The 57671-nt window shown below is 44.1% G+C and carries 44 protein-coding genes and 4 tRNA genes (1 of these 48 running past the window's edge); 40 read left to right on the top strand and 8 right to left on the bottom strand.

Annotated features, from left to right (window positions below; translation table 11 throughout):
- Window positions 1-868: the beginning of a threonine/serine exporter family protein gene (locus AC1EKB_RS05930; RefSeq protein ID WP_481249109.1), read on the bottom strand. Its footprint begins 938 nt before the window's first position; only the first 868 of its 1806 coding nucleotides appear in the window; its start codon is at window positions 866-868; its stop codon lies beyond the left edge, outside the window.
- A 206-nt stretch (window positions 869-1074) separates the two neighbouring features.
- Between AC1EKB_RS05930 and AC1EKB_RS05925 the strand changes: the two genes are divergently transcribed.
- From AC1EKB_RS05925 to nagA, 23 genes are all read left to right on the top strand, one after another.
- A complete protein-coding gene (locus tag AC1EKB_RS05925; RefSeq protein WP_481249108.1) occupies window positions 1075-3831 on the top strand; it encodes a phosphoenolpyruvate carboxylase in 2757 nt (918 codons plus the stop codon).
- Window positions 3832-4018: 187 nt separating this feature from the next.
- Window positions 4019-4678, top strand: coding sequence for a carbonic anhydrase (locus AC1EKB_RS05920; RefSeq protein WP_481249107.1), 660 nt, complete (start codon window positions 4019-4021; stop codon window positions 4676-4678).
- On the top strand, window positions 4672-5796 hold the full coding sequence (locus tag AC1EKB_RS05915; protein WP_481249106.1) for a permease: 1125 nt from the start codon (window positions 4672-4674) through the stop codon (window positions 5794-5796). The genes AC1EKB_RS05920 and AC1EKB_RS05915 overlap by 7 nt, the downstream gene beginning before the upstream one ends.
- Complete coding sequence (locus tag AC1EKB_RS05910) at window positions 5793-6635, top strand: TIGR03943 family putative permease subunit (protein WP_481249105.1); 843 nt, start codon at window positions 5793-5795, stop codon at window positions 6633-6635. Before AC1EKB_RS05915 ends, AC1EKB_RS05910 begins: the two co-directional genes overlap by 4 nt.
- Before the next feature lie 107 nt (window positions 6636-6742).
- Window positions 6743-8074, top strand: a complete 1332-nt coding sequence (locus tag AC1EKB_RS05905) for a hemolysin family protein (protein WP_018642222.1) — start codon at window positions 6743-6745, stop codon at window positions 8072-8074.
- A gap of 25 nt (window positions 8075-8099) precedes the next feature.
- Entirely contained in the window at window positions 8100-8579 is a 480-nt protein-coding gene (locus AC1EKB_RS05900) for a Dps family protein (RefSeq protein ID WP_346284370.1), read from the top strand.
- A 97-nt stretch (window positions 8580-8676) separates the two neighbouring features.
- Window positions 8677-8750 (top strand) — tRNA-Ile (locus tag AC1EKB_RS05895).
- A gap of 32 nt (window positions 8751-8782) precedes the next feature.
- A tRNA-Ala gene (locus AC1EKB_RS05890) sits at window positions 8783-8855 on the top strand.
- A 276-nt stretch (window positions 8856-9131) separates the two neighbouring features.
- Window positions 9132-11483, top strand: a complete 2352-nt coding sequence (locus tag AC1EKB_RS05885; protein ID WP_481249104.1) for a heavy metal translocating P-type ATPase — start codon at window positions 9132-9134, stop codon at window positions 11481-11483.
- 318 nt (window positions 11484-11801) lie between these two features.
- Window positions 11802-13292: an FAD-dependent oxidoreductase gene (locus tag AC1EKB_RS05880; protein WP_481249103.1), complete on the top strand. Its 1491-nt coding sequence runs from the start codon at window positions 11802-11804 to the stop codon at window positions 13290-13292.
- 105 nt (window positions 13293-13397) lie between these two features.
- Window positions 13398-14441, top strand: a complete 1044-nt coding sequence (locus AC1EKB_RS05875) for a M48 family metalloprotease (protein WP_481249102.1) — start codon at window positions 13398-13400, stop codon at window positions 14439-14441.
- A gap of 99 nt (window positions 14442-14540) precedes the next feature.
- Window positions 14541-14614: transfer RNA gene (locus tag AC1EKB_RS05870), tRNA-Gly, on the top strand.
- 207 nt (window positions 14615-14821) lie between these two features.
- Window positions 14822-15133 carry a peptidase A8 gene (locus AC1EKB_RS05865; RefSeq protein WP_481249101.1) on the top strand — a complete coding sequence of 104 codons (312 nt, stop codon included), beginning with the start codon at window positions 14822-14824 and terminating at the stop codon, window positions 15131-15133.
- Between the two features lie 448 nt (window positions 15134-15581).
- Window positions 15582-16514, top strand: coding sequence for a DUF4862 family protein (locus AC1EKB_RS05860; RefSeq protein WP_481249100.1), 933 nt, complete (start codon window positions 15582-15584; stop codon window positions 16512-16514).
- A gap of 66 nt (window positions 16515-16580) precedes the next feature.
- Window positions 16581-17597 (top strand): ROK family protein, encoded by a 1017-nt coding sequence (locus AC1EKB_RS05855; RefSeq protein WP_481249099.1) that lies wholly within the window; start codon window positions 16581-16583, stop codon window positions 17595-17597.
- A gap of 102 nt (window positions 17598-17699) precedes the next feature.
- Entirely contained in the window at window positions 17700-18368 is a 669-nt protein-coding gene (locus AC1EKB_RS05850) for an N-acetylmannosamine-6-phosphate 2-epimerase (protein ID WP_004113937.1), read from the top strand.
- Between the two features lie 322 nt (window positions 18369-18690).
- On the top strand, window positions 18691-20256 hold the full coding sequence (locus AC1EKB_RS05845; protein ID WP_481249098.1) for an ABC transporter substrate-binding protein: 1566 nt from the start codon (window positions 18691-18693) through the stop codon (window positions 20254-20256).
- Window positions 20257-20402: 146 nt separating this feature from the next.
- The gene (locus AC1EKB_RS05840) at window positions 20403-21359 is read left to right on the top strand and encodes an ABC transporter permease (protein WP_016635890.1); all 957 of its coding nucleotides are present in this window, start codon (window positions 20403-20405) and stop codon (window positions 21357-21359) included.
- Window position 21360: 1 nt separating this feature from the next.
- Entirely contained in the window at window positions 21361-23385 is a 2025-nt protein-coding gene (locus tag AC1EKB_RS05835) for a dipeptide/oligopeptide/nickel ABC transporter permease/ATP-binding protein (RefSeq protein ID WP_415693907.1), read from the top strand.
- Window positions 23382-24242 carry an ABC transporter ATP-binding protein gene (locus tag AC1EKB_RS05830; protein WP_004113924.1) on the top strand — a complete coding sequence of 287 codons (861 nt, stop codon included), beginning with the start codon at window positions 23382-23384 and terminating at the stop codon, window positions 24240-24242. Before AC1EKB_RS05835 ends, AC1EKB_RS05830 begins: the two co-directional genes overlap by 4 nt.
- A 169-nt stretch (window positions 24243-24411) precedes the next feature.
- Window positions 24412-25371 (top strand): dihydrodipicolinate synthase family protein, encoded by a 960-nt coding sequence (locus AC1EKB_RS05825; protein WP_415693908.1) that lies wholly within the window; start codon window positions 24412-24414, stop codon window positions 25369-25371.
- Window positions 25372-25611: 240 nt separating this feature from the next.
- Complete coding sequence (nagB, locus tag AC1EKB_RS05820; protein ID WP_481249097.1) at window positions 25612-26424, top strand: glucosamine-6-phosphate deaminase; 813 nt, start codon at window positions 25612-25614, stop codon at window positions 26422-26424.
- A 70-nt stretch (window positions 26425-26494) separates the two neighbouring features.
- The gene (nagA, locus tag AC1EKB_RS05815) at window positions 26495-27754 is read left to right on the top strand and encodes an N-acetylglucosamine-6-phosphate deacetylase (RefSeq protein WP_481249096.1); all 1260 of its coding nucleotides are present in this window, start codon (window positions 26495-26497) and stop codon (window positions 27752-27754) included.
- A gap of 103 nt (window positions 27755-27857) precedes the next feature.
- Here the strand turns inward: nagA and AC1EKB_RS05810 are convergent, their stop codons facing one another.
- The 4 genes from AC1EKB_RS05810 to tgt form a co-directional block, all read right to left on the bottom strand.
- Window positions 27858-28649, bottom strand: a complete 792-nt coding sequence (locus AC1EKB_RS05810; RefSeq protein WP_481249095.1) for a FadR/GntR family transcriptional regulator — start codon at window positions 28647-28649, stop codon at window positions 27858-27860.
- Complete coding sequence (locus AC1EKB_RS05805) at window positions 28633-31326, bottom strand: exo-alpha-sialidase (protein WP_481249094.1); 2694 nt, start codon at window positions 31324-31326, stop codon at window positions 28633-28635. The genes AC1EKB_RS05810 and AC1EKB_RS05805 overlap by 17 nt, the downstream gene beginning before the upstream one ends.
- Window positions 31327-31506: 180 nt before the next feature.
- A tRNA-Leu gene (locus AC1EKB_RS05800) sits at window positions 31507-31589 on the bottom strand.
- 258 nt (window positions 31590-31847) lie between these two features.
- Window positions 31848-33191, bottom strand: a complete 1344-nt coding sequence (tgt, locus tag AC1EKB_RS05795; RefSeq protein WP_481249093.1) for a tRNA guanosine(34) transglycosylase Tgt — start codon at window positions 33189-33191, stop codon at window positions 31848-31850.
- Window positions 33192-33484: 293 nt separating this feature from the next.
- On the opposite strand from tgt, the gene AC1EKB_RS05790 reads away from it, so the two are divergent.
- Together AC1EKB_RS05790 and AC1EKB_RS05785 are read left to right on the top strand one after the other, a co-directional pair.
- On the top strand, window positions 33485-35326 hold the full coding sequence (locus AC1EKB_RS05790; RefSeq protein ID WP_481249092.1) for a S1C family serine protease: 1842 nt from the start codon (window positions 33485-33487) through the stop codon (window positions 35324-35326).
- A gap of 9 nt (window positions 35327-35335) precedes the next feature.
- Window positions 35336-36046: a nitroreductase family protein gene (locus tag AC1EKB_RS05785; RefSeq protein ID WP_481249091.1), complete on the top strand. Its 711-nt coding sequence runs from the start codon at window positions 35336-35338 to the stop codon at window positions 36044-36046.
- 58 nt (window positions 36047-36104) lie between these two features.
- Here the strand turns inward: AC1EKB_RS05785 and AC1EKB_RS05780 are convergent, their stop codons facing one another.
- Window positions 36105-37874: an ABC transporter ATP-binding protein gene (locus AC1EKB_RS05780; RefSeq protein ID WP_481249117.1), complete on the bottom strand. Its 1770-nt coding sequence runs from the start codon at window positions 37872-37874 to the stop codon at window positions 36105-36107.
- Between the two features lie 53 nt (window positions 37875-37927).
- Window positions 37928-38923, bottom strand: coding sequence for a 23S rRNA (guanosine(2251)-2'-O)-methyltransferase RlmB (gene rlmB, locus AC1EKB_RS05775; protein ID WP_004132439.1), 996 nt, complete (start codon window positions 38921-38923; stop codon window positions 37928-37930).
- A 190-nt stretch (window positions 38924-39113) separates the two neighbouring features.
- Here rlmB and AC1EKB_RS05770 point away from each other — a divergent pair, with 190 nt between their 5' ends.
- From AC1EKB_RS05770 to AC1EKB_RS05705, 14 genes are all read left to right on the top strand, one after another.
- Complete coding sequence (locus tag AC1EKB_RS05770; protein WP_481249090.1) at window positions 39114-42071, top strand: cation-translocating P-type ATPase; 2958 nt, start codon at window positions 39114-39116, stop codon at window positions 42069-42071.
- Between the two features lie 222 nt (window positions 42072-42293).
- A complete protein-coding gene (gene dcd / locus AC1EKB_RS05765) occupies window positions 42294-42875 on the top strand; it encodes a dCTP deaminase (RefSeq protein WP_004131288.1) in 582 nt (193 codons plus the stop codon).
- Between the two features lie 284 nt (window positions 42876-43159).
- The gene (locus tag AC1EKB_RS05760) at window positions 43160-44023 is read left to right on the top strand and encodes an alpha/beta hydrolase (protein ID WP_481249089.1); all 864 of its coding nucleotides are present in this window, start codon (window positions 43160-43162) and stop codon (window positions 44021-44023) included.
- Entirely contained in the window at window positions 44020-44484 is a 465-nt protein-coding gene (locus AC1EKB_RS05755) for a nucleoside deaminase (protein ID WP_481249088.1), read from the top strand. The genes AC1EKB_RS05760 and AC1EKB_RS05755 overlap by 4 nt, the downstream gene beginning before the upstream one ends.
- A 572-nt stretch (window positions 44485-45056) precedes the next feature.
- Window positions 45057-46067 (top strand): LacI family DNA-binding transcriptional regulator, encoded by a 1011-nt coding sequence (locus tag AC1EKB_RS05750; protein ID WP_004113891.1) that lies wholly within the window; start codon window positions 45057-45059, stop codon window positions 46065-46067.
- A 262-nt stretch (window positions 46068-46329) separates the two neighbouring features.
- Window positions 46330-47823 (top strand): sugar ABC transporter ATP-binding protein, encoded by a 1494-nt coding sequence (locus tag AC1EKB_RS05745; protein ID WP_415693924.1) that lies wholly within the window; start codon window positions 46330-46332, stop codon window positions 47821-47823.
- 162 nt (window positions 47824-47985) lie between these two features.
- The gene (locus AC1EKB_RS05740) at window positions 47986-48987 is read left to right on the top strand and encodes an ABC transporter permease (RefSeq protein ID WP_004123899.1); all 1002 of its coding nucleotides are present in this window, start codon (window positions 47986-47988) and stop codon (window positions 48985-48987) included.
- Between the two features lie 294 nt (window positions 48988-49281).
- A complete protein-coding gene (locus AC1EKB_RS05735) occupies window positions 49282-50220 on the top strand; it encodes a D-ribose ABC transporter substrate-binding protein (protein ID WP_481249116.1) in 939 nt (312 codons plus the stop codon).
- 469 nt (window positions 50221-50689) lie between these two features.
- Window positions 50690-51085 (top strand): D-ribose pyranase, encoded by a 396-nt coding sequence (gene rbsD, locus AC1EKB_RS05730; RefSeq protein WP_415693925.1) that lies wholly within the window; start codon window positions 50690-50692, stop codon window positions 51083-51085.
- A 66-nt stretch (window positions 51086-51151) separates the two neighbouring features.
- Window positions 51152-52216, top strand: coding sequence for a ribokinase (locus AC1EKB_RS05725; RefSeq protein WP_481249087.1), 1065 nt, complete (start codon window positions 51152-51154; stop codon window positions 52214-52216).
- Window positions 52217-52543: 327 nt separating this feature from the next.
- A complete protein-coding gene (locus AC1EKB_RS05720) occupies window positions 52544-53512 on the top strand; it encodes a ketopantoate reductase family protein (protein ID WP_481249086.1) in 969 nt (322 codons plus the stop codon).
- 201 nt (window positions 53513-53713) lie between these two features.
- Complete coding sequence (locus tag AC1EKB_RS05715) at window positions 53714-54025, top strand: prevent-host-death family protein (RefSeq protein ID WP_481249085.1); 312 nt, start codon at window positions 53714-53716, stop codon at window positions 54023-54025.
- Window positions 54015-54395, top strand: a complete 381-nt coding sequence (locus tag AC1EKB_RS05710) for a type II toxin-antitoxin system YafQ family toxin (RefSeq protein WP_415693929.1) — start codon at window positions 54015-54017, stop codon at window positions 54393-54395. The genes AC1EKB_RS05715 and AC1EKB_RS05710 overlap by 11 nt, the downstream gene beginning before the upstream one ends.
- A gap of 63 nt (window positions 54396-54458) precedes the next feature.
- Window positions 54459-56420 carry an alpha-glucosidase gene (locus AC1EKB_RS05705; RefSeq protein ID WP_481249084.1) on the top strand — a complete coding sequence of 654 codons (1962 nt, stop codon included), beginning with the start codon at window positions 54459-54461 and terminating at the stop codon, window positions 56418-56420.
- Here AC1EKB_RS05705 and AC1EKB_RS05700 read toward each other — a convergent pair.
- Entirely contained in the window at window positions 56407-57189 is a 783-nt protein-coding gene (locus AC1EKB_RS05700) for an SIR2 family NAD-dependent protein deacylase (RefSeq protein WP_481249083.1), read from the bottom strand. The genes AC1EKB_RS05705 and AC1EKB_RS05700 overlap by 14 nt on opposite strands.
- Window positions 57190-57413: 224 nt before the next feature.
- Here AC1EKB_RS05700 and AC1EKB_RS05695 point away from each other — a divergent pair, with 224 nt between their 5' ends.
- Entirely contained in the window at window positions 57414-57560 is a 147-nt protein-coding gene (locus tag AC1EKB_RS05695) for a hypothetical protein (RefSeq protein ID WP_481249082.1), read from the top strand.
- Window positions 57561-57671: the final 111 nt, after the last annotated feature.

The following is a 57671-nucleotide window of genomic DNA, read 5'->3' as shown; positions in this document are numbered from 1 at the left end:
GGTTTTTGATTAAGTCTAAGCGGTCGTGAACTTGACGAACTGTAAGTGGCGCGGAGAAATCGCCAGCAGGATTTGCGTTAGAGGAAGTAGAAGAATTGTTTTTAAGATCTGAATTCAAATTATTTTGGCTATTTTGGCTATTTTGGTCATTTTGGCCATTCTTGACATTTTGAACGTGAGAAAAATGCTCAACATACGTTTTTTCTGGCTGAAGCGCAAAAATCCCGCGAGGTTTTTCTTTGCGAATAGCCTCTTGAATTGCCATTTTTTCTTCGACTTTTGCAGCGTGCTCCTCCGACTGCTTAGCTGTTTGAACAATCGCGTTCTCGTTACTGCTAGCTTGAAGAGTATCCACTAATTCTTTGGAAACAGTGGCTTTTGAATGGTATAAGGAATCGTTTCCAAGCTTAACGTTAAACCAATCTGCAAAGTGCTCAAGAAGCCAGATTCTCTCCGTGTTTACGCCAGTAGTAGGCAAGTCAACAACTTCTGTAATTCGCTCGTGCTTATCTGTGCAAGTTGCTTCAATATCTGTTAGATTAACGTCTGCACGAACGTTCACGCCCATAGGTTCGCCAACCCTATGCATAAGCTCGCGAACGCGGTAGCTTCCAGTGCCAGCGCCTAAACCTAAAGCGCCAACACGAATAATAATGCTGGATTTTGCTGCAATTCCAGCTTGCGTAACTGGTTTATCCCAATCGCGCTCAACATCTTCCATATCTAGCGGAATCGCGTGCGTTTGAAAACGGCCAGAAGGCTTTCCAACAATATGGCCAGTCGAAAGTATTTTTGGCTTATTACTATCGCTGTTACTACTACTGCTATTACTATCGCTGCTATCCGCGTTATTCTCTTCTATGCTCACAATTTTTTAGTATACGCATTGCATTGCCTATAAAAATTTATATAAAAAATTTATATAAAAAATCAGTCCTAAGGTCGGTTCACAATTATTTTGGAATCTCGCTGGAAACAAAGGCTGTGGGCTTGCAACTTTTGACCTAAATAACCGCGGAGGAGCCGTGGAAGTCGAATGACCAAGCAACCTTATGACTAGCACAAGGAGGTCTGATGACAACTCAAAATCAACAGGTAACTCCAGCAGACGCAACGATTGTAACGTCTGGTTTAGGGCGAAAAGGCCCCGAGGAGCGCGAACTGCCAGCATCGCTTAAGCAAGACATGGATTTGTGCTTGCATATTCTGCGCGATGTTTTAGGCGAATTTGATGAAAAATTATTAACCGTATTTGACGAAGTGCGCTTAAATGCTGTAGACGCAAGTGCAGCACACTTTAATCAAATGCTTGATGCTCAAGAAACAGAAAACGACGGACTAAGCAAGGCTGTAGAAAAAATCAATGGCATGGATTTGCCAGATATGCAATTGCTTGCGCGCGCGTTTGCTACATACTTCCATCTTGCAAATCTTTGCGAAGAAAACTACAGGGTTTCTGTGCTACATCAGCGCGAATGCGACGTTGAGGATTCCAATCCAGTGGATCCAGTGAACGAGCTAACTTGCGCATATCACAAGTTGCTTACAGAAATGAGCCCTGCGCAAGCTAAGGAATTACTTGCAAAGCTTGAGTTCCACCCAGTTTTTACTGCGCACCCAACAGAAGCTAGGCGCAAGGCTGTAGCTGGTAAAATCCGCAGAATATCGCAGCTTTTAAGTAAGCACAATACTTTAGGTGGATCGGATAAGCGCGAGAATTATCGTAAGCTATACAACGAGATTGACGCATTGCTTCGTACGTCTCCAATCGCACTTAAAAAGCCAACTCCTGTTGAAGAAGCGGACACGATTCTAGACATTTTTGACGCCACTTTGTTCAACACGATTCCGCTGGTTTATCGCAGATTTGACGATTGGTTGCTAGGTAAGAAGGCTGGCTTAGTGCCACCGCGTTGCCCAGCGTTCTTCCATCCAGGAAGCTGGATTGGCTCCGATAGAGACGGAAATCCAAACGTTACAGCAAAAGTTAGCAGGCAAGTTGCTAGAAAGTTTAGCGACCACGTTCTTGCTGCCCTAGAAGAGCGCACGCGTGAAGTTGGAAAATGCTTAACAATGGAAACACGCACAACTCCTCCAAGCGTTGAGCTTTTGGAGCTTTGGAATCGCCAGCGAGAAATGAGCGAGCAGCTAACGGAAAGCGCATCCGACGTTTCCAACAGCGAGCCGCATAGAGCCGTTATGCTTGTTATGGCAGATCGTTTGCACAGAACGATTAGCCGAGATACAGACTTGATGTATCATTCTTGCGAAGATTTTATTGAAGACTTGCACATTGTGCAAAGGTCGCTTGCGGCTGCTGGCGATTCGCGCGCGGCTTATGGTCCGTTGCAAGATCTTATTTGGCAGGCGCAAACATTTGGATTCCACATGGTGGAAATGGAGTTCCGTCAGCATTCGCTCGTGCATTCTCGCGCTTTGGAAGATATTCGCGAACACGGTTTGCATGGGGAGCGCGGCCCGCTTCAGCCAATGACTCGCGAAGTTCTAGACACTTTCCGCGCGCTTGGTGCTATTCAAAAGCGAAATGGTATGCGCGCTGCTCGCCGCTACATTATATCGTTTGCAAAGTCTGCTCAGCATGTTCGCGATGTGTTTGAGCTTAATCGCCTTGCGTTTGCTCACCCACAAGATGCGCCAACAATCGACGTAATCCCACTTTTTGAGCAGCTTGAAGACTTGCAAAATTCGGTTAATGTTCTGGAAGAAATCATTAAGATTCCAGAAGTTCAAGCTCGCTTAAAGGCCACTGGCCGCAAGATGGAAGTTATGCTCGGCTACTCCGACTCTTCCAAAGACGCAGGCCCGACTTCTGCAACGCTTGCTTTGCATTCTGCTCAAGAGCGTATTGCTCAGTGGGCTAAAAAGCACGATATTGACTTAACGCTGTTCCACGGCCGCGGTGGCGCTGTTGGACGAGGCGGCGGTCCTGCAAACCGTGCTGTTTTGGCTCAGCCAGTTGGGTCGGTAAATTGCAGATTTAAGCTTACTGAGCAAGGCGAGGTTATTTTTGCTCGCTACGGAAATCCAATTTTGGCGATTCGCCACTTGGAATCTGTTGCTGCAGCAACTTTGCTTCAGTCTGCTCCAAGCGTGGAGAAAACAAACACAGAGATGACGCATAAGTATGCGGATATGGCTCAAAAGCTTGATGTTGCAGCGCATAATCGTTTTATTGATTTGCTTCAAACAGATGACTTTACGCCGTGGTTCTCAACCGTTACTCCGCTTAGCGAGATTGGTTTGCTTCCAATCGGCTCTCGCCCTGCAAAGCGAGGCCTTGGCGCAAAGTCTTTGGATGATTTGCGTACAATCCCGTGGGTTTTCTCTTGGGCTCAAGCTCGAATAAACTTGGCAGCGTGGTACGGCTTGGGTACAGCTTGCGAAAAGTTTGGCGACTTGCAAACTTTGCGCAAAGCGTACGAAGAGTGGCCACTTTTCAGCACTTTTATTGACAACATTGAGATGTCTTTGGCTAAAACGGATGAGCGCATTGCTCGCATGTATCTAAGCCTTGGAGATCGCGAAGATTTGAGCGATAAGGTGCTTTCGGAAATGCAACTTACGCGCAAGTGGGTTTTGCAAATTGTTGGAGATAAGTGGCCGTTGCAACATCGCCATGTGCTTGGCCAGGCGATCCGCGTGCGCTCGCCTTACGTGGACGCGCTTTCTGTAATTCAGTCACTTGCATTGCATAAGCTGCGCAACAAGGTAGATAAAGAAGAGCTTAGCGAAAGTCAGCAAGCAGAGTTTATTTACTTGATTCTTTGCACAGTTTCTGGTGTTGCTGCAGGCTTGCAAAACACTGGATGATTTTAATAAATCACTGAATCAAGAAGGCTCTCGTATTTGCGAATTGCAATACGGGAGCTTTTTGATAATAGGCTTATATTCTTAAACAAAATTCTTATTTACTACGAAAGATACAATATATTCTAAGTCAAAAATTTTAAACTTTAAGCAACTGAAAATATTGCCAATGCCAGTGTAGGAGGTAATAATGCAAAAAGAAGTCAGCGAAGATTTTGCTAATGAAGATTCAGTTTTAGCTACATCGGTATTAAGCGCAATGCTTGCGGGGAATCGCAAATTTGCAGACGGCAATTCAGCGCATGCAGGCGTAAATTCAGAATCGCGCATGAAACTTATTGACGGTCAGTATCCTGGAGCTGTTGTGCTTTCGTGCGCAGATTCGCGAGTTGCTCCAGAATTTATATTTGACGCTGGTTTGGGCGATATTTTTTCTGTTCGTACAGCTGGAGAAGTGTTGGATGATGCCGTAATAGCTTCGCTAGAATACGCTGTAAGTGATTTGGGAGTAAAAGTGTTGGTTATGCTTGGGCATGAGCATTGCGGCGCTGTACAGGCTGTTTTGCCGAATGTGCAAAAGCTGGTTTCTGAATGCGGCGAAGATAAAACAAGCGAAATAATTGAGTCGAGCGAGTCAATATTGCTGCGTTCTTTAGGACCTGCTGCGCTTGCAGGTGTTGAGGAAAATTTAGATACAGATGATATTGAACGTATTCACGTGTCTAATATTTTGGCTGAAATTTGCGAAAAATCACAAATAATTCGCGAAGCTGTTTTCAAAGACGCTTTGATGCTTGTTGGAGCAAGGTATCGAATGAGTGACGGCTTGGTGGAAGTATTGTCATGCTAAAAACAGAAACCGAAGCAAAAACAACGAGCCAAGTAGAAAAAGCAAGTAAAGCAAAACAAGCAAATTCTGCAAACTACCTATATTTGATTATAGGGATTCCTTTTATTTCTTTGATTATTGCAATGCTACCTGCTTTGCAAGCGCGCAACCCGTGGTTGCCTGTAAACACTGTTATTAGGGGTGTTTCTGGTTTGCTTTTGCAAGCTGTTCCGTTTACGTTGATTGGTGTTCTTGTTTCTGCTGCTGTAGAAACGTGGGTTACGGAAGATTTTATTGAAAAACACGCTCCAAAGTCTATTGCAAACGGCTTTTTAGCTGCGATTCTTGCAGGTGTATGTGTTCCTGTTTGCGATTGCGTTGTTGTTCCAACTTTTTCTCGTCTTGTTGCGCGAAAGCTGCCATTGCCTTGTGCTGTAACGTTTTTGTGCGCTGTTCCAGTGGTAAATCCTGTTTCTATTTGGGCTACTTGGTACGCGTTTGCGGATGTTCCAGCAGTTGCTGTAACTCGAGTGGCTTTGGGTGTTGGTGTGGCTCTTTTAGTGGGTGTTAGCTTTGTGATTTTTCCTGTAAAGTCGCAAGTTTTAAGGCGAAATGTATTGGAAAAAGTTCGTGCTGATTGTGCGGATTGCGGCGGCTGCAATAAGTCGCAAAGTGGCCATTCTTCGTATAAAAATTCTTCTAGCTTTAAGTCTGGTATTAAAAATAGTTTGAAAACTTATGCACGTCACATTTATTTAGATTTTATGCGACTAATGCCAATAATTTTGTTTGGAACAGTAGTAGCTTCGATTATTCGAGTTTGGCTTGGCGCAGATCCTGCATCAAAAGTTAACACAACAACTGTTTTTGTTGCAATTCCAGCAATGATGTTAATAGCGTATGCAAGCTCACTTTGCTCCAGTTCCGACGCTGTAATCGCGCGCTCTTTGGCCTCCTCGCTTCCAATGAGTTCAGTAATTGTTTTTCTGCTTTTTGGGCCAATGCTAGACATAAAAAATACGCTTATGCTTGTTGAAGATTGCAAAACTAGCTTTGTTTTGCGCTTAATTGCAACGATTGTTGTGTTCTGTTTGTTTGCGGCGCTTATTGTTCATTTTGCGTGGGGAGTAATGCTATGAGTAACGCTGTTAATAGTGCTGTTAATAGTGCTGTGATTGATATAAATTCCGCAAATTCTGCAAAATTGTCTAAAAAAATTACCTTTGCAAGCATTGTTCAAGCATTGTGTTTATTTTGTTTTTCTGCAACTTTAATGCACAGTGCTCTAAGTGGATCTTATGCAATTTTGACTACTCCGCGCGCGTTTGCTTATCTTATTTTTGCTGCGATTTTGCTTTTGGTTTTGGGAATTTGCTCACTTTTTGGACTTTTTCCTGCACATGTTAAAGATTGCAAAAAAATAATGGTTTCAATTGTAGTGCCAATGCTTATTATTTTAATCCCATTGCAAATGTCTCAATCTGCGCTTGCGAGTGGTTTTGCAAAGTCGGCAGGTTTTGACGAGTATGCTTCTGGTCGCGCAATAGCAATCGCGTCTAATCGTAAAAATAACAAAAAAAATTTAAGCGGATTAGATGTAGTTAATAAAAAAATTGTTGTTGCAGACGATGATTTTGGCAATTGGTACAACGAAATTGACCATAATTTTGATAAATACAAAGATTATACGATTGTTGTAAAAGGGTTTATAAGCAAAGAATCTACGCTTTCTAAAGATCAAGTTCGCATATCTAGACAGTTTATGTCTTGTTGCATTTTAGATATGTCTCCGTTTGGTTTTGTTGCGCAAATGCCCAAAAATATGCGATTTGAGCATCATCAATGGGTTGTTGTTAAAGCCAAAATAGCTCTTGGAAAAGTTGGGCTAAAAGGTTATTCGCAAGATGGAATTGTTCTTAAAGTTGAATCCGCTAGCGATTTGAATAAAGCGCCTTCGGGGTATTTCTATAGAACTTGATTGTGAGTATTTGTTTATTATCCGCATATTATCAACATTATAAACATTATCAATATTGCTTTTATACGCACTTTTTATATGAGCTAAATTCAACTAAGATAGCAAGTATGTCGTTGGGTTTTAACATTGCACTCATTGTTGTGTTCCTTTTGTTTGGTTCAATATTTGCAGCAACCGAACTTGCGCTTGTTAACTTGCGATCGTCGCAGCTGGATCGCATGGAAGCACAGGATGCGCGAGGAGCGCGCGTAGCAAAAATCGCCCGCGATCCAAACACTTTTCTTTCCACTCTTCAAATCGGAGTTACGCTTTCTGGTTTTCTTTCGGCATCTTTTGGCGAATCTGCAATAGCACCTCATGTTGTGCCATTAGTGGAGTCTTGGGGTGTTTCAAAACATGTAGCAGGCCCGCTTACGACTATTGTTTTAACGCTCATAATATCGTATTTTTCAATCGTAATTTCTGAGCTTGTTCCAAAAAGAATCGCAATGCAAAGATCGGAGCAAATCGCAAGGGCTGTTGTTCCTGCAGTAGACGTGTTCTCTAAAATATGCAAGCCTCTAATATGGTTGATTGCTAAGAATACCAACGGTTTTGTGCGCCTTCTTGGGTTTGATCCAAACGAAAAAGAAAGTGAAGTTTCCGACGAAGAGTTGCGCGTTTTAGTTAATTCCAATAAAAAACTTAGTCAAGATGAGCGCACGATTTTAGACGATGTTTTTGACGCTTCCGAGACGATTGTTGCAGAAGTCATGCGTCCGCGTGCAGACGTTGAGTTTTTGGATGGCTCACTAAGCCTAGAAGATGCTGCTGCAAAAATTAGGGAATTGCCATATTCTAGATATCCGGTAACAGGCAAGGATTTTGATGATGTTATTGGATTTGTCCACGTTCGAGATTTGCTGGATGTTAAAGATCCAAACGCAAAAACGGTAGCAGACGTAACTAGAGAGGGAATAAGTCTGCCTGGAACATCTAAGTTGCTTCCAAGTCTTGAGCTTCTTAGAAAGCGAGGTGTTCATCTTGCGGTTGTTATTGACGAATATGGCGGAACGGATGGCATTGTAACTCTTGAAGACATGACCGAGGAATTGGTTGGAGATATTCGAGACGAGTACGACTTGCCAGATGAGTCTGATTTAAGCCGTGATAGTAAGTCTACGGCGTTTGTAAACGGAGTAGCTACTGTTGATGGCGGAATGACGATTGAAGACTTTGCAGACGTTACTGGAATCGAATTGGAAGATGGCCCTTACGAAACGGTTGCAGGGTATTTTCTGGCTCGCACAGGCTCGATGGGTAAGGTTGGCGCTGTTTTGCACGATGCGGATGGCTACGATATGACTGTTGCAGAAGTGGATGGTCGTAGAATTGCCACTATTGAAGTTAGAAAAACAGAGCAAAATAAAGATTTGAACAAAATTAATAACAAAAATTAATAAAAAACAAAAAATGGAGGATACTATGGCTTTAATGCATATTGTGCCAGGTTTAGACGAAGTTTCTAGTGAGAAAGCTATTGCGGTTTTGCAAAATCGCTTAAGCCACGAGCAGGAAGCTGCTTTAGTCTTAAAGCATGCGCATTGGAATGTTACAGGCCCAGACTTTATTGCAGTTCACGAAATGCTTGACCCACAAGTTGCAGAAGTTTTGGCTCAAGCAGATGAGACAGCTGAGCGAATTGCAACTCTTGGAGGCTCGCCATTGGGTCGCGCGGACGATGTTGTTGCATCGCGCACATGGAAGCGTTTTTCTCTTAGTGGCAGAAAATCCACTAAAGAATATTTGCAAGCATTAATTGAGTATTACAACGATATGATTGCGGACGATAGAAATGCCATTGCACAGCTTGATAATCTTGATATTGTTAGCTCAAATATTATTCAAGACCATGTTCAGCAGCTTGAAAAGTTCCAGTGGTTTATGCGCAGTCATTTAGAGTAATTTTGTAGAATAATTTTGCGACACGCTTAGATTTGCTATTTGACATTTTTGTTTCATGTGCTAATCTAACTACTTGTATGTTTTCAACATACAAGTTGGGCCCGTAGCTCAGGTGGTTAGAGCGCATCCCTGATAAGGATGAGGTCGGAGGTTCAAGTCCTCCCGGGCCCACGAAATTGAACATCTTGTTCTTTTTCTCCAATGGGGCTATGGCGCAGCTGGTAGCGCATCTGCTTTGCAAGCAGAGGGTCAGGAGTTCGAGTCTCCTTAGCTCCACAAACAGGGTTTCTAGCCAATCGCTAGAAGCCCTTTTTCGTACATGCGCTCAGTGTTGCCTTTTGCGCGTGTTACTTGGCTTTGCACACGTCTTGTTATGTGAGAATGCTTCTCATCAATGGTTGTTGTTAATATATTCATTAACAAATAAACATAAGTATCTTTACGCCGTGTATTGAGTGCGCTATTTAATTTGTGCTCAATGGGTTAACAAGGCGTGAAATCGTGTGTTAGCAGCGTCTTAAGCGGTTAGCCTGATCAGCGTAAGGAAAGTGTATGCGTAAACTTTTATCGTATTGCCGTCGTGCTCCTCAATTAGTAATAGTTTTAGTTTTGTTCCCGTTTATTGCGGCGTTTTATTCTAGAAATCTGACTTTTATACTCGATTTTTGCAAAGTTATAAGCAAGACGTTTACTTTCCTACTTTCGTTAATAAATTTTGATTTTAATGTGCAAATAAGCCTTACAATCGGGCAAAGTATAATAACATGTTTAGTTTTATACACATGTGTTAAGTCTCTTTTAAGTATGATTGATGATTTGGCGCATGGCACACTTGGAATTGACTTGCTCGCGTTTGTTGCATTGCTTGCAACGCTTTGTATAGGCGAATTTTGGGCAAGTTATTTGATTGTTGTAATGGTGTTTACAGGCGAAGCAATCGAAGACTTTGCGCAAGATGCAGCGCAGAAAAATCTATCTCTTTTAGTAAATGCGTCTCCTCAAACCGCGCATTTAATGACACTTCCTGGAATAGTGTGCGGTGAATCTTGTGAGCAATGTGCTCTGCTTGATCATAGTCATTTTAGAAAAGTCAGCGATGAATCTTCTCTAGAGGCATCGCAAGAACCTCAAGATTTTACTAGTTGTGAATCGTGTAAAAAATGTAACAATAACTCTAAAGAATGCCCAATATTGCAAGATGTAAAGTCTTCTAGCCAATTACAAAGATTCAAAACAGTTCCAGTTGAAGATCTAAAAATTGGCAATGTAATAGTTGTTCTTCCTGGAGAAACAGTTCCTGTAGACGGTGAGCTTTTAAGCGGTTCTGCGGTTTTAGACACAAGCGCAATAAATGGCGAATCGCTTCCGCGCGAAGTGTTTGCTGGCGCGCAAGTGTTGTCTGGGTGCGTAAATGGCGGCGTTGTGTTGATTATGCGCGTAACTAAGTTATCGCAAAATTCGCAATACCAAAAAATCATGAAGTTGGTGGAATCTGCAAGAAGTTCCAAGGCTGCTGTGGTTCGATTTGCGGATATGCTTTCCGTTCCATTTACGGTGCTTTCTTTTGTGATTGCATTTAGCGCTTGGACTGTATCTGGGCAGGCTTTAAGATTTGCGCAAGTGTTGGTGCTAGCTACGCCTTGCCCGCTATTAATTGCTGTGCCAGTGGCATTTATGGCAGGAACAGGAAGACTTGCAAAGCTTGGAATTGTTGTAAAAAGTCAGGATGTTTTAGAGCAATTAAGTTGCGTAAGTGATGTTTTCTTCGACAAAACAGGAACGCTTACTGTTAAGCAGCCTCAAGTTGTTAGAGTGGATTTAGTGAATCATAAAGATAGCGAAAATCAGGAAAATCAAGAAAATAGTGGGTTGCAAAATAGGATACTAATGTTTGCTGGTGTTCTGGAAACCTACTCGCAGCACATTCTTGCAGGAGGAATTGCAAAAGCTGGAGCAGATCTTTGGCAAAACGCGCATCCATCTGCTATTCCGCAACTTCCAAGCGTGCGAGAATACCCAGTTATAAGCGGTGTTAAAGAAACTGCTGGGCAAGGTATATGCGCAAGTGTGGATGGTATAAACGTTAGAGTTGGGCGAAAAAGCTACGTTTTGAATGCGTGCGCTGGCAAGCTCGCGGAAAAGTCGCAAGACTCCGAAGATAAAGCTATGCTTGCAAATATAGAAAATATAGAAAACGCAAAAAATATATCAAAAATAGAAAGCAACTTTGAAAAACTTGCTGCCGACGAAATGGCAACATACGTTTCTTTTGATGGCAAACTTGTTGGTCGAATCGTTCTAAAAGACGTGCCTAGAGAAAATGCAAAATCAACGATTCAAAAACTAAAGGAGCTTGGCATTCGTTCAATAAGCATGCTTACAGGAGACGGCTTGCAAGCTGCTCAAACAATAGCAAAAAGCGTTGGGATTGAGCGAGTAAAGGCTAATTTGCTACCGCAAGACAAACTTGAGTGCATAAAACAGCACTATAGTGATTACAAAAATGCGTATGATTACGGCATCTTTAGAAGCTTCATTAATAAGAAAAAAGATAAGTGCGTAACGATGATGGTTGGAGATGGCGTAAACGATGCTCCAGTTTTGGCTGCAGCAAACATTGGTGTGGCTTTAACAGATGGCACGGATACAGCGGCTTCGGAGTGCGCGCAAGTTGTGATTATGAACAACAACATTTATGCTGTAGCAAACGCTGTAAGTGTTGCAAAACACACGAAGCGAGTTATGGTTCAGGCGGTTATGCTGGGAATTGGTTTGGCTGTTATAAGCATGATTGCAGCGGCTTTTGGGATGATTCCTGCGGTTCTTGGGGCAATGATGCAAGAGATGATTGATGTTGTGTCAATTTTATGGGCGCTAACAGCGTTGAAAGGCAAGCGTGCGTGATTTTGCGTGCGTAAGTGCGAATGTGAATATGTGCATAAGTAGCAAGAGTTTATATGTGTAAATGCGAATATGTGGATAAGCGCAATCGCGTATAAGCAATAAATGTGTATAAGTGACAATATTCACTTTGCTCTTTTCTTGAATGAGACAAGGCGCTAGTCTAAGTAGTGGAGCATTTAAGGAAGCGATTTTTATTTCAATCTTCAAAAAGATTAGGCTTAAGAATGCTCGAAACACGCAAAATGTAATGTTTTAACATAACAAAAGTTAAATAACAACATTTGAATACAAAATTTGAATAACAACATGGGAAAATTTATGGAAACGAATTATAATGCGGATTCGCACGAATTGCGAATCGCAGTTATTGGCGCGGGGCCTGCTGGAATTTACTCGTCAGATATTTTTCTTCGTCAGCTTAAAAAACTAGGCGACGGCATGGGCTTGGGTACGGCCGCTAGGATCGATTTATTTGAAAAGCTACCAGTGCCATTTGGCCTGGTTCGATATGGCGTTGCTCCAGACCATCCGAGTATAAAATTTATTGCAGATGCATTAGCTAAAACGCTTGATAATCCAAATATTCACTTGTATGCGAATGTTGAATTTGGCAAAGATATTACATTAGAAGATTTATTGCCGCGATATGACGCAATTCTTTTTGCTACGGGCGCTGTAGAAGATAAGCCGCTTAATATTCCAGGAGCATCGTTGAACGGCGTGTATGGCGCTGCAAAGTTTGTGGAATGGTACGACGGGTATCCTACCAGTGAGCGCACGTGGCCGCTTGATGCAAGCGAAGTGGCTGTTATTGGTGGCGGAAACGTTGCTATGGATGTTGCGCGCGAGCTTTTGCGAGATGCGGATTATCTTAGAGAGCACACGGATATTTCCGACGACGTTTACAATGGTTTGCTTAAAAACCAGGCTAAAACACTTCACTTGTTTATTCGACGAGGCGTTGCTCAAGCTAAGTTCTCGGTACAAGAATTGCGCGAGATGGGAAAGCTTTCTGGTGTGCAAATAGTTGTAAACGAGAGCGATTTTGATTTGGATGACGAAACAATTGATGTTGCTGGAAAAGACAAATTGACTCGCCAAATGGTAGAAGAGCTTTTTGCTATACGCGATTTGAGTGAAGATATGGAAGATGGTGGAAACGTTGACTTTGAGGGCAATCCTGCAAATAAGCGCTACATTATTCACTTTAACGCAACTCCAGTTGAGATTTTAGGCAAAGATGGGCGAGTGCGTGCGATTCGAGTAGAGCGCACATCTACAAGCGCGGATGGCAAAATGACTTGCACTGGCGAGTTTGAAGAATACCCAGTTCAGGCGGTTTATCACGCGATTGGATATAAGCCTGCGCAAGTTAGTGGAGTTGCTTACGATTCTGCTCGCGCTCTTCTTGCAAATAGCGATGGTAGGATTTTAACTTCTGCGCAAAACGGGAATGTTCGCTCGCGCTTGTATGCAACTGGTTGGGCTAAGCGAGGACCAGTTGGGTTGATTGGTTCTACAAAATCGGACGCTTTGCAAATTGTTGAAAATATGCTGGAAGACTTGGCAAAAAGTTCGGTCGAAGAATGTGAATCCGCGCTTCCTGCGCTTCCTGGGCGATTGGCAACAGATAGAGACCCTAAGTCTATTGAAAATCTTCTTGCATCTAGAGGAGTCAAAGTGGTTGATTTTGAGGGGTGGAAGAGGATTGATGCTTTTGAGGTTGAATCTGGATTAGCGGAAAATCGCGCTCGCAAAAAAGTCGTATCTAAACAAATGCTTATGGATATAGCGGAAATTAAACAATAGTTTATTGCATTTATAGGCGTGTTTGAATATAAGCATTGTCTATAAGCATTAAATATACAGTTTTCATTCAGCAAAATTACAGATGCGATTATTAGAATCAAAATCATGTTTGGCAACATGGGTATGCGCTATTTCAATAATTTGAAAACAGTAGTGTTGTTTTCTCTAATATGGCTATTTGCTGCTTTGCTGTGGATTGTTGCTGGATTGCAGCTGTCGATGCTTGTTTGGTTTGCAATTATTGCAATAATTTTAAGCTTATGCGCTTATTGGCTTTCTGGAAAAGTTGCCACGTGCATTATGAGTGCTAGCGAAATTAGCGAGAACGACGAACTTGTTTTATACGGCATTGTTCGCGAGATTTCTGCGCAAATCGAAAAGCCTATGCCGCGCCTTTATGTTGCTCCAACAGACAGTCCAAATATTTTTGCAATTGGTAGATGTGAGCGTCACGCAACTATTTGCTGCACTCGTGGTCTTTTGAATATTCTAAATGAGCGCGAGTTGCGTGGCGTTGTAAGCCATGAGCTTATTCATGTTTATAATCACGATATTTTGAATTCAACGGTTGCATCTGCAATTGCAACGGTTATTACGTATTTTGGGTACATGCTTATGTATTCGGGTAGTGAGTGCGCAAAATCTGCTAAAAGGCGTTGCCCTGTACTAAAGGTTATTGGCAAGGTTTTAAGTGCCATTTTTGTGCCGCTTGGTTCTCTATTTGTTAAGCTTGCGATTTCTAGAGCGCGCGAGCTGGATGCAGATCGAAGTGCAAGTATGCTTACTGGCGACCCTGCGGCTTTGGCTTCTGCGCTAAACAAAATTTCCTACGGAGCTAAGATACATAAGATGGATTTGCATTCAGGAGTGCAAGCCGTTGCGTCTTTGATGATTATTAATCCGTTTGCAGCTTGTGATTCTAGGCTGTTAAAGATGTTTTCTAGGCAGCCAGATGTTAAAAAGCGAGTTGACTGCTTGATGCTTATGGCTAGTAAAATGGAGAATCTTGTGCAAGAAGATGCTCGTGGGGAAGTAGATTACGTTGAGCCAGAGGGCGATAGCGTGTTTCGTTTTAAGAATGGTGCTAAATACGATATTAAATACAGCAAAGGCGTTTCTGGCGGAGTTGTAGCGGTTAGCGGAGCGTGATATTCTTAGATGGTTTGCTTTTTAGATTGATTCTTTGGCACTTATTTGCTTGTTTGCAGGCAGATTATTTTGGAGGATTAGTCGCAAGCAACCGAACATGCGGACATAGTTCATCGGTAGAATGGAAGCTTCCCAAGCTTCAGAGGCGGGTTCGATTCCCGTTGTCCGCTCCAATTAAAAACGTTGATATATCAACGTTTTTGGCTTGTTTTTATGGCTCAAAAATAGGTTAAATGTGCAAATAGTGTGAAAATAATGTGCAAAATTCTGTGATTTTTTTTTTAATATTGACACGAAAATCTTAGCTAAATTAAAATCGTATTAAATCCGCTATGGCAGGGGATTTGATTTGTTGTTATTTGATTTGTTAGGAGGTTTTTATGTTAGATATGTTGTTTGCGCTTGTTGCTGTTGTATCAATGTTAATAGGTTTAGTTTTGTCTGTAATGCTTTGGGTTAAAAGCAGCAAGTCAGTTAAAGAATTGTATAAAAACGCATATGTATATGCAATTATTGATGTTGTATTAGGCGTATTGTCGTATATATCTTATGTTGTAACTATCAATTCTGTAGATGTTGATGTGCGTGAGTTCTACACAAATTATTTCACGGCGCCATTGATTGTTCTTGCTGTTCTTGTTGTAAGTATTGCTGCTATAACTCTTTTTAAGAGTAAAAAAATAGCTATGTAAAATAACTAGATTAAACAGTTTATCAAATAATAATAGCCTTCTGAGTTTAATTAAGATTCAGAAGGCTATGTTTGTTATATGTTGTGTTTGATTTGCTTGTGATTTGTTGATTTTGGTATGAATTTTGTGTGTGATATTAGACAAAATATGCATAAATCGTAGTTTTTGTACATTGGATGTATAAAAAATTGTACATCGGATGTACAAAAAATACGTTTTTTGTGTATACAAGTTCTTATAATCGCACAGTTGCAATGCGATGCATTTGAGTGAATAAATAAAGACCAGCTTGGTTGTTTGCAAGCAATTTAGTCGCAAGCACAAAGATTTATCAGACGTCTGACGAATTGTAGTGCGATTGGTGTAATCTACGAATCAAAAGACAAATCGAAAGATAAGTCGAAAGACAAATCAGAATACAATCAGCTACGATTTCAAGGAGGATATCATGCTGAAAGCTAAGTTTGTTGTAGGCGCGTACGCATCGTTGCCAAAAACTCGCGAAGATCAAGAAAAATACTACGATTTGTTGGGTAAACAAAACTGGATTGACGGAACGGAGATTCCATACCCAGGAGATTTGGCAGATCCAAAAAATCGCGCGTGGTTAGCAAGCGTAATACCATCGCATTGGCATGCAAACACGATTACGGCAATTCCTGGAACAATGCGTCACATAAACTTTGATCCAGATCCAGAATTTGGACTTGCAAGCCCAAGTGAAGAAGGCAGGCATCGCGCGCTGGCTTTCTTTAAGGATATTCGCGAAGCAATCGCAAACGTTGTAGACATTAGAGATAGCTGCGATATATCTCATGTAGAAATCCACACAGCGCCAACTCGTTTAGCTCAGGCGGATGCAATGAAAAAGTCGTTAGAAGAACTCGCGCAGCTCGATTGGTGTGGAGCAAAGCTAGTGATTGAACATTGCGATAGATATATTGAAGGACAGAATTCGGAAAAAGGATTCCTGCCTCTAGAAGAAGAGATTCAAATTGCAAAAGATGCTGGAGTTGGAATCACAATCAACTGGGGAAGAAGCGTTGTAGAAGAGCGAAATGCTAAAGCGGCAGTAGAGCACGTGCGTGCAGCAAGGCAGGCTGGCGTTCTGCAAGGATTAATGTTCTCGGGAGCTGGTCCAAATGCAACGCAATACGGATACGAGTGGATTGATGGCCATTTGCCAATGAATCCAGATGAGCCGACTTCGTTAATGACGTCTAAAGAAATTCAAGATACCACTCGCGAGGCGCTAAAAGACGATTACGCAATCGACTATTTGGGCGCAAAAGTGTGCGTTCCGCAAGACGCGAGCGTTGAAGAGCGCTTGGGGTATTTGGCGCGCATTCATGACGCTGTGGTCGCTGCGCAGGCTGAGTAAATAGGTAAAGTCGAGTAAACAGTAAAAATAAGGTCGCAAACGCAAGAAAGAAAACGGAAATTAGTTATGGACGAAATAAAAGATTCTCGCTCTACGTATCTTGCTTTTGACATAGGCGGAACAAAAATCGCGTACGGATTGGTGACTTTGCCAGAGTCTACAGAGTCCGCAGAGTCTAACTTTGGCAAAGAAAGCGCAGATTGTGCGTCTCCAACAGTAGAAGACTATGGCTCTATGCCAACCGAAGCTGCAAAAGGCGGAGAAGATATAAAGAATCGCCTAGTAGCTTGCGCAAAGCAAATATTGGAAGATGTGGCAAAAAGTGGCAAAACCATTAGTGGAATTGGAATAGCAGCTGCAGGAGTGCCAAATAGCAAAACTGGCGAAATCGTAGCAGCTACCGACATTTTGCCAGGTTGGAGAGGTCAGCGAATTTACGACGCATTTAAGCGCGTAACCGATTTGCCAGTTTATATGATTGGCGACGTTGGTGGTCACGGCCTTGGAGAGGCGATTTACGGAGCAGGCCGCGGAAAATCGATTGTGTTTTCTGTTGGCATAGGCACTGGAATTGGCGGCGCGATTATTGTAAACGGCAAGCTGTTTACGGGTGCGCATGGAGTTGCAGGACACGCTGGCCACGTTGTTAGCGATTTGGGAGTTGGCTTTGACTGCTCTTGCGGAGCGCATGCTGGTCATATTGAGCCAGTTGCCTCTGGAACTGGGCTTGCCACTCTTTACAACAGCAATCTTCCGCAAGGCACCGAGCTTGCGAAAAACGGCTACGAGGTTTGTGTGCGCGCGAATTCCGGTCAGGATGCGCATGCTGAAGAAACACTGGCTAGAAGCGGCAAAGCCTTGGGACAGTGCGTTGCAGGAATGGCGAATCTTATAGATCCAGACGTGATTGTGCTTTCGGGGTCTGTTGTAGAAGCTGGCGATATTTGGTGGAATGCTATGCGCGCTGGGTTTGAAGATTCGGCATTAACGTTGATTAAAAGCACGCCGATTGTTAAGGGCAAGCTTGGTGGATCTGCTCCTTTGATTGGTGCGGCTTTTGCTGTTCACTCAAATCGTGTTTAATCGCGTTTAATCGCATCTAGATGCGTTAGGTAGCGTTTAATCGCGTTTGATTGCGTTTAATTTTGTTTAGTTTAGTCATATTTGAAAAAAGGAGGAATCTATATGAATCCTGTGATTGAAAAAATCAAGGGCGGCTTAGTCGTTAGCTGCCAGGCATACCCTGGAGAGCCGCTAAGGCACCCAGAAACAATGGCGCAAATGGCAATGGCTGCCGTAGAAGGTGGAGCTGTTGGTATTAGATGCCAAGGATTGTCGGATATTTCCGCGATTAAAGGGCAAGTTGATGTTCCTGTAATCGGAATTTGGAAAGACGGACACGAAGGTGTTTACATAACTCCGACTTTGCGCCACGCACGCTGCTGTGCTGCTGCTGGGGCGGATATTATTGCGATTGACGCTACAGATAGGCCGCGCCCAGATGGGCTCACTTACGAGCAAACTGTTCGCGCGTTGCACGACGAAGGCATAGTTGTTATGGCAGATTGCGGCAACTTCGACGACGCTAAGCGCGCGGCTGATTGTGGAACGGATATTATATCTACCACTTTGGCTGGCACTTCTCCTGGAAGGCCAAAAACGGATGGCCCAGATTTTGAGCTTTTAGGCCAGATTTTGCAAGCTTTCCCAAATTATCCAATTATTTGCGAAGGACGTATTCATACTCCAGATCAGTTGCACAAGGTTATGCAAATGGGCGCTTGGGCTGCTGTTGTTGGAACTGCGATTACGCACCCAACGTCGATTACGCGCTGGTTTGCAGCAAAATTGTAGGCGGCGAGTTGGCAGGCGGATGCGGTTTAGTGCGTTAAGGAAAAGTCGCAAGCTTCCGCAGATTCGCCGAGCGTGCGTAAGTAACAAATAAATAAAAATAGTGGTTATATGTGTGTCGATTATGTGCGATTTTGTTCTGATTTTTTGTACTTCAAAAAATAATCAAAATTTTCACAAATTCGACACACGCATAACTTGACATCAGACATCAGACCTCTTATGTTTGAAGTAACGTGAAAATAACGCACGCGCTATAATTTAATATGTTTTCGCATTCGAAGACGAAATGCAAAAAACCCAAACTCAATGGTGAGGAGAAAATATGGCACGAATTAACTCGAAGCTGACCGTGGCAATCGCCGCTGGTGTGGCCGCATTAATGATGCTTTCTGGCTGCGGTGGAGCTAAATCCCACAAGGCAGCAAAAGCAAAGACTGCTGTTAAAGACACGATTACCGCACAGGTTGCATACGCAAGCCGCGACTTTGCGCCGTCTACTACCTCTGGCGCGTTGCCAATGGCAGCAAACTGGCACGTTACAGAGCCACTTTACGCTCTTGATTACAGCAACTTTAAGGTTTTCAACGCTCTTGCAAAGGGTGAGCCAAAGAAGATTTCCGATACTGAATACGAAGTAACAATTCGCGATGCTGCTAAGTTCTCGGACGGAACGGAAGTAACAGCGGCAGATGTAGTGTCTTCCTTTAAGCGCACAACCGCAAAGGGCAGCCTTTACATCTCTATGCTCGACTTTATTGACTCTGTAGAAGCAAAAGACAATCGTCACGTAATCTTTAAGCTAAAGAAGGCGTTCCCACTGTTCAAGCAGCGCCTTGCTTTGATTCAGATTGTTCCATCTGCAAAGTCTGATGCAGATCTTAAGAATATGCCAATCGGATCTGGCCCATGGAAGTACGTATCGATTACAGATAACCAAGTAAAGTTTGAGCGCAACGATCTTTACAACGGCAAGTACAAGGCACAGACCAAGAAGATGGTTTGGAACGTAACCGTTGACGATACTGCTCGCGTAACCGCAATGCAAGGTGGCAAGACCGACGTAATGGAAATGGTTCCAGCACAGGCATTCAACACTTTGAAGGCATCTGGATCTGAGCTTAAGACCGCACAGGGCTTCACTCTTCCATTCCTTATGTTCAACACAAAGCAGAAGCCATTCGACGACAAGCGAGTTCGCCAAGCTGCTCTCTACGCAATTGACGTAAATAAGCTTATTACCAACCAGATGAGCGGCCAGGGCGAGGCAGCAACAAGCTTCTTGCCAAAGAACTACGCAAATTACCACAAGGCAAAGAACGTTTACACCAAGAATGTTGCTAAGGCAAAGAGCTTGCTTAAGGAAGCTGGCGTAAGTGGCCCACTAAAGTTCACTCTTTACACAACAGACCACACTTGGATTACTCAGCTTGCTCCACAAATCAAGAATGATCTTGCAGAGATTGGTATGGATGTAGAAATCAAGTCCATGAAGTCTTCTGCACTTTACCCACAGATTACCGACCGCGACGATGCAAACTACTCCATGGTTCTTGCTCCAGGCGATCCATCCGTGTTTGGCAACGACCCAGACTTGCTTATGAGCTGGTGGTACGGCGACAACGCTTGGACCCGTCAGCGCACATTCTGGAAGAGCTCCGAAGGATACGCAAAGCTCCACAAGCTTATGGACGAAGCTCTTGAAGCATCCAAGCCAGCAGATCGCCAGAAGTATTGGAACCAGTGCTTCGACTTGATTAGCGACGAAGTGCCTCTGTACCCACTCTTCCATCGTAAGACTACGACTGCTGTAAAGAAGGGCGCATTGGCTGAGTGGAATGCAATAGGCTCCACTGGCATCAACCTTGTAAAAGCAAAGCTAACAAAGTAGGTGCAAGCCAAAGTAACAAACTTCATTTTCCCTAACCTCTAACCGCAAAACCGGCCCAACTGTTTACCTTTCTCGCCTTTGTGCAGATGGGCCGGTTTTGTTATGCAAAAAATAACAATTTTCTTCAATGGATGTGTGGATGTCTTATGAGTAATTTTCTTAGACTTTTAGGTAGGCGACTAATCGCCCTGCCGTTCATGGCATTCGGTGTTACGTTCCTCGTATTCTTCCTTATGTCATTTTCTAAATACGATCCAGCAGTTGCAGCATTAGGCGAAAATTCGTCTCCAGCAGCTCTGGCAGCCTTCCGCCACGAAATGGGATACGACAGGCCATGGTGGGAGCAGTTTGGGTCCTACATAGTTGGACTCTTCCAAGGAAACATGGGTGTTTATGGCGTAAACAAGGATTCCGTAGCTCAGCGAGTGGCGGACGCCTTCCCAATCACCTTGCAACTAACCTTCATTGGCTTGTTAATCGCAATAGTCTTTGCAGTAATCTTTGGCGTTTTTGCAGCGCTTTACCGCGATACTTGGGTTGACCAAACGGTTCGCGTGCTTTCGATTATTGCAATCGCAACTCCATCCTTCTGGCTCGGCGTTCTTTTGATTTACGTCTTGCAAATCAAGCTCGCATGGCTCCCAGGTTCTGGCGATTTTGTACCGTTCTTTGAAGATCCAGAAGCGTACATTGCAAGAATGGCAATGCCTTGCTTCGCATTAGGCCTTCCAGTAGCAGGTCAGCTTACGCGAATCATACGAACCTCGATGGTAGAAGAATTGGATAAGGATTATGTGCGAACCGCAATCGGCGCAGGTATTCCAAAGAGCGTAGTGGTTGCTAGAAACGTGTTCCGCAACGCTTTGATTACACCAATCACAACTCTTGGTATGAAGATTGGTTACCTTATGGGTGGCGCAATCGTTATCGAAGTTATTTTTGCACTCCCAGGAATGGGTACCGCAATGTTTGACGGTATTAATGGCAACCAGCCAATGCTTGTGCAAGGCGTTGTTTTGGTTGTTGCAATCGCATTCATCTTTATAAACATTATTGTTGATTTGCTTTACGTGCTAATCAACCCAAGAATTAGGACGGTGTGACATGCTATTTGGAAAAAGTCAGGTAGTAGATGCCGCATCTAAGCCAGGCATCAAATTTAACAGATTTAAGAGCATGAGCTTAGGATCTAAAATATCTCTTATTGTGATTGCAATACTGGCATTCTGCGCAGTATTCGCGAGATTCTTAGCGCCATGCGACCCAGTAAAGATTACGCAAAACTATCAGCCGCCAACAGGAGCGCACTGGTTCGGCACCGATAACCTTGGTAGAGACGTGTTCTCGCGCGTTATGTACGGCGCTCGCTACTCGTTGGTAATCGGCTTGTCGTCTGTACTCTTTGCATTAGTGATGGGCTCAATAATCGGCGCAATCGCAGCTGTAAGCCGCACTTGGATATCTGAGCTTATAATGCGATTGATTGATATAGTAATGTCAATCCCAGGAATCGCATTAGCGGCTGTGTGCCTTGCAATTCTTGGACAATCCATGATTGGTATCATCATTTCCATTGGCGTGCTTTACGTTCCACAAATCGCAAGAATTGTGCGCGCAAACATTATAAGCGAATATGGAAAAGACTATGTGCGTGCAGTAATCGTTTCTGGCGCTCGCGCACCTTGGATTTTGCTCAAGCACGTAACGCGTAATATTGCAGCTCCAGTTATGGTGTTCACAACGCTTTCTGTTGCAGACGCAATCGTGTTCGAAGCTTCTCTTAGCTTCATCAACGCTGGTATTCCAGAGCCAACGCCAACATGGGGCAACATTTTGTCTTCTGCTAAGGCAGGCGTTATCTTCGGATACTGGTGGCAGGCATTGTTCCCAGGCTTAGCAATCATGATTACCGTTTTGTGCCTCAACATTCTTTCTGAGGGAATTACGGATGCAATGGTTGCAGCTCCAACCGCTCCAGTAGCTAAGACTGCTGCAGATGCGGATGCGGCTCGCAAGGAAGATAGGATTCTCACCGACCCAGTGGCAGCTTACAAGGAGCAGCACGACGCTTTGGTTGAGTCTTTGGCAAAGCTTCGCGAGGCTGAGTTAAAGCGCACGGATCGCTTGCAACCAACGTCTACTGAGCCTCCAGTTATTGAGGTTAAAGACTTGTGCATTCAGTTCCCACGCTACGGCAGCGTAAATGTTGTAGACCACTTGAGCTTCTCTGTTCGCCCAGGCGAAACAATGGGCTTGGTTGGCGAATCTGGTTGCGGTAAGTCAATCACTTCGCTTGCGATTATGGGCTTGCTTGATCCAAAAGCTAAGATTAGCGGACAAATTCTGTTTAATGGCAAGGATCTTGTAAAGCTTAGCCCAAAGGAGCACAATGCTTTGCGCGGCCACGAGATTGCAATGGTTTACCAAGACGCGTTGTCTTCCTTAAACCCATCAATGCTTATTAAAGCGCAAATGAAGCAGCTAACTTCTAGAGGTGGCACTCGTAGCGCCGAAGAGTTGCTGGAGCTTGTAGGCTTGGATCCAAAGCGCACGCTTGAATCCTACCCGCACGAGCTTTCTGGCGGCCAGCGTCAGCGCGTGTTGATTGCAATGGCACTTACGCGAGATCCAAAGTTGATAATCGCAGATGAGCCAACAACCGCTTTGGATGTTACTGTTCAAAAGCAGGTGATTGACCTTCTTAACGAATTGCGCGAGAAGCTTGGATTCGCAATGGTGTTTGTAAGCCACGATTTGGCTCTTGTTGCCAAGGTTGCGCACTCGATTACCGTAATGTACGCAGGCCAGGTTGTTGAGCAAGGCTCCACCAAGGAAATTCTCACCGATCCGCATCACGAGTACACGCGCGGCTTGCTTGGCTCCGTAACTTCCATTGAGGCTGGTGCTCCAAGATTGCATCAGGTTCCAGGAACGGTTCCAAGCCCATCCGACTTCCCTAAGGGAGATCGATTCGCACCGCGTTCTTCTCATCCAGATCAAGGACTTGACGTGCGCCCAGTAATGAAGCGCATTCCAGGAACGTGGCACTTCTACGCTGCGCCTCCAGAGCCTGAATCGGATGTACCTTCTGCAATTTTGACCGCCTCCGATAAAGGAGATGTGCGATGAACATGAATGTTAATGACGCAAACAAAACTCAAAGCGAAAATGGCGATGTTCCAATCATCGAGCTGCGCGACGCCGAAGTGGTGTTCACTACTCGAGCAGGATCTGGCTTGTTCCACAAGAATAAGATTACGGCCGTAAACAAGGTGAATCTTAAGCTTATGCCAGGCAAGACGATTGGTATTGTTGGCGAATCTGGTTGCGGAAAGTCTACTACTGCAAACATTATGTGCGGCCTTCAGCAAGTTACAAGCGGTAAGGTTTTGTTCAAAGGTCAAGACGTTACGCATAGAACTGCAAAAGAGCGCATGGATATTGGACGCGTGGTCTCCGTTGTGTTCCAGGATCCAGCAATGGCTTTGAATGCTCGTATGAGTGTGATTGACCAGTTGATTGATCCGCTTGTTGTGCACAAGATTGGAAGCAAGGCTGAGCGCGATGCTAGAGCCAAGGAGCTAATCCGAATGGTTGGTTTGCCTCATTCTGTTCTTGGCGCTTTGCCAGGTCAGCTTTCTGGCGGCCAGCGTCAGCGCGTGGCAATCGCTCGTGCTCTTTCGCTTAACCCAGATGCAATAATCGCAGATGAGCCAACTTCCGCTTTGGATGTTTCTGTGCGTGCTCAGATTTTGAATCTTCTTTCCGACTTAAAGAAGAAGCTGAATCTTTCCATGGTGTTTATTAGCCACGATATTCAAACAATCCGATACATATCCGACGAAGTTGTTGTTATGAATCACGGAACAATTGTTGAGCGCGGCGAAACTCACCAAGTGATTAACAATCCGCAAGATGAGTACACAAAGATTTTGATGGGCGCGGCTCCTTCGCTGTTGCATCCAACGGAAGAAGAGTGCAAGTAAGCGGCAAGCGTTAGTCGCTAGTCGATAGTCGCTGGCTTAAATGCGCGGGCGGTCTGTTAAGACCTTGCAGTAAATCCATGCAGGCCGCCCACTAATTCCAAAATCTAAAATCAATAAATCAATAAATCAATAAGTCATAAATAATAAAAAATACGAAAGAAGTTTAATCATGACAGAAAAATTCCACGGTGTTATTCCACCAGTAGTTACGCCATTAACGGCAGACGGCGAAGTAGACGTTGTTAGCTTTGAGCGTTCGCTTAACCGAATGATTGAGGCGGGCGTAGATGGCTTGTTCACGCTTGGATCTTCCGGCGAAGTGGCATTTAGCACAGATAAGCGCCGTCGCGAAATTATTGAAACCGTAATGCGTATTGTTGACGGTCGCGTGCCAGTGCTGGTTGGGTGCATCGATACGGAAACAAACCGCGTTATTGAGCACGCAAAGGAAGCTAAGGAGCTTGGAGCAGCTGCAATCGTTGCAACAGCTCCATTCTACGCACTCGGCGGCATGGCAGAAGTTGAGCGCCACTTCCGTCTTATTCACGAAGCCGTTCCAGATTTGCCTCTGTTTGCTTACGATATTCCAGTTTGCGTGCACACAAAGCTCCCAGGCGCTTTGCTTGTAAAGCTTGGTAAAGATGGCGTGCTTGCAGGCGTTAAGGATTCTTCCAACGACGACGTGTCGTTCAGGTTCCTTGTAGACGACAACAATAAGGCTGGCCACCCATTGACTTTGCTCACGGGTCAAGAGGTTGTTGTTGACGGCGCATACATGGCTGGCGCAGACGGTTCTGTTCCAGGACTTGCAAACGTTGAGGCCACTGGCTACGTGCGCATGTGGAAGGCCGCTCAGGCTGGTGATTGGGCAACGGTTAAGAAGGAGCAGGATTGGCTTGCTGCTTTGATGCGAATCGTTACTGTTCCTAGCGGGGTGGCAGGCTTTGGCGCTGGCGTTGGAGCATTTAAGACCGCAATGGCATTGCTTGGCGTGTTCGACACAAATCAGATGCCAAATCCAGTCTGCCCACTTAAGGGAGAAAACGTTGAAGCCGTGGCTCGCGTTCTTAAGGAAGTTGGCTTGACTTTGGCAAAGACTCCGCAAGAAGTGAGCGATTCCACAAAGTAACGTCTTAAGTGGTTTTAATTAGATTAATAATTTATTAGATTAATAATTTAAATCACTTAAATAAAAATTCGTTTATTTATTGGCGTTTATCTATTGGCATAGTAAGTAAATAGCGTTGCGGTGTGCGTTAATTCGTATGCCGCAATGCTAATAATTGCTAATAATTGCTAATGATTTCTTAAAATTGCTGATTAATGTTGCTTAAAAATTGCTAATTAAAGCTTTAAAGGAGAAGCAAAGATGGCAGAAGTTATTATTGTAAAAGATCAAGATGAAGCAGGCGAGCTTTACGCAAAAGCTGTTGTAGATTTGATTAGTCGCAAGCCAGACGCAGTGCTGGGCTTGGCTACTGGATCGAGTCCATTAAAGGCCTACGAACATCTGGCAAAGCTTGTTAAAGAAAATAATGTTGACGTAAGTCGCGTGCGCGGATTTGCGCTTGACGAATACATTGGATTGCCATTAGAGCACGAGCAGTCTTACCACAGCACAATTCGCAGAACCGTAACAGACTTAATCGGCCTAAATCCAAATTTAGTGCACGTTCCAGGAGATGTTCTTAACGGAGCGCCATTAAGCGAAGGCAGCAAGATCGCGCACGCTGGAGCAGACTACGATGCTGCCATTGCGGCCGCTGGTGGAATCGACGTGCAAATCTTGGGAATTGGCTCCGATGGCCACGTTGGATTCAACGAGCCAGGATCTTCGCTTGCATCTGGTACGCGCGTTAAAACACTAACCGAGCAGACTCGCGTAGATAATCGCAGATTTTTCGACGGAGATATTAACCAGGTTCCAACTCATTGCATAACGCAAGGAATTGGAACGATTTTGCGCGCTAAGCATCTTGTTCTTCTTGCATTTGGCTCTAATAAGGCAGACGCGGTGGCAGCAACGCTAGAAGGCGGAGTAAGCTCGCTATGCCCAGCTTCCGCGCTTCAAATGCATCCGCACGCAACTGTGATTGTAGACGAAGACGCAGCAAGCAATCTTAAGTTGGCAGACTACTATCGTTGGGTGTATGCAAATAAGCCATCTTGGCAGGGAATCTGATACTCAAGTCTAAAATTTAGTAACGTATTCAAAAGCACAAACTTCAAAAGCACAATCGCAGGTGAGTGAAATGTCAAAAAATGCATATTTAGATGCCGTAAATAAGATTGATGATTCACTAAAATCAAGTGAGGAACGCAATTTTGTAGTGCGCAACGTGAGCGTTGTAGACGCGCGCGGAATTGTTCCTAACGCTTGGATTTTAGTTAAAGATGGCGTGATTCTAGAAACTGGCATTTTAGACGAAGATCTTGCGCTGGCGATTAATGCTTGCGGATTGCGCGCATCTGACTTAAGCGTTGTAGACGGGCGTGGCTGCTTTGCTGCGCCAGGCTACATTGATTTGCACGCTCACGGTGCCTGGGAACATTCGTTTGACGACGGCGCCGAAGGGATTGCCATTGCACGCGCGTATCACATGCTTCACGGAACAACTAGGCAAGTTCTTAGCTTGATTACAAATCCTCTTGACGTAATGCAAGAGAATTTGCGTACTGTTAAGCGTGTTATGCAAACGCGACCAGATGTGCTTGGATCTCACTTGGAGGGGCCGTTCTTGGCGCTTTCTAGAAAAGGCGCGCACGACCCTAATTGCCTAGTGGACCCTACTCCCGAGCGTGTTGAAGCGCTGCTTGAGGCGGCAGATGGCACTTTGCGCCAAATTACTTTGGCTCCAGAGCGCGTACATGGTATGGAAGCTATTAAGCGCTTTGTGCAAGCTGGAGTGATTCCAGCAGTGGGGCATTGCGATGCGGATTATCAAACAGCGCGCGCGGCTTTTAACGCTGGCTCTACGCTTATGACTCACATGTTTAACGCTATGAACGGCATTCATCACCGCAAGCCAGGTCCAATTCCTGCAGCCTTGGAGGATTCGCGCGTAACGATTGAGCTTATTAACGACGGCTTCCACGTTGAAAACCCAGTTTTGCGAATGGCGTTTAAGGCGGCGGCTGGGAGGATTGCGTTTGTAACGGATGCTATGGCTGCAACGGGATGCGCGGATGGCGCCTACAAGCTTGGCGCTTTAGACGTTACGGTTACGGGCGGCCACGCAAGGCTTGTTTCTAATGGCGCTATTGCTGGATCTACTTTGATTCTAGAAGTTGCTATTAAGCGCGCTGTTAAAGAGCTTGGAATTGGTTTGCCAGAGGCGATTGCTGCGGCAACTCTTGTTCCTGCTCGCGTGCTTGGAGTAGATAAGCCGAACGCTATAACTAGTGCTCCTTTGGGCTTGGTTGAAAAGGGATATGCTGCCGATTTGCTTTTGCTTAATCCAGGAACTTTGGCAGTTGAGCACGTTTGGTGCGACGGCCATAAAATTTCGTAACGGAAATCGTATCGTTGCGATTAATTGTGATGCTGTAGTACTCAGGCATCACCATTGAAGATGAAAGAACCGCTCTCGTTAAGTGAGCGGTTCTTCCATTTATTTAGTTCTTTTGCAGTCTATTAAGCAAAATAGACTGAATCGGTTCGTAATGGCTATTTACAGCCTGCCTATACCCGTCTGCGTCTCCCGCAATAGCTGTTTTTAGCATAAGCTCGTGCGCTCTAGCCGTCTTTTCAAGCTCGTCCGAAACTTCCAACCCCAATTGCGGCAAAACAGCCATATGCACAAGCCACAAGCATCGCACGAATTGCTCTGCAATCGTATTGTTTACCGCGCGCAAAATGCCTGTGTGGAAAGCAATGTCTTGTTCCAAGAACGTTTTTCCAGCATGCGCTTCTTTAGTCATTATTTCCGAAAGCGCTTCCAGCTCTGGCTGCTGCGTTCCCTTAAGTGACTCAACCACCTTATCCGCGCATCCAAGGTCTAGGAATTTTCGCATTTCTACAACGTTGCTTAAGTCTTCAAAATTCTTATTAATGGAGATTAAGGAGCGAAAAGCGAGTGTTTCCACCATTGGGTCCAAAGACAAGGAGCCAACAAACATGCCTTTTCCTTGCTTAACTTCCACAATGTTAAGTGCTTCCAGCTTGCGAATCGCCTCGCGCACCGATGACCTTGAAGCGCCAATCAAATTGCATAGCATTGGTTCAGTTGGCAGCATGTCTTTTGGTTGCAAGCGTTCTCTTAAAATAAGCGATCTGATTGCGTCCATTGTTTCATCGCAGCGCTTTCTTGCTGCGATTGGAGCGGAGTTAGAGCTTGCTTGCAATAACGATAAGCGGTCTAGCGTTGTCATCTCATCGTCTTCGCGTCTGCTAAATGTCTCTTCCATTTTGGCTCCTTTCAGTTCGCGTGAGTCTTCTCTCTTTTGTATCTTCCATTTTTTCGTTTGTGTGTATTTTGTTTTTTTGTACTTTGTTTTTGAAACCTGTTTGCAAACTATCTTGCCGCCAAAGCGAGGAATCTATTGCTGTTATATAAATCCCAGTAGTCTCTCTTTCCCACAGTAGTTGCAAAGTTCGTTTATTGCTAGAGCTAAGGCATTGATAAACGTGGTGGAATGGGTTTATGCACACGCTTTTTTCCCACGTTTGCCCGCCGTCGTAGCTGAATCGCACAACTCCGCGTCCGCGGTAAGGCATCATTTGGCTCGCGTTTGCAAATGCTATGCAGTCTGCGTTTTGTGCGTTTCCCTCGTTTTCGCTGCTAAAGCAGGTTGCGCTAGGCTGGCTGAATATTTCGGGCAAGCTTGTGTCAAAAATCAGCTCGCTCCACGTTTCCCCGCAATCATGACTAATGGCTTTGCCTACGCATCCCGAACGATTTTGATTGCGGAAGAAAGCTAGAATATCGCCATTTTTGCGCTCAACAAACACGGTTTCGGAGCTGGTTGCATCGTTATCTTGCATTGTTACAGGATCTACGATTTTTCCGTTTATTAATCGCCCTTCGTTAATCATTTTGCCTCGGCTCCACGTTTTGCCGTCGTCATCCGAAATAAGTGCTCCCGAAGAATAGTGCGATTTGCTTTGGCCACTGCAATAGAATGGCACGAGTATTCTGCCGTAATGTTTTTCGCTTTGTCTAATAACAATTCCGTTCCCTGGGCATACTCCAGCGAAGCTCATCCATGGCTCTTTAACCATGTGGTCGATTAAGCGTGGCGCGCTCCACGTTTTGCCGTCATCGTCCGAATAAATTTGCGCTATATAGCACGTTTTTTCGGCAAATAATGGTTGACTTTCGCTTGCGATTTCTGACGATTTCCATATGTTCCACGTGGAACAGTCGCAAGTTTGATTACTGTGCGAGTTATTGCATAAGTCATTGTGCGAGTCGCTATTTTTTATACTTCCGTCTGCTAAAACTATCCACTTTGTTGAGCATTCCTTTTCGCTAGAATCGCATGGCAATTTTACGGCCGCGCTTCCGTCCATTGCCGCCGCATAGTGGCCACCTAAGCGGTCTATTAGCTTGATTCTTCCGCAAGCGTCCACGCCTACAGCGGTTTTGCAATTTGTTAGCCCAATTCCGCCAGGATTAATGTCGATTAGTACGTTGATTCTTTCGCTTTTGCCTTTTGGGTCTAAAACAGGGCAGGAGTCGATTGCGCTCGCGCCTAGCTTTCCAAGGTTTTTGCCAGGCATGTTGATTACTGTTTGCAAAGGCCCCCACGTTTTTCCGCCGTCTGTAGACCTGCGAATCGCAAAGTTTATGTGGTTTGGAGCGTCGTTCGAAACGCTTGTTCGTTGGTCTGCTCCTGCGATTAGCGTTCCCATGCGCGTTTTTACAAGAGACGGTATTCTGTAGCTTCGCGAGCCCGCGTAGCCCGTGTCGAATAATGCGGTTGTTACAAGCGGCTTTACTTTTGATATTCTTTGGATTTGGCCTTCGCTAAGCGTACTAAAGTAGATTCCGCCTGTTCTCGCTTCGCCCATTAATCGCACTCCGCGCAAGTCTTCGCCAATACTTACGGCGTTCAAGTCTGGTATGTTTGCAAACCAAAATTGCCCTATATTGTGCGACTGGCTGTATCCGTCTACGTAAATGTCGGTTGCTCCGCGATTTGCGCGAATAATCAAGTCATGCCATTCGCCGTCGTCAACGCTTGCGCTTGCTTCGAGTACGCTTTTTACGCTCGTCTCGTCGTCGATTAGCGTGATTTTTATGCCTTTTGGCCCTGCATGCACGCTTATTTTTTCGCTAGATTCTCGCTTAGTTTTTGTTCCAGCAGCAAAAAGCACTCCGTGTTGGCCTGACCCACGCAATCTGAATTGAATGTACAAAGTTCCGCTCGATTTGCAAGCTACGCGTTTTATGTCTCTTGCGCAAATCGTAGCTCCTGCAAGCCATATGTCTGGCTGCGCCTGAGTGGCCGAATTTGCAATTTCTTTTGGATTTGGCAAGTGACTTGAGTAGTAAAAGTCGTAGATTTGCGAAGATTTTTCCATTGCGGCTCTTGCTTCAACTTCTTTTGCGCTCACTCTTTGCGGCCCAAGATTTGTTGCGCTCGCAAAGCACTGGTATCCGTCTAGATAGAATCGGCTTCCAAAACTTCCGTACGTTATTGCAAAATCGTGTTCGCGACCGTCGCATGCGCCTAGTGCATCTTCCATGTGCAACGCGATTTCTTTCGCGCCATTTGCGTCCGCGCTATCTTCTAAAAGATTTTGCGCAATAAGCAGGGGAGCATCTTCTTTAATACTTATTTTTATTATTGGAGTTGCGTCCTCTTGTAGTGCGGTTGCTGGTGATTTTTGTGCTGGCTTAATATGCAATAAATCACAATCCGCATTTGCTACAAATTTGAACCTTATTATTCCTTCGTTCTGATTTATTTCATCGTTTTTATCTTTACGATTGATGCTCGATGCGTTTTCGCTATATTTTTTGATTTCAGTAGATGGTGTAATTTTTATTGTGGCATGGCTAAATCGCGTATGCGTCGAACCCTCGATATCCGCGATATCTCCGCTTAGGTTCGTCGTCTTCGTTGAACGACGTTCCATTTTAGTCCTCCATGACCGTAAAAATTAAAACACCAATGTTTTAATACGTCTGACGTCTTATGACGTTCACTATTCAGTCTATCACACATTTTTAATCAAATGCACAATTGTTGCACATTGCGTTGCAAAATGATGCTATAAAACAAGAAAGAACGTTGAAAAATCAACGTTCTTAAAGAGTGCGAACGGCGGGACTTGAACCCGCATGAGCATACACTCACTGCCACCTGAAGACAGCGCGTCTACCATTCCGCCACGTTCGCATACAGACCACAAAGCTACCATATTTGCGCTCTTTTAGCAAATACACTTCTAGTGTGTTGGCACAAATTTGCTCAAATGGCGTCACCAAGTGTGGTAGAGATTCGAGATTTTTCGCACTGAATGAGATGTTTCGTTCGCGCGGTATAAGCGCGCTATGTCGCTCGCGCAGATTAGCTGCGCTCACGTCTTCGCAGCGCAGAAGCAGTGCTTCTGCCTTGAGCTGCTCAGCGAATCGAAGTGCATTCGCGCGCTACGCTTTAAGCGCTCATGCAAGTCGATTCGCGCAATCCATTTTCGTAGTAGTGCGCAAGCGACTCGTCGCGGAAGTCTTCAAAATATCCGCCGTCAATCGACGCGCGAATGTCGTCTAGAAGCTTAACAAAGAATCGCTCGTTGTGAATAGTAGCAAGCGTATATCCGTTCATCTCTTTAGCTCGCAGCAAATGGCTAACATACATGCGCGAATAATGCGTGCAAGTGTAGCAATCGCAGCCTGCTTCGAGCGGCCCCTGGTCGTGCTTAAATTCCGCGCGCTTTACGTTGTATCGCCCATGGCGAGTAAAAATCGCGCCGTTTCTGCCGCATCGCGCAGGTGCCACACAATCAAAAGTATCGCCGCCGTTTTCTACGCAAGCAAAAATGTCGTCAACTGCCGCGATTCCAAGCACGTGGCGAGGGCGATTTTCTGGCATGGCATCGCAAATCCAAGCGCAAGTATCTCCAATAATGCGCTTTTCGATTGCGCCGCCGATTCCAACGCCGTCAAAGTCGAGCGAAGCAATTTGCTCTGCCGCATGCCTACGCAAATCCTCGTAATTCGCGCCCTGAACAACGCCATACAACGCCTGATATGGCTTTCCCAATCGCGTCTCGGTTAATCGCTTGTGTTCTGCAACGCATCGCTTGGCCCATCGGAAGGTGCGCTCAACGGATTCTTCTTGGTAGCGGCGAGTGTTCATAAGTGTTGTAAGCTCGTCGAAAGCAAACATAATATCTGCGCCAAGCTTGTGCTGAATTCCCATTGAGATTTCTGCGCTGAATCGGTGAATCGAGCCGTTTAGAGGAGACTTAAAAGTAACGCCATCTTCGTCAACGAATGCCATGCGCTCTTTGCCAGCTGCGATTACGTCGTCGGACTTCATGCCAGTAACGTCCATTGCAAGCGTCTTTTTGAATCCTGCACCAAGCGAAAGCACTTGGAATCCGCCAGAATCCGTAAAAGTTGGGCCATCCCAGTTCATAAACTTTGCAAGACCGCCGGCTTCGTCTAAAATGTCTTCGCCAGGGCGTTCATATAAATGGAATGCGTTAGAAAGCATGCATTGGCCGCCCAAGTCTTTGATTGATTCTGGCAGCACGGCCTTCATTGCGCCTTGTGTTGCAACTGGCACAAACGCAGGCGTGTGAATATCGCCATGAGGCGTGTGAATCACGCCAGTGCGGCCGTATCTGGCTCCGTCTTTTCCCTTGCCATCTGCTGCATTTTCTAAACGTGTTTTTGTTGTAAACGAGAATTCGCTGCGATCTCCTGGCTTACCAGGCTCTGCTCCGCGTGGGTGTTCAATAAGATTAGTCATACCTTTTACTCTATTAGAAGGCATGACGATACGCGTAGAAGTTGCGGCATTGCGCGCGGAAAAGTCGCAAGCAGCCGTTCGTTAAATTTTACGTGTTTTTATAATTTTTATAAAAATAGTTAGCTAATTTATGGGTTATATATGGTATTTATACGGCATTTATACTGCTAAATATTCAGGTAATTTTAAGAGCGGCACGATTAACTCGTATTGTAAACGCAAAATTTTGTAAAAATTGCATATTAATTGCATATTAACTTGTATGAATTTGTGTAATCAGATTAGAGTATTCTTTGTAAAAGATTTAAGGAGGATTAATGGCTGACGATATTTACGATTCTAAAGCCTACGATTCTAGTGAAGAGCAAAACGGCAATGCTTCACAAAGCCAATCGGAGCCAACGAGTGCGCAGGAAAATCATGTGGAGCCAGAGCAGATTTATAGACCAGCTCCCGAATACGGAGCGTATGGTCCTGTAGATGCTGGCGATGCTAATAGTGATGCAAATAAAAATAGCGGTGATTCTAATAATTCTGGCGAATCGTTGCAAAATCAAGAGCAAAGTGGCGCGAGTGGTGCAAGTGTAGCGAATGGCGCAAATAGCCGTGATTATGAGAATTCAGAATATGGCAACGATTTAGATAACCCATTTTTGCCATATGGCGATCCATATAATGCAAATGGAGAGCAAAAGCAAACTAGATTCGGCAATCCTTACGATTTGAGCGATGACAATAGCGCGGATAATAGCGCGGAAAGTCAGCCTGCTGAAGCTTCAAATCAAGCTTCAAATCAATCGCCAAGCCAAAATCCAAATGTGGTTTATAAAAAGCGCGGATTTAAGGCGGAGTCTAAAGAAAACTCAACAATAATGGTGGCAATTGTGTCGTCCATTATTTCTGCAATTGTGTGCGTTGTTGTAATGGCGTTTGTTCTTACTCAAGGCTTGATCCCTATTCCAGGCGCGGGAACACTTGCAGATGTGGGTGCGCAAAGTCCTTCAAAAGGAACAGCCGTAATAAAAGGCGGTCAGGCTCCAGATTGGCGCTCGGTTGCTAAAAACGTTTCTGGCGGAGTTGTGTCTATTCAGGCGCGCAATGACAAGAATATGAGCAAAGGCTCTGGCGCAATAATCGACAAGCAAGGTCATGTTGTTACAAACAACCACGTTATTGCTGGCATGCAACAGCTTCAAGTAACGCTTTCTAACGGTCAGATTTACAAGGCTAAGCTTGTTGGAACAGATAAAACTACTGATTTGGCTGTTCTTAAAGTAGACGGTTTGCCTAGCAGCGTAAAGCCAGTTGATTTTGCGGATTCGGACGCGCTCGCGGTTGGCCAGCCTGTAATGGCAATCGGAAATCCACTTGGATATGACGATACTGCTACAACGGGTATTGTATCTGCGCTTAATCGACCAGTTTCTGTTATGGACGATCAAAGTCGTTCGGAAATCGTTACAAATGCTGTGCAAATTGATGCAGCAATCAATCCTGGTAATTCGGGCGGCCCAACTTTCGACGCTTCTGGAAAAGTGATTGGTATTAACTCGTCTATTGCTGCAACTTCTGCAAGAGGTGGCACAGCAGGCTCTATTGGAATCGGCTTTGCTATTCCTTCTAACCTTGTTAAGCGCGTAGTAAACGAAATCATTAAGAACGGTTCCGTAAAGCACGTTGCTCTTGGAATCATGGTTAAAAGCGTAAATGTAACGCAAAATAACATTACGCGTGGCGGCGCTCAAGTGGCCTCTGTAACTCCTGGTGCTCCTGCTGCAAAAGGTGGAATGCGTGCTGGAGATACAATCGTAGCGTTTAATGGCAAGTCTGTTACAAGCAACTACTCGCTGCTTGGATTTGTGCGCGCTACCGCTTTGGGAGATAAAGCAACAATAACGGTTGTTCGCGGTAATGGAACTGTAAATCTAACAGTCAAGTTTAACCAAGAAGAAGCTGCGGTTAATGGAGCAACTCGTCAAGATCCTCGCTCGCTAAGAAAGCGCAGCAACAAGAAGCCTGATCCTTCCGATAAGAAGAGCCAGAATGGCAATGGCGGCGATTCTTCGGATGATGACGACGACACTTTGGATCAGCTTCCTAGAGGCGGAGACGACGATTCCGACGACGGTGGCATTTTTGACCCATTCGGTTTTTGGTAAACTGATACCATGACTTACAAAGATTTTAGCCAACTTGCATCGGAGCGGTTTTCTACACGCGACTTTTTGAACAAGCCGATTGAGCAAAACGTTTTAGAGTCAATATTGCACACTGCTTCTCTTGCGCCAAGCTGGAGCAACACAAGAGCTTATGCGCTTGCGATTGCGCAAGGCAGCAAAAAAGACAACATTGTAAAAGCTTATTTAGATAAGTGCAATGCAATGCTTAAAGCAAAAGATAAGAGCTTGAGTGAATCTGAGCGTGCTCAGTTTGCTCAAGAGTCAGCGCCTAATGGCGACGTTCCTGTTGCAAAGCCGTACCCAAGCGACTTAAAGCAGCGAAGCGCTAAACTCGGTCTAGCGTTATATTCGCATTTAGGAATCGAAAGGCACGATTTTGCAGCCAGGAACGCCCATACGCGCAGGAATTTCGAGGCTTTTGGAGCGCCCGTTATTGGCTTTGTTTTAGCTAGGCGCGATTTTATGCCATTTGCTGCAATGGACGCTGGCCTTATGCTGCAAACGCTGTTTCTTGCTGCTAAAGATTTAGGTGTTGACTCTTGCCCGCTTGGTGTTTTGGCAACTTGGCGGAGCCCATTGGATGCGGAGTTTGAAATTCCAGAAAACATGGAGCTTTTAACTGGATTTGCGCTTGGGTATGCTAGCGATTCGCATACGAACGAGTTTAGAGCCGAGCATCCAAAGATTGAGCTGCTGTAGCTGTTGTTTAGCTGTTGCTAAGTTTATTGCTTAGTGATTGCTAAACAACCGCTTTTGCTTATTTTATGTTCGATTTTCGCTCGTAAATAGTGGCAGTGCTTTCCCAAACAAGAGCTTTCCAAGACGTTTTAACGTTGGAAACAGTGTGCGCGTTGTAGTGCGAAATGTTGTAGTTTAATGCCAAGAAGTAGTACCACGGCTGGCTGGATTCGCTAACAAAGAACTTTGGCTCGCCCTTTGCGGCGCACGCTGCCAACTCTTTTTCTTGCTGACTTGCAGACGAGCTTTCGTTTGTTATAAAAGTCTTGTTTTTGTAGGCACAATCTATAAGATTCTTAGAAAAATAAGGGTTTGCACCTATTAAAAGCCATGAATATTGGTGAGTGTCGATTTCTTCGTGCGAAATAACGTTCCCACTTTCGTCAACTTGCTCGTAATTGTGGAGCCAAGATGCTACAAAACGCTTATTTTGCAAGTGGTTTCTAGATATGTATTGCGCTACGGCTCTAGAAGGCGAATAGTCAAACAGAATGTCGTTTACGCAAGCGAACGCGTTCCAAATTAGGCTTGGTGCAAGAATTATTGAAATTAGCAAGTTGATTTTCAAAGCTTTGTTTTTTATAAATCTAGATTTAGTAGGAGCGATTTTAACAAAAATCGCAGGAATATCGTTTCTGCTAAGAGGCTCTTTAATGTGACTTATCCAAAGCACAGCTAGCAAAAATACAAAGATTAGGCCTGCGTGGTGAAGCGTAAAATAGCGAACAGCTACGATTGTAAGAACAAGATAAGGGATTACAAGAACTACAAGAAGTTTTCTGCGCTTGGTTATTCTAATTGCAAATGCCCAAATCGCAAGGCTAAAAATCGTGCATATTGCAATTGGCAAAAAGTCAAAAGGCATTCTTCGCATTGAAATATCGCCATAAAAGCTTGTAAATATGCTTTCGGAAGGCATTACAAATATAAAAGCGAAGCATTTTGCGATTGTTGAATTGCCATCAATCGTTGCGCGAGTGGCGAACGCGTTTTTTGCTGGCCATGCAAGAGCAAGGTTTGCAACGCCAAAAATGGCGATTAATCCCCAAGATATAAGTCGTGCCCAATTTGATGCGACTGACGGTATAATTGTTGCCTTAATCGCGTGAAAAATGGCACTAAAATTAAGAGTTTTATTGCGAGTTTTGCTAAGATCTTCGTTAAGACCTTCGTTAAGGTTTTCGTTAATATTCTTGCTAAAAACTCGCCAAATCCAAGCAATCGTAAATCCTGCAGCAAACGCAATTCCGTATACGCTAAGCAAGCACATAAACATAAGACTAATCGCCAGTTTCCAAGCACTAGAAGTCTTAGAATCCGCGTTATTCCAATAATGTGCCGCTACTAGCAAGCTTAAGCAAAGCAAAGCGTACGGTCTTGAAGTAACTCCGTACTGGAAGCAAGCAAAATAAGTAAAGGGAATAAGAAAAGTTGCAAGGCTGCTTGCGCGCTTAAAAGGCGATTTAAAAATAAGCCACGCACCAAGTAGGCTTGCGCAAATCAGCTGGATTCCCTTAATTCCTAGCTCGTACGGAACGCCACTTTTAGCTGCAATCGCAAGTAAAAGATTCCAAAAAGGAGGGTGACCCTCGTAATGCGGTCTAACGCTAAAAATGCTTGCGATTGGCGAATCGCGCGCAATCAGCCAGCTTTGAGCTTCGTCGAACCAAGGTTCGTGGAAACACATTACGATTGCAATAATCGCAATGTATAAAACAAAAGCCAAAAGCAGTGCCAATGTGCGCGCGTTATGTGAGCTTTGTAGATTGCGTAGCTTTAAAATCCGCATTCGCATTACCGTTAACTCTTAAATCCGCAATACTCTTAATAGCAATACAATTGCTAATTTTGACTTAAAGCGGCAAGCCTACGCGCATTAGCAACAGCATACAAGCTGATTCCAGCTGCAACGGATGCGTTAAGCGATTCAACAGCGCTAGAGATTGGGATTCCAGCAATAGCATCGCAAGCTTCACGCGTTAGGCGACTCATGCCCTTGCCTTCGCTTCCAAGCACTACAACAAGCGGATCGGTTTCAAAACCGGTTTCGCCAACAAGCTTGTCTCCGCCGCCATCCAGGCCAATTGCGTACCATCCGCGCTCGCGCAAACCTTGAATCGCCTTGTTTAAGTTCACAACGCGAGCAACAGGCAAGTGCGCCGCTGCTCCTGCAGAAACCTTCCAAGCGGCAGCTGTAACAGATGCGCTCCTGCGCTCAGGTAAAATTACGCCATTTGCTCCAAAAGCGGCTGCGGATCGAATAACAGCACCAAGATTTTGCGGATCGGTAACTCCGTCTAGCGCTATAAACAACGGTCGCGCGTTAATGCGAGCGGATGCAGAATCCGCTGCCTCCATAGCTCGAGCCTTCTTTTCTGCGCGGTCAACAAGCTCTTGCAGCGAATAGTATTGATAAGGCTGCACTTTTAATATAATGCCTTGATGATTAGTGCTGTGAGCAATGCGATCCATCTCTAGGCGATCCGCCTCCAAAAGTCGCAAGCCTTGCATGCCAGCAAGCTTAACGATTTCGCGCGTGCGATCGTCGTGCTCAATGCGATTTGCCACATAAAGCTGCGTGCTAGGAACGCCTACGCGCAAAGCTTCAAGAGCTGCATTTCGCCCAATTACCAACTCGTCGCTATCTGTGCCCAACTTATCTACTCTGCGTCTAGCTGCCAAACGCGGATCTGCAAACGTGCGCTTAATCGCAGCCTTTTTAGCAAAATAAGCCTTATGGTAAACGCGGTCTTCTGCCTTAGGAGTAGGCCCTTTGCCGCGTAATGCATTACGATGTTTTCCACCCGACCCCTTGGTCGGTCCTTTTTTCATAGCCATATTCTTATTTTCACATGCCCCCGAGGCATTAGTATTTGGCGCTTTATGTGGCATAATAGAACGGTACTTAATTATTGCAAATTATTGTTATTGCAATAATCCACAACCGCGCAATAATCAAGATTTTGAGTCAACTTTGCGTAAAAATTTTGATTATTGACTACTCCGCGGCGCTCCCAAGGGGGAAAATATGGTTGATCAAAGCGATCAATCCAAAGATCCGTCATTACAAGACGTGCAAAATGTTGCAAATTCGCTTAATGTAAACGTTTCTACGGGTTTAAGTAGTGATGAGGCAGCTAAAAGGCTTGCGCAATTTGGTCCGAACGTTTTAGCTAGCGCTCCTAAAACACCAGCGTGGAAGAGATTCCTAGAACAGTTTAAAGATCCGCTTGTTTACTTGCTTATAGCTGCTACTATTATTTCCGCAATCGCATGGTTTGTTGAGCGCGCACAACATGGTGGCGAAAGTGGCGGCGAAGTTCTGCCGTTTGACTCAATAGTTATAATCGTGATTCTTATAGCAAACGCAGTTTTGGGCTATATTCAAGAGTCGCGTGCGCAAGAAGCAGTTGAAGCGCTGGCAAAAATGAGCGCTCCGCAAACGTCTGTTCTTAGAGATGGGCGAGTTATGCGCATAGATACGGCGGATGTTGTGCCTGGAGATATTTTGGTTCTTGGCGAAGGCGATGCTGTTTCTGCAGATGCAAGGCTTATTGCAGCCGCTTCTTTGCGCGTTGCAGAAGCAAGCCTTACGGGCGAATCTGTTGCTGTTAGCAAGCGTCCAGAGACTCTAGCTTCGCCAAAATCTTTGGCAGACCGCACAAACATGGTGTTTAATGGCACTGCTGTAACGCAGGGCACTGGTCGCGCAATCGTCACGTCTACTGGCATGAAAACTCAGGTTGGAAAAATCGCGGATATGCTTTCTAGTGCGCAAGAAGAAGCCACTCCTCTCGAGAAAGAGATGGTTCGCGTATCTAAGGTTCTTGGAATCGCAGTGTGTATTATTGCAGCCGTTGTGCTTGCGTCTATGTGGGCGCTTGAAGGATTCCGCACCATTGAAGATGTTATAGATTCTTTGCTTCTTTCTGTTTCTCTTGCTGTTGCTGCTGTTCCAGAAGGCTTGGCTGCTATTTTAACGGTTGTTCTTGCTTTGGGCGTTCAGCGCATGGTAAAGCATCATGCTGTTGTTAAAAAGCTTTCGTCTGTAGAAACGCTTGGCTCCGCATCTGTTATTTGCTCCGACAAAACTGGTACTTTAACTCGAAACGAGATGACTGTTGAGCGTGTTATAACGCCTAGTGGCCAAGTGCAGCTTACGGGTAGTGGGTATAAGCCAGAGGGACGAATGGTTTTGCTTGATTCTTTAGATGCGGATTTGGCAGTTCCTCCAGCTCTAGCTACAGAGGTGATTGGTGCGCTCGGATCTGGGTACTTGGCAAACGATGGCGACTTGCACCATAATGAATCGTCTGACGCATGGCAGCCAGTTGGCGACCCTACCGAGGTTTCGCTTATTGTTGCGGCGCGCAAAACCAAGGCAGACAAGCGTTACGCGCATCTTAGTCGCGTTGCGGAAGTGACATTTACTTCTGAGCGCAAACGCATGTCTGTTGTTGTTAAAGATGGCTCGGATTCTGGAAATCTTATTGTTTGTGCTAAAGGCGCTCCAGATGTTTTGCTTTCTTATTGCACGCGAATCGCAGTGGCTGGCGCTGTTCGTCCGCTTACAGACGGCGATCGCGAAGAGATTCTTGCAAACGTGGAAAAGCTCTCTGGCGAAGCATATCGCACGCTTGCAATGGCGTATAGGCCGCTTGGCGTAGATAGTTTAGCTAAAGTTGACGGCATGGTTTCTAATGCTGCAGGCCAAATCGCAGATGTTGCCGAACAAAGCGATGTTTTGGAATCTGATTTGATTTGGAACGGCATGGTTGCGATTATTGATCCTCCTAGAATCGAAGTTCGAGATAGCGTTGCTCAAGCGCATCGTGCTGGAATCCGAACTGTTATGATTACTGGCGATCATCCACTTACTGCCGCTCGAATCGCTCGCGACCTTGGCATTATTGGAAAAGATGAGCATGCGCTTACAGGCGATGAGCTTGACGAGTTGCTTTCTAGGGATGACGACAACATTGCTTTCGACGATGCGATTAGCAAAGTGAGCGTGTACGCGCGCGTTGCTCCAGAACACAAGCTTGCGATTGTTTCCTCGCTTCAAAGGCAAGGCAATATTGTTGCTATGACTGGCGATGGCGTAAACGATGCTCCTGCTGTAAAGTCGGCAGATATTGGCGTTGCAATGGGCATTACGGGTACGGAAGTCACAAAGGAATCTGCCAAGATGATTTTGGCAGATGACAACTTCTCTACAATCGTCGCAGCTGTTAAAGAAGGACGCGGAATTTTCGACAATATTCGTAAATTCTTGAGATATTTGCTTAGTTCCAACGTGGGCGAAGTGTTTACCGTGTTTGGCGGCGTTGTTTTCGCTGGCGCTTTGGGAATTACGCAGCCAAACTCTGTAGGCGTTACGCTGCCTCTTCTTGCAACTCAATTGCTTTGGATTAATTTGCTTACGGACGCAGCTCCTGCGCTCGCAATGGGCGTTGATCCGCAAACGGATGATGTTATGAATAGGCGTCCGCGAAGACTTACGGATAGCGTTATCGATAAGCCAATGTGGGGAGACATTGTGTTTATTGGCGTGATTATGGCAGCTATAACGCTGATTGGCATGGATATGCATTTGGCTGGCGGATTGTTTACAGACCGCTCCACAACTGTTTTAACTCATGCAGCTCAAATGACTCACGCGCGCACAATGGGCTTCACTATTCTTGTGTTTGCTCAAATGCTTAATGCTTTGGCTTCTCGCTCGCATTTGCAAAGCGTGTTTGTTGGCTTGTTTGCAAATCGTTGGCTTTGGGGTGCAATCGCAGTTTCCGTAGTGTTGCAGCTTGCTGTAATTTATATACCATTCCTTAATGGCCCATTTGGCACAGTTCCGCTCGACTTTATGGAGTGGGTGGAGTGCCTTGGGCTTTCAATGGTTGTGCTTATTGCTTCGGAGTTAAGAAAGTGCGTTTTGCGATTTATTGCTAAACGCAAAGCTGCTTCCTCTGTTGCAATGTCTGCTTAATGGAACTTAATGGAATTTAATGGAATAAGTGCATTATAGCGATTAGTAAATGCGCGGTACAGTACGTGGTTTTATTACATTACCTATGTTTCTGTACCGCGTTTTTGTATGTTTCATAATATTTTGTGTAATGTTTTTCGACCGCGGCACGCGCTACACTTGGCATATAAGTGTGTTTAAGTGTTTATTTTACGCGGTTTTATAGCAAGGAGATTTGACGTTATGCTGTTGTCTGATCGCGACATTCTCAAAGCTCATGACGAGGGTCATATTGATTTGACTCCATGGACCCCACAAATGGTGCAGCCTGCGTCGATTGATGTGCGGCTCGACCGATTCTTCCGATTGTTCAATAATCACGCTTACACATACGTGGATCCTGCAGAAAATCAAGGCGAGCTTACTGAGCAATTTGCGGTTGCGCCTGATGAGCCTTGGATTTTGCATCCTGGCGAGTTTGCGCTTGGCTCCACTTGGGAGTATGTGAAGTTAGATTCAACGATTGCTGCGCGCTTAGAAGGTAAAAGCTCGCTTGGTCGTCTTGGAATTTTAACTCATTCCACGGCTGGCTTTATTGACCCAGGTTTTGAAGGCCACATTACTTTGGAGCTTTCAAACGTTAGCACTCTGCCAGTTAAATTGTGGCCAGGCATGAAGATTGGCCAAATGTGCTTCTTCCAGCTAAGCTCTCCATGCGAAAATCCTTACGGTTCTTCTGTTAACGGATCTCACTATCAAGGTCAGCGCGGCCCAACGCCGTCTAGGTCTTACGAGAACTTCTATCGCGCAAATTTGGAAGATTAGTCTTGATTAAGATTTGATTAGTCTTGATTTTTAAGAAAAATCAGGGGAAAAGTAGAAAACTTTCAGCAAGTTATCAGCTAACGCACTATAAGCGCTAAGGATTGTGTGTTTTCATAATATTAGTGAAAAACTTAAAAGGTAATTCACGAAAGCTTATTCATATTTTTTCCTTAAATTTAGACCCCAGTCCAAGCGGCTGGGGTTAAATTTTTATGCAGCGTTTGCGAGTTTAGTGTGGCCTTCGCGCGTTTATAAATGCCAAAGCTGTGCCGTATGCTGTAGTTATGACTAATCATAACGGTGTGATCTCTAGCGAGTTCGATAACAGCGAGTTTAACAATAGTGATTTTGGCGGTGGCGATTTTGGCGGTGGCAATGGCAGCAACGCCAATAATGGCGATTTTGGCAGCGAAGATAGCGCTGATGGCGCATCGAATGGTCTTCATGTTGGCCGCGAATCTAGTGTTGTTCCAGGCAGATTCGGCGAAGATTTGCATGTAAGCGTTGCTAAGTATTCTCGAGGCGAAGCAGCTGCGTATGCCACAAGGCCGCTTCTTTTGCTGTTGCACGGATGGGGATCGAACGAGGATGATTTGCTTGATTTAATGCGCGTTGTGGCTCCTTATAACGATGCGATTTCTTTGCGTGCTCCACTTCGCTTGGCTCAAGGCGCTTACAGTTGGTTCCATGATGCTGTGCCTAACGGAGACGACTTAGACCGAGATATGTATGCTGCGGCTGCTGCGATTGATGAGTGGGTTGCGGCGAATATTCCAGAAGACCGCGCTGTTGTTCCATTCGGTTTTTCGCAAGGTGCGGCTCTTGCTGTTCATATTCTTAGGCTTAATCCAGATCGCTACCGCGCATCCGTTGCGCTTTCTGGCTTTGTAGCTCCTAATGCTGCTAAAGATATTTCTCTTAACGACGACGTTCTTGCAGATCTTAATACGCCTGTTTTCTTTGGCTACGGCTTGGATGACGCTGTTATTGCTCCTTACGAGTTTTCGGCAGCTGCAGCGTGGCTTGAGGAGCATACCTGGCTGGAAGAGAAGCGTTACCGCGGACTTGACCACGCAGTTCACATGGAAGAACTTGGCGATATTCGCTCTTGGCTTGCGTTGCACAATATTTCTTCGGGGTTAATGTGACTTTCGGCGTGCGCGAATATGTTCCACTCATGCAAGAGGCATTGCAACTTGCTAAGCGCGCTTACTATTGCGGAGAAGTTCCAGTTGGCGCTGTTGTTGTAGATGGTTCTGGTGCGATTATTGGCCGCGGCTCTAATCTTCGCGAGCAAGACTCAGACCCTCTTTCTCACGCAGAAATTCTTGCTATTAGGCAGGCGGCAGCATTCCGCAAGTCTTGGAATCTTAGCGATTGCACGCTTGTTGTTACTTTGGAACCTTGCCCAATGTGCGCTGGCGCGATTTTACAAACGCATATTAGTCGCGTTGTTTTTGGCGCATGGGATTCAAAACTTGGCGCATGCGGATCTGTTTGGGATATTTTACGAGACGCTCATATTGGTTCACATCCGCAAGTTTTTGGCTCCGTTTGTGAATCGCAGTGTGTTCAGATTCTAAGCGATTTTTTTAAGAATTGCAGGTAGATTTTTAAGAGTAGATTTTTGAGAGTAGATCTTAAGAGTAAATCTTAAGAGTAGATCTTTAATAATCGCAGGTAGGTTTGATTTACTCAAGTCTTTTCTAGCAGTTTTTCTAGCTTTGTTTAGTCTTGTTTAATATAGCCTAGTTTCGTCTTCTTTTATTGTGTCTTATTTAATCTTATCTACTCGTATTTTTATATTATTTCATTTTACTAATAATTATTTTAATAATATAAATTTCTTAGTGTTTTTATCTTGCAATTGCGCTTTCTAAATGTTATAGTTGCGGTAACGTTACCGCACAAGGCTTGCTACGGAAGCGAGAAGAGTGTGAAAACGTTATCTCATAGGTGACTTTGGTCAGCGCTGATGAAGCTACTTAGTGAGATTGAGGTTAGTAAAAATATCGTATGCATAGATGCATAGTGTGATTCTCTCAAAAGAGAGGAGTATATGGAAAAACGTAATTTAGAATATAGAATACAAGAGAAAATCAGAGCATATAAATTGCAATGTAAATAATCTTAAATGCTGTACTTGTATAGTTTTGTATAGTGTTACCGATGGGAGGTGTTATGACGTATATTACGATTCGCGATGTTGCACAACATGCTGGAATATCAGTGTCAACTGTGTCTCGCGCATTAAACAACACGGGTCGCATATCGGCAAACACCAAGGCAAAAGTTGAGCGTGCGGTTGCTCAATTAGGTTATATCCCAGATTCGCGCGCGCAAGCAATGCGATCGTTACGCACAAAAACAGTAGGACTGCTTGTGCCAGACATTCGTAACGCATATTTTGCTGAACTCGCTTACACTGTTCAAGACTCATTGTTTGAGGCAGGCTATTGTGCATTTATAGGAACATCATCTGAAAGTGCATCTCGTCAAGATTCATTTATAACCAGTATTCTTTCGCAACGTATTGATGGGGCGATTATAGTTCCTCAAGGTGAAGTTACTGAAGCTATGAGAAAGCTGATTGAGCAGCGACTCCCTATGCTGTTTATGGATCGCCACGTAGAACCGCAAGCAGGCGGCTTAGAACACGTGCCAGTAGTTGATTCAGACCCAACAAAGGGCATTCGTGATGCGCTGTTAGATGTTCTGCAACATGGTTTTCACTCAGTTGGCTATATTTCTGGCCCAATTATTGCTTCGCCCTCGTTGCAAGAACGTGAGCAAGCATTTAGAACCGTGGCTTCAGAGATATTTGGCGAAGAGCATGTATTCGTAGAATCAACAGGATTTGACCAGTCGTCGTGTGCAAGCGTAATGCATCGCATGATTAATGTTGGAGTGAAAGCTCTTATTATTGGCTATTCGCCAGATGCGTTGCGAGTAATGCAAGTGATGGCTCAAGAAGGATTAGTAATAGGCAAAGATATATCATTGATTTCTTTCGATGATGTAGAAGTGTTTCGCCTAGCAACTCCACGTATTTCTGTGATTTCACAGCAAGTTCAACGTATTGGCCACATAAGTGCTGCACTGTTTTTAGATATGCTTGAGAATAATGGTGACGTTAAATCGCAGCGTGTAGAAACTGTGTATATCCCTCGCGAATCGCTAGGGCGAGCATAGATTCGTAAAAAGCTGCAAAATATCGTCATTATTTAATGGTTTATCTATCGGTATTTCAACTGATTATTGCACTGTAACTTTGTTGTACGTGTATTAATTGTTTGAGTGAACATTGTTCGTACTCTGTACTCTGCACATTGTACTTAATGTTGTATTCGCAATTTGCAAGTCAATATAAACGTAATTAAACAAACAATAACTTGACGTAATCAATGGTAATTTCGCGATCGCATTGTTGCTATAGCGAAGGAAGAGGCTAAACATGACGGAGCTGTCATTAGTAGGAGTATCGAAAATATTCGGTAATTCTACTGTAGTTGACAATGTGTCAGTAAAAGTAAAGCCAGGTGAAGTTCATGTTCTACTTGGTGAAAATGGTGCTGGCAAGTCAACTGTTATTAAAATGATGAGTGGCATTTATCAGCCAGATAAAGGTCATATTGAGATTAACGGCAAAACGGTGCGTATTCCTAATGTAGATGTTGCGCGCAAATTAGGTATTGCTGTAATACACCAAGAGTTAAATTTAGTGCCTGAACTTTCCATTATGGAAAATCTGTTTCTTGGCATGCTACCAACCAAAGCTGGTTTTGTTGATCGTGCAACTATGCGATCTAAAGCAAAAGAGGCATTGCAAGTTATTGGCTTAGAAGAAGATGTAGATAAGCCAATGGGAGATCTGGGAGTGGCTCGTCAGCAAATGGTAGAAATTGCTAAAGCGCTTATGCAACATGCATCTATTCTTATTCTTGACGAACCAACGGCAGCACTTACAAAGCGTGAGTGTGAACAATTATTCAGCATTATTGCAGATTTGAAATCTAAAAATGTTGGAATGGTATTTATTTCTCACCATTTGGACGAGATTGCGCGAGTTGGAGATGTAGTAACCGTACTTCGAGATGGAAAATACGTTGACACTGTTAGCGCAGATGTTCCAGAAAAAGAACTTGTAAGGTTAATGGTTGGACGCGATATAACTAATCAGTTCCCACATGGAAACAGGCATCAAGGCAAGGAATTGCTAAAAGTAGAAGGATTAACGCGAAAAGGTGCTATTGAGGATGTGTCTTTTAGCGTTCATGCTGGAGAAGTCGTTGGACTTGCAGGCTTAGTTGGTGCTGGTAGGACTGAGGTTCTTCGTGCAATATTTGGAGCGGATACTTACGATTCTGGATCTGTTACTGTAGACGGAAAAGTGATTCCTAAAGCAAATATTGCTGGCAGCATTGCTGCAGGTCTTGGATTAGTGCCAGAAGATCGTCGCGTGCAAGGCCTTATTTTGGAAGCATCTGTTGCAGATAATCTTGGAATCTCTACGTTAATTCCTACATCTCATGCTGGTTTTGCAGATTTGAAAGGTCAGCGTGCGCATGAAGAAGAAACCGCAGAGAAATTGCGCATTCGCATGGCAAATATTGATCAGCTTGCTGGTTCACTTTCTGGTGGAAATCAGCAAAAAATCGTATTTGGCAAGTGGTCTATGGCAAACGTAAAAGTGCTGCTTTTGGATGAGCCTACTCGTGGCGTTGATGTTGGCGCTCGCGTTGAAATCTATGAGCTTATTAACAATATCGTTGAAAACGGTGGAGCAGTACTTATGGCTTCGTCAGATTTACCTGAAGTTCTAGGAATGTCTGATCGTATTCTCGTAATGTCAAACGGCAAGATCAGTGGAGAGCTTGCTGCAAGCGAGGCTACGCAGGAAAAGGTTATGGAACTTGCCGTAACGCATCTTAGTGAATCAGATAAATAGGAATAAATAACAATAAATAACAATAAACAACATGGCGTGAAGTCATATTGAAAAATTAAAAATTGAAAGATTACTTGTAAAACGTAAAACTTGCGTTCTGCAGTTTGTAAAGCGCAAATAGGTGCTGTGAACTGTTGGAAACTCGTTAAAGGAGTATTTGTTATGGGTGCTACAAAGAGCGAAAAATCTCACCGTTTAGGGTATGGTGCAGACGACAAAGGCTTTTTGCCAACGTTAAAAAAGTTTGCATCTCGTAATGGTGCACTTATTGGTTTGATTATTTTGTGTGCAGCGCTTTCTTGCGCTACGCCTGCATTTTTAACAAGTGTAAATATTCTCAACGTTGGAATTCAAGCGGCTACGGTAGCAATTTTGGCATTTGGCCAAACTTTCGTAATCGTTTCCGCTGGAATTGATTTGTCGGTTGGTGCAGTTGCTGCAATTTCTAGCATGCTTGTTGCCTACACTGGCGCTTCTATGGGCTTGCCTCCAATATTGACTATTATTATTGGCATTGCTACAGGTGCAGTTTTTGGCTTAATTTCTGGCGTTGCTAATGCTTTTCTTAAGTTGCCGTCATTTATTGCCACATTGGCAATGATGTCTGTTGCTCGTGGACTTACGCTGGTCGTTTCAGATGGTCGTCCTATTTCCACTTCGGGCATGGTGAATTTCTTCGGAGCAACAATATGCGGAATCCCTATGCCAATAGTAATGATGATTATTATGGGCGTTATTTCCGCAATAATCTTGAACTTCACTACTACAGGTCGTTCAATGTATGCTGTTGGCGGAAATATGGAAGCATCTCGTCTTTCTGGCATAAACATTCATAAAACTCAAATTATGGTGTTTATTCTTTCTGGCGTTTTTGCTGCTGTAGCTGGTTTGGTGATTGCAGGGCGTTTGCATTCTGCTCAGCCTCAAGCAGCTACTGGTTACGAGATGGATGCTATAGCGTCTGTGGTTATTGGTGGCGCATCGCTTTCTGGTGGCAAAGGTAAGATTTCAGGCACATTCGTAGGCGCAATACTTTTGGCTGTGATTCGTAATGGCTTGAACATTTTGAACGTTTCTTCCTTCTGGCAGCAAGTTGTTATTGGCTTGGTGATTGCGTTTGCTGTAAGCCTCGATACTTTGCGACGCAAGGAAGATACTCACTGAAATAAGGCATATTAATAGGCCTATTAATAATCCGCAAAAACTTGATCTTCTTGCTTAGAAGGGGGGTGTTCATAAAAGGTATTGATTTAATGGTGGCAAGCAATCAATGCCTAAATGTAGCAAAAAATATAATAAGAAATCTAACAAAAATCTAATAAAAATAATTTAAATTATAACTGAAAACAATTTAACAATATGGTAAATAAATGGCAAAAACATCAGCCTTATTTATGCAAATAATGTTTTAAATATTGTGAATTTGCGATTAATAAGGCAATAGTCAAAGGAGATATGATGAATTATCTAGTTATGCGCCGTGGTATGAAGATCGCTTGTGCTGTTGCAGCAGCATCGGCTCTTGTTTTCAGCATGAGTGCGTGTGGAAACGCAAGCTCTAGCGACAAGGTTGCGCTGTTGGTATCTACGCTAAATAACCCGTTCTTTGTGGATTTGCGTGATGGTGCACAAGCGGAAGCCAAGAAGCTGGGCGTTGATTTACAGGTTTCGGATGCTCAGAACGATTCTTCTAAGCAGCAAGATCAGGCTCAAAACGCACAATCTCAAGGTGCTAAAGCAGTTATTATAAATCCTGTGGATTCCGATGCTGCTGGTCCAGCTGTTGCGCCACTTCTTAGCTCTGGTATGCCTGTGATTTCTGTGGATCGTTCCGTAACTGGCGAAAAAGTTACTTCTCACATTGCTTCCGATAACGTGGCTGGAGGTGCTCAAGCAGCCGATGCGCTCGCTAAGAGCATGGGAGAAAAAGGCGAAGTCCTGATTTTGCAAGGCATTCCAGGTGCTGCTTCTACACGAGATCGTGGTAAAGGTTTTAAGGATCGCATTAAGAAGTATCCAAATATTAAGGTTGTTGCAGAGCAGACTGCTAACTTTGATCGTGCTGAGGCGTTGAACGTTGCAACCAACTTGTTGCAATCTCACCCGAATGCAGCTGGCATTTACGCAGAGAATGACGAGATGGCATTAGGTGCAATCCAGTCATTAGGTGCTAAAGCTGGTAAAGATGTTAAGGTAGTTGGCTTCGATGGTACTGCCGATGGTATGAAGGCAATTAAGGCTGGAACAATGGCTGGTACTATTGCTCAGCAACCAAAGGAGCTTGGACGTTCTGCCGTTGCTGCAGCTGTAAAAGCCATTAAGAAGCAAACTGTTCCAAAGACTGAACCAATTACTGTGAAAACAGTTACAGCAAAGAATGTAGCTGATTTCGAGTAATAGTAAATCAAATAGTACAAAAAGTAGTACAAAAAAGTGATAAACCAAATAGTGTGAAAAGTGTACAAAAAGTAGTACAACATTTATGGCGTTGAAATCGTTGACTTGTATACTAAGCGTAACAATTAATACGATTTTATTGTATATGCAACGTGTATGTTGTCATCGTTTTCAACGCCGCACTATTTGTGGTTTTTAATATCACGTTATTTTTGATGCATTATTTTGGATGCGTTATTTTTGGATGCACTATTTTGGTCATATTATTTTTGATGCATTATTTGATACATTATTTGTAAATATATAAAAGTAAATATTTAAAATAAAGTAAATACAAATAAGTAGATATTTAGTCTTACATCAATCATTACAGCAAGCATTTAAGCTTGATGAGCATTTGCTATTATGCGATTATCACTGTTGATAGTCACTAACGCAAAGTAAAAATTTAATATCATAAGGAGAAAAAATGTTAACTCATGGCATCTTGAACTCGCAATTAGCGGCTGCTCTTGCAAAGCTTAGGCATAAGGATCAATTTGTTATTTCTGATTGCGGATTACCTGTTCCGCAAGGCGTAGAAGTAATAGATTTAGCTTTAGTATTTGGGATTCCGCGATTTAGCGATGTGCTGAATGCAATCAAAGATGATTTGGTACTTGAATCAGGCATAATGGCTAAAGAAGCGTGCAATAAAAAGCCAGAAGAGTGGGTAAAAGAATCCTTAGGTGTGCCACTAACGTATGTTCCGCACGATGGCGATGAAGGTTTTAAAGCTTTAGTTTCACAAGCAAAATTTGTGATTCGTACAGGCGAAACTACGCCATATTCCAACGTTTTGTTGCGTTGTGGTGTTCCTTTCTAATTTCTAAATTGTAGGTTCTTTTATTAAATTTTAATATTAAAGATTAGTTGCTAATTTAGGAGAAAAATGCATTGTTATAGTAGGCTTGATTCATTAAGTGGATTGGAAAATATTGCGTCGCTTCGCTTAAACGATTTAAAAGTTACGCAAGAGAATATGCAAGAATCGCATAAAGCAGATTCAAACGCTATTGCAATAGTCGGCTCTATGAACGCGGATTACACTATTGTGGCGGATCGTCTTCCTAATCCAGGAGAAACCATTAATGGAAACGAGATTCGCGTATTGCCAGGCGGAAAATCTGGCAACCAAGCTGTATCGGCTGCAAAACTAGGTGCCAACGTTAAAATGTTTGGCGCAGTTGGCAACGATTCCAATGCTGATTTTCTCCTAAATTCTTTGCAATCTTCTGGAGTCGATACAACTTGTGTTCGTCGCGTAGAAAATAAAAAGAGCGGCGCAACGGTGATTACTGTAGATGCTCATAGCGGTGAAAACACTATTGTGTATGCTCCAGGTTCTAATTCTTTAGTCGATTGTGAGTATATTCAATCGCCATTAGTAAAATCCGCTCTTACTAGCGCAAAAGTTCTTGGCCTTTGTTTAGAAAGTCCTTTAAAAACTGTAACTATGTGCGCGCAACTAGCGCATGAAAACGGCGTAAAAGTGCTTCTTAACGATTCGCCATTTTTAAACAAGTTGCCTAAAGATTTGATTGATTCTGCAGATATTTTGCTTGTTAACGAGCATGAGATGGCGCAACTTTTGAATATTGAAGAGCCAGAAGATGGCGATTGGTGTTCTTTTGATTGGAATCATGTAGCTCACGCTATGCATGATTTTGGATTTGATGAATCTGTAGTTACGCTTGGCTCTAAAGGCTCTGTAGTGTTGGATTATTCCAAGGAAGATTGCGTATGCATGATTTCCCCTCAGCGCGTTAAAGCTGTTGACACAACTGGCTGCGGTGATGCTTTTATGGGCACAATACTAGCTTGTTTGTCTGTAGATATGCGATTAGACGAAGCTGCTGCGCTAGCGTCTTATGTTTCTGCGTATGCAGCTACTGGTTTTGGCGCTCAAGCTTCTTATGGCACTGTTGAACAAATTCGTCAATTCTTTAATGCTTAAGTGACTGAGTTGTAGGTGATTGTGCTGTAGGTGTTTACGTTGTAGGTGCTTGCGATATACGCATATTCGTGAGCATTAATTATGTGAGCATTATTAGCTTATGTAATCATTATTAATTGATAATTGCATTTTAAGTAATACAAAATTTTGACATTCTCAAAAAACTGTGTAATATGCTATAAAAACCAAAGAGCAGTTGACTGATTGATTTTCACTCATTCAGTCTTCTGCTTTTTGTTATATTCGTGGTCGCTTACGCGTAATCCATATAAATGAAATCTATGAATTTATGTATGGGCGCCACTTTACCTACAGGGAGGTGTCATTATGAGTGACATGAAATATGCAATGATCGGTTCGGGCGCTATGGGATATCGCTATGGCGTTTTGTTGCAGGAGACGGCCGGTATTCATGTTGATTTCATTGATGCCTGGGATGAAAATGTGAATAAAGTTCGCGAGCAGGGTGGTGTAATGGTGAGTCGTGACCATGAAAATCGTCATCTTGTGCCAATCAATATGTATACTCCAGAAAATTATGACGGCAATCCAGATGTGTGGATTGTGTTTATGAAGCAGATGCAGCTTGCGGAAATGTTGGAGCGATGCAAGCATTTGTTTAAGGATCATCAAGTTGTGTTCGCTGCAATGAACGGTTGGGGTCACTTTGAAAAGCTTCAGCAGTATTTCTCGGATGATCGTATTTACGGCGGTACCGCAATGATTGCAACCGTGCTGAATGGCCCAGGAGACGTTGATTTTATTGGTAAAGTTGGCGTTGGCACAATGAATATGTGCGCGTTGAACGAGCAAGTGAGCAATGTTGAGCTTGCTATGCGTGATGATTTTCAAGCTGCTGGCTTGAATCCTACAATTACGGAAGATTTTAAGGGTACGTGCATGGCGAAGGTAGTTTTTAATTCCGTAGTTAATACTTTGTGCACAATGTATCAGATTCAGATGGGTCAGTTTATTTCGTACCCAGGAGCTATGGATATGGCTCGCCAACTTATTAACGAAGCGTACGATGTGTGCGATCGTGCAGGAATCCGTATGGTTAATACTCGTCAGCAGGAGCTGGAGGCTATTGACTATGTGAGCCGTGTTGCAAATCCTTTGCACTATCCTTCTATGTACCAAGATATGAGTCGCGGTCGCAAAACAGAGGTTGATTATATAAACGGATATATTGCAAAGCTTGGTCGCGAAAATGACTACGCGTGCCGCACTCACGAGTTCTTAACGCACGGAGTTCATTTGGCGGAGCTTGCATTTAAATTGCATAATCAGCAATAATTTAGAGAGTATACCTATAGCTCTTGCAATGAATGAGAAGGAGGCGCGGCTCGCGGTTTTACTGCGGGCCGCTTTTTATATACTTTTAACTATAATATTTACAAGTACAATGACTTTCATATATACTTGTAAAACGCATAGTAAATATACATGTATTGAATATTAATATAGATTATTTGTAGAAAAGTTAAGGCAATTCTCATGGTCACAGTCGCTCCAATAAGCACTATGGTTCCGATTAGTGCTTTTAGTAATGGTAAATCTGCACAGGCTTTTGCCAAGGTAAGTTCTGGTATGCCAGTTACAGTGCTAAAAAATAATCAACCAATGTACTTCATTATTAATCGTGAAGATTTTGAGCATTATCAATCACTCGAGGAACAACTTCAAAAGTATATTGAAGAAGCTATCGAAAATAAAAACAAGGAAGCTCGTAGGCAAGTTCAAAATCGCGAATTTACTCATGAATCACATACTGCTTCCGATATGATGGATTACCTAAATGGTATGTGAAAAGAGACGTCTTCTTACCATTAAGTCATTTGACAATGACTACAAAAAGATTCGTAAAAAGCATATTAACACTGAAGATTTTCTTGCCGTATTTCAGGCTCTCATAGACAATAATCAACAGCTATTAAAGAGTAAATATCGTGATCATGCTCTTACTGGTAGTTGGAAAGGGTACCGTGAGTTGCATGTACAGCCAGATTTACTACTTATTTATTGGGTTGATGGATTGTCTGTTTCTTTAGTGTTGGTAAGAGTAGGGAATCATGATGAATTATTCTCTAATGCTCATACTAATTCTAAAATTATTCGCAAGTATTCTGAGATGGTAAGTAATACTTTAACGTTGCTTGCAAAATCCAAAGATAGTTAAAGTATAGAATTGTAAACGTTGTGAATAATAAAAATAAATAATAAAAATATTAATGGGGTTTATATGACTACTTTTAACAGAGCGAACTTGCCGCAATCCGTGCGCACAAATGGTGCTACGCCAAACCCTTGGTGGGCAAATGCAGTTGTGTATCAGATTTATCCGCGAAGCTTTCAAGACACTAACGGCGACGGCATTGGCGATTTGAAGGGCATTACTTCGCGCCTTGACTATTTGTCGGATTTAGGTGTTGACGTGCTTTGGCTTAGCCCTGTTTACAAGTCTCCACAAGACGATAACGGCTACGATATTTCCGATTATCAAGATATTGATCCACTTTTTGGCACTCTAGAAGATATGGACGATCTTTTGGCACAAGCGCACAAGCGCGGCCTGAAAGTTGTTATGGATCTGGTAGTAAATCACACTTCCGACGAGCACGCTTGGTTCCAGGCTTCAAGAGATGCTTCTAGCGATTACGCGGATTGGTATTGGTGGAGGCCAGCGCGCAAAGGGCATGTGCCTGGAGAGCCAGGTGCGGAGCCAAATAAGTGGGGTTCGTATTTTGGCGGCTCGGCGTGGACGTATGATCCAAAGCGCGGCGAATATTACTTCCATCAGTATTCGCCAAAGCAGCCAGATTTGAATTGGGAAAATCCTGCCGTTCGCGCTGCAGTGTACAAGATGATGAATTGGTGGATGGACCGCGGAATTGACGGCTTCCGCATGGATGTTATTACGCAAATTTCTAAGCGCGTAGATAGCGAAGGGCGTTTGCCAGGTGAGTACGGTTCGCAGATTGAAGATGCGCCAGCAGGCGATGACGGCTACTCTTCTCCGTATTTCTTCTGCTCTGATGGCCCTCGTTTAGACGAGTTTTTGCGCGAGATGCGCGAAGCGGTTTTCAAGGGTCGCGAAGGTTTCTTAACTGTTGGCGAGGCTCCTGGAATTTCCGCGCATCGAAACACTTATATTACAAATCCTTCTAATGGCGAGCTAGACATGCTCTTCTTGTTCGATCAAGTTAATGTTGATTGCGCAAATGGAACTAAGTGGAATCCTATTCCTCTTAAGTTGACGGCATTAAAACGCGCAATGGCAGATCAGCAGCAAGCAGTTAGCGAGGCTGGTTGGGCGAGCCTGTTCTTTAATAATCACGATCAGCCGCGTGCGCTTTCTCGCTGGGGTAGTGAGGCTAGCGATGAGATGCGCGTGCTTTCTGCTAAGGCGATTGCAATGCTTCTTCACATGCATCGCGGCACTCCGTACGTGTATCAGGGTGAAGAAATTGGCATGACAAACGCGCACTTTACGCGTCTTGAGCAGTATCGCGATTTGGAAGCGTTGAATATGTTTAAGCAGCGCGTAGAAGAATCGCATATTCAGTCTGCTGAGTCTATGATGGATGCGCTCGCAAAGCGCGGTCGCGATAATTCTAGAACTCCAATGCAATGGAATGCGTCTAAATATGCAGGATTTATGCCTTTTAACGTTCCGTCGCAAAATAATGCGCAGCCGTGGATTAGTGTGAATCCTAATTATGTAGATATTAACGCTGCTGAGCAAATGGAAGATTCGGATTCCGTTTACTCGTTCTACAAGCGTTTGATTGCGTTGCGCCATTCGCAGCCTGTTGTTTCGGCTGGTTCTTGGAATTTGATTGATGCGGATGACGAGTGTGTTTACGCGTTTATTAGGCAGGTTGAGCAGACTTGTGAAAATGCTAAGGCATGTGAGGCAGATGCGGCAGGTAAGGCAGGTCTTGAGAATGATGTGAATTCTTCAAGTGCGGCTGCTGGCGATTTGCCTTGCGCTTCCGTAAAGAAGTTGCTCGTAATGATAAATATGACGGATTCTTCTGTAGCAATACCTGCTCAAAGTGTCGAATTATTGCGTAATATCGCCTCTAACTGCGTATCGTATGATGATGTGATGATTTCTACGTACAGCGCGGATCATGCTCTTAAATCGCTTAAAAATGGCACGCTTGCGCCGTGGGAGGGAATCGCCGTTAGCTTGCAATAGTTTCGTCTACTAACTTTGGCAGAGCTTTCGCAATATCTTCTCGTATTATGCGCTCTGCCAAATAATCGTATTGCGTAGCGCCCAGGTTCATTATTGTAATCGGCACTCCTGCGCGAGCGGCTAGTGGCACAAGGCTTGCAGCTGGAAACACTTCTAGCGTAGATCCAATAACCCACAGCTCGCTTGCGTGCATAATCGCCTGCGCGCTGCGTTCCATTGCGCCTTCGGGAAGAGCTTCTCCAAAATATACAACGTCCGTTTTTATAAGACCGTTGCAAGGCATATTTCCGCGGTATGGCAGCGCGCGCCTGCAATGTGGGTCTGGGTGTGCGTCTAAGTCGCGCATAATATCCGCAGTTTTATAGCTCGCGTGGCAGCTCATGCAGTGTGATGTTCCAATGCTTCCGTGCAAGTTCACTACAATGTCTGGGCTGTTTCCAGCTTTTTCGTGAAGCGCATCAAAGTTTTGAGTGGCGATTAAGTCCAGCATCCCAGCTTTCTCAAGTTTTACTAGCGACTTATGCGCTGTTCCTGGCTGAGCGTTCCAAACTGGCGACTCTTTTTGCCATCGCCAAGAGTACATGCGTTCTTCTTCGCTGCTTAAAAATGCGTCAATGTCGTATACGCTCATTTGTTCTGGGTGTTTAGTCCAAACTCCATCTGGGCCTCGAAAGTCTGGAATACCCGCGCTTGTAGATATTCCTGCGCCTGTTAACACAACAATATGATGGTGTGTGTTGTTATTGCTGTTTTTCTCGCTATTTCTCATACACCTATATATAGCACGCGCACATGTTGCGTGCATATATGTAGTTGTTTGATTGCGTTGTGTATTTTGTATTTTGCTTATGTTGATTGCGCGACACTCCCGTGTTTTGGTTTTTGGGGGTGTTTTTCTTGTTTTTTTGGATTATTTTTGTTTTGTTTTTGTTGGTGTGTGGTTGCGTGGTGTGTTTTTGCGTGTTTTTATCGTGTTTTCGACACGCCGATGTTTTGGCTTGTTTTCAATGGTTTTGGCTTGTTGGTTTGGGTGTGATTTGCTTTTGGGCTTGCTTTGGTGTAAGTTTATCTCTTGCTGCTCAGCGCGGCTGGTTCTCCTCGGTTGAGGTTGATGAGCCGGCTGGTGTGGTGGTGGTTTGAGAACTCAAGAGCGTGTCTGTACTACTTATTTAGTTAATTATTGCCAGTTCATTGTCAGCCTCACAGATTGTGGGGTGCCTGAGAGATGGTTAAATGATGGTGAGGTTTTTT

The organism is Gardnerella sialicivorans subsp. sialicivorans (genome assembly GCF_056746795.1).
This window is presented reverse-complemented; position numbering and strand designations above follow the sequence as displayed.

Excerpts from the sequence above, each read along its gene's own strand:
- AC1EKB_RS05805 (WP_481249094.1), bottom strand. The coding sequence starts at position 31,326 with ATGGAACGTCGTTCAACGAAGACGACGAACCTAAGCGGAGATATCGCG.
- nagA (WP_481249096.1), top strand. The coding sequence starts at position 26,495 with ATGTCAAAAAATGCATATTTAGATGCCGTAAATAAGATTGATGATTCA.
- AC1EKB_RS05885 (WP_481249104.1), top strand. The coding sequence starts at position 9,132 with ATGCGTAAACTTTTATCGTATTGCCGTCGTGCTCCTCAATTAGTAATA.
- AC1EKB_RS05705 (WP_481249084.1), top strand. The coding sequence starts at position 54,459 with ATGACTACTTTTAACAGAGCGAACTTGCCGCAATCCGTGCGCACAAAT.
- AC1EKB_RS05910 (WP_481249105.1), top strand. The coding sequence starts at position 5,793 with ATGAGTAACGCTGTTAATAGTGCTGTTAATAGTGCTGTGATTGATATA.
- AC1EKB_RS05860 (WP_481249100.1), top strand. The coding sequence starts at position 15,582 with ATGCTGAAAGCTAAGTTTGTTGTAGGCGCGTACGCATCGTTGCCAAAA.
- AC1EKB_RS05905 (WP_018642222.1), top strand. The coding sequence starts at position 6,743 with ATGTCGTTGGGTTTTAACATTGCACTCATTGTTGTGTTCCTTTTGTTT.
- AC1EKB_RS05710 (WP_415693929.1), top strand. The coding sequence starts at position 54,015 with ATGGTATGTGAAAAGAGACGTCTTCTTACCATTAAGTCATTTGACAAT.
- AC1EKB_RS05830 (WP_004113924.1), top strand. The coding sequence starts at position 23,382 with ATGAACATGAATGTTAATGACGCAAACAAAACTCAAAGCGAAAATGGC.
- AC1EKB_RS05855 (WP_481249099.1), top strand. The coding sequence starts at position 16,581 with ATGGACGAAATAAAAGATTCTCGCTCTACGTATCTTGCTTTTGACATA.
- AC1EKB_RS05725 (WP_481249087.1), top strand. The coding sequence starts at position 51,152 with ATGCATTGTTATAGTAGGCTTGATTCATTAAGTGGATTGGAAAATATT.
- AC1EKB_RS05825 (WP_415693908.1), top strand. The coding sequence starts at position 24,412 with ATGACAGAAAAATTCCACGGTGTTATTCCACCAGTAGTTACGCCATTA.
- AC1EKB_RS05760 (WP_481249089.1), top strand. The coding sequence starts at position 43,160 with ATGACTAATCATAACGGTGTGATCTCTAGCGAGTTCGATAACAGCGAG.
- AC1EKB_RS05740 (WP_004123899.1), top strand. The coding sequence starts at position 47,986 with ATGGGTGCTACAAAGAGCGAAAAATCTCACCGTTTAGGGTATGGTGCA.
- AC1EKB_RS05745 (WP_415693924.1), top strand. The coding sequence starts at position 46,330 with ATGACGGAGCTGTCATTAGTAGGAGTATCGAAAATATTCGGTAATTCT.
- AC1EKB_RS05840 (WP_016635890.1), top strand. The coding sequence starts at position 20,403 with ATGAGTAATTTTCTTAGACTTTTAGGTAGGCGACTAATCGCCCTGCCG.
- AC1EKB_RS05850 (WP_004113937.1), top strand. The coding sequence starts at position 17,700 with ATGAATCCTGTGATTGAAAAAATCAAGGGCGGCTTAGTCGTTAGCTGC.
- AC1EKB_RS05785 (WP_481249091.1), top strand. The coding sequence starts at position 35,336 with ATGACTTACAAAGATTTTAGCCAACTTGCATCGGAGCGGTTTTCTACA.
- AC1EKB_RS05925 (WP_481249108.1), top strand. The coding sequence starts at position 1,075 with ATGACAACTCAAAATCAACAGGTAACTCCAGCAGACGCAACGATTGTA.
- dcd (WP_004131288.1), top strand. The coding sequence starts at position 42,294 with ATGCTGTTGTCTGATCGCGACATTCTCAAAGCTCATGACGAGGGTCAT.
- AC1EKB_RS05700 (WP_481249083.1), bottom strand. The coding sequence starts at position 57,189 with ATGAGAAATAGCGAGAAAAACAGCAATAACAACACACACCATCATATT.
- AC1EKB_RS05845 (WP_481249098.1), top strand. The coding sequence starts at position 18,691 with ATGGCACGAATTAACTCGAAGCTGACCGTGGCAATCGCCGCTGGTGTG.
- AC1EKB_RS05835 (WP_415693907.1), top strand. The coding sequence starts at position 21,361 with ATGCTATTTGGAAAAAGTCAGGTAGTAGATGCCGCATCTAAGCCAGGC.
- AC1EKB_RS05810 (WP_481249095.1), bottom strand. The coding sequence starts at position 28,649 with ATGGAAGAGACATTTAGCAGACGCGAAGACGATGAGATGACAACGCTA.
- AC1EKB_RS05900 (WP_346284370.1), top strand. The coding sequence starts at position 8,100 with ATGGCTTTAATGCATATTGTGCCAGGTTTAGACGAAGTTTCTAGTGAG.
- AC1EKB_RS05920 (WP_481249107.1), top strand. The coding sequence starts at position 4,019 with ATGCAAAAAGAAGTCAGCGAAGATTTTGCTAATGAAGATTCAGTTTTA.
- AC1EKB_RS05875 (WP_481249102.1), top strand. The coding sequence starts at position 13,398 with ATGTTTGGCAACATGGGTATGCGCTATTTCAATAATTTGAAAACAGTA.
- AC1EKB_RS05865 (WP_481249101.1), top strand. The coding sequence starts at position 14,822 with ATGTTAGATATGTTGTTTGCGCTTGTTGCTGTTGTATCAATGTTAATA.
- rlmB (WP_004132439.1), bottom strand. The coding sequence starts at position 38,923 with ATGGCTATGAAAAAAGGACCGACCAAGGGGTCGGGTGGAAAACATCGT.
- rbsD (WP_415693925.1), top strand. The coding sequence starts at position 50,690 with ATGTTAACTCATGGCATCTTGAACTCGCAATTAGCGGCTGCTCTTGCA.
- AC1EKB_RS05720 (WP_481249086.1), top strand. The coding sequence starts at position 52,544 with ATGAGTGACATGAAATATGCAATGATCGGTTCGGGCGCTATGGGATAT.
- AC1EKB_RS05750 (WP_004113891.1), top strand. The coding sequence starts at position 45,057 with ATGACGTATATTACGATTCGCGATGTTGCACAACATGCTGGAATATCA.
- AC1EKB_RS05915 (WP_481249106.1), top strand. The coding sequence starts at position 4,672 with ATGCTAAAAACAGAAACCGAAGCAAAAACAACGAGCCAAGTAGAAAAA.
- tgt (WP_481249093.1), bottom strand. The coding sequence starts at position 33,191 with ATGCCTTCTAATAGAGTAAAAGGTATGACTAATCTTATTGAACACCCA.
- AC1EKB_RS05770 (WP_481249090.1), top strand. The coding sequence starts at position 39,114 with ATGGTTGATCAAAGCGATCAATCCAAAGATCCGTCATTACAAGACGTG.
- AC1EKB_RS05790 (WP_481249092.1), top strand. The coding sequence starts at position 33,485 with ATGGCTGACGATATTTACGATTCTAAAGCCTACGATTCTAGTGAAGAG.
- AC1EKB_RS05880 (WP_481249103.1), top strand. The coding sequence starts at position 11,802 with ATGGAAACGAATTATAATGCGGATTCGCACGAATTGCGAATCGCAGTT.
- AC1EKB_RS05780 (WP_481249117.1), bottom strand. The coding sequence starts at position 37,874 with ATGCGGATTTTAAAGCTACGCAATCTACAAAGCTCACATAACGCGCGC.
- nagB (WP_481249097.1), top strand. The coding sequence starts at position 25,612 with ATGGCAGAAGTTATTATTGTAAAAGATCAAGATGAAGCAGGCGAGCTT.
- AC1EKB_RS05715 (WP_481249085.1), top strand. The coding sequence starts at position 53,714 with ATGGTCACAGTCGCTCCAATAAGCACTATGGTTCCGATTAGTGCTTTT.
- AC1EKB_RS05735 (WP_481249116.1), top strand. The coding sequence starts at position 49,282 with ATGAATTATCTAGTTATGCGCCGTGGTATGAAGATCGCTTGTGCTGTT.